This is a genomic window from Paenarthrobacter sp. NEAU-H11, from assembly GCF_050573415.1.
Classification (GTDB): domain Bacteria; phylum Actinomycetota; class Actinomycetes; order Actinomycetales; family Micrococcaceae; genus Arthrobacter.
In genome coordinates, this window is the sequence record NZ_JBNZGA010000010.1 from 1 (window position 1) to 54,645 (window position 54,645).

Annotated in this window: 58 protein-coding genes (1 of these 58 only partly in view); 17 read left to right on the plus strand and 41 right to left on the minus strand. The window is 65.5% G+C overall.

Annotated features, from left to right (window positions below; all coding sequences use genetic code 11):
- Positions 1 to 5 precede the first annotated feature (5 nt).
- The 7 genes from manD to ACQ3DC_RS13430 all read right to left on the minus strand — a co-directional run bounded on the left by manD (position 6) and on the right by ACQ3DC_RS13430 (position 7,407).
- Complete coding sequence (manD, locus tag ACQ3DC_RS13400; protein WP_321215139.1) at positions 6 to 1,235, minus strand: D-mannonate dehydratase ManD; 1,230 nt, start codon at positions 1,233 to 1,235, stop codon at positions 6 to 8.
- A gap of 67 nt (positions 1,236 to 1,302) precedes the next feature.
- Positions 1,303 to 2,292, minus strand: a complete 990-nt coding sequence (locus ACQ3DC_RS13405; RefSeq protein ID WP_430752460.1) for a sugar kinase — start codon at positions 2,290 to 2,292, stop codon at positions 1,303 to 1,305.
- Complete coding sequence (locus ACQ3DC_RS13410; RefSeq protein ID WP_421092912.1) at positions 2,289 to 2,960, minus strand: bifunctional 4-hydroxy-2-oxoglutarate aldolase/2-dehydro-3-deoxy-phosphogluconate aldolase; 672 nt, start codon at positions 2,958 to 2,960, stop codon at positions 2,289 to 2,291. Before ACQ3DC_RS13410 ends, ACQ3DC_RS13405 begins: the two co-directional genes overlap by 4 nt.
- 53 nt (positions 2,961 to 3,013) lie before the next feature.
- Positions 3,014 to 4,162 (minus strand): galactonate dehydratase, encoded by a 1,149-nt coding sequence (dgoD, locus tag ACQ3DC_RS13415; RefSeq protein ID WP_157239595.1) that lies wholly within the window; start codon positions 4,160 to 4,162, stop codon positions 3,014 to 3,016.
- A gap of 7 nt (positions 4,163 to 4,169) precedes the next feature.
- Positions 4,170 to 5,048, minus strand: coding sequence for a carbohydrate ABC transporter permease (locus ACQ3DC_RS13420; protein WP_430752461.1), 879 nt, complete (start codon positions 5,046 to 5,048; stop codon positions 4,170 to 4,172).
- On the minus strand, positions 5,045 to 5,998 hold the full coding sequence (locus tag ACQ3DC_RS13425; RefSeq protein ID WP_228405109.1) for a carbohydrate ABC transporter permease: 954 nt from the start codon (positions 5,996 to 5,998) through the stop codon (positions 5,045 to 5,047). Before ACQ3DC_RS13425 ends, ACQ3DC_RS13420 begins: the two co-directional genes overlap by 4 nt.
- A 113-nt stretch (positions 5,999 to 6,111) precedes the next feature.
- Complete coding sequence (locus ACQ3DC_RS13430; RefSeq protein WP_157239601.1) at positions 6,112 to 7,407, minus strand: ABC transporter substrate-binding protein; 1,296 nt, start codon at positions 7,405 to 7,407, stop codon at positions 6,112 to 6,114.
- 141 nt (positions 7,408 to 7,548) lie between these two features.
- Between ACQ3DC_RS13430 and ACQ3DC_RS13435 the strand changes: the two genes are divergently transcribed.
- The gene (locus tag ACQ3DC_RS13435; protein ID WP_430752462.1) at positions 7,549 to 8,322 is read left to right on the plus strand and encodes a FadR/GntR family transcriptional regulator; all 774 of its coding nucleotides are present in this window, start codon (positions 7,549 to 7,551) and stop codon (positions 8,320 to 8,322) included.
- Positions 8,323 to 8,894: 572 nt separating this feature from the next.
- On the opposite strand, the gene ACQ3DC_RS13440 is transcribed toward ACQ3DC_RS13435, so the two are convergent.
- Complete coding sequence (locus ACQ3DC_RS13440; RefSeq protein WP_321215133.1) at positions 8,895 to 9,668, minus strand: N-carbamoylsarcosine amidohydrolase; 774 nt, start codon at positions 9,666 to 9,668, stop codon at positions 8,895 to 8,897.
- A gap of 454 nt (positions 9,669 to 10,122) precedes the next feature.
- Here ACQ3DC_RS13440 and ACQ3DC_RS13445 point away from each other — a divergent pair, with 454 nt between their 5' ends.
- Positions 10,123 to 10,869, plus strand: coding sequence for an IclR family transcriptional regulator (locus tag ACQ3DC_RS13445; RefSeq protein ID WP_321215132.1), 747 nt, complete (start codon positions 10,123 to 10,125; stop codon positions 10,867 to 10,869).
- 200 nt (positions 10,870 to 11,069) lie between these two features.
- Here ACQ3DC_RS13445 and ACQ3DC_RS13450 read toward each other — a convergent pair whose 3' ends face one another.
- A complete protein-coding gene (locus ACQ3DC_RS13450; protein ID WP_321215131.1) occupies positions 11,070 to 11,882 on the minus strand; it encodes an IclR family transcriptional regulator in 813 nt (270 codons plus the stop codon).
- Positions 11,883 to 12,255: 373 nt separating this feature from the next.
- Between ACQ3DC_RS13450 and ACQ3DC_RS13455 the strand changes: the two genes are divergently transcribed.
- Both ACQ3DC_RS13455 and ACQ3DC_RS13460 read left to right on the plus strand, forming a co-directional pair.
- Positions 12,256 to 13,635, plus strand: coding sequence for an MFS transporter (locus ACQ3DC_RS13455; protein WP_321215130.1), 1,380 nt, complete (start codon positions 12,256 to 12,258; stop codon positions 13,633 to 13,635).
- A 410-nt stretch (positions 13,636 to 14,045) separates the two neighbouring features.
- On the plus strand, positions 14,046 to 14,552 hold the full coding sequence (locus tag ACQ3DC_RS13460; RefSeq protein WP_321215129.1) for a glutathione peroxidase: 507 nt from the start codon (positions 14,046 to 14,048) through the stop codon (positions 14,550 to 14,552).
- A 516-nt stretch (positions 14,553 to 15,068) separates the two neighbouring features.
- Here ACQ3DC_RS13460 and ACQ3DC_RS13465 read toward each other — a convergent pair.
- Complete coding sequence (locus ACQ3DC_RS13465; RefSeq protein ID WP_430752463.1) at positions 15,069 to 15,533, minus strand: phage tail protein; 465 nt, start codon at positions 15,531 to 15,533, stop codon at positions 15,069 to 15,071.
- A 100-nt stretch (positions 15,534 to 15,633) separates the two neighbouring features.
- Here ACQ3DC_RS13465 and ACQ3DC_RS13470 point away from each other — a divergent pair, with 100 nt between their 5' ends.
- Positions 15,634 to 16,038, plus strand: a complete 405-nt coding sequence (locus ACQ3DC_RS13470) for a hypothetical protein (RefSeq protein WP_421092908.1) — start codon at positions 15,634 to 15,636, stop codon at positions 16,036 to 16,038.
- A 25-nt stretch (positions 16,039 to 16,063) separates the two neighbouring features.
- Here ACQ3DC_RS13470 and ilvD read toward each other — a convergent pair whose 3' ends face one another.
- Positions 16,064 to 17,929 carry a dihydroxy-acid dehydratase gene (ilvD, locus tag ACQ3DC_RS13475; RefSeq protein WP_321215126.1) on the minus strand — a complete coding sequence of 622 codons (1,866 nt, stop codon included), beginning with the start codon at positions 17,927 to 17,929 and terminating at the stop codon, positions 16,064 to 16,066.
- Positions 17,930 to 18,004: 75 nt separating this feature from the next.
- Between ilvD and ACQ3DC_RS13480 the strand changes: the two genes are divergently transcribed.
- Both ACQ3DC_RS13480 and ACQ3DC_RS13485 read left to right on the plus strand, forming a co-directional pair.
- Entirely contained in the window at positions 18,005 to 18,856 is an 852-nt protein-coding gene (locus tag ACQ3DC_RS13480; protein ID WP_421092907.1) for a helix-turn-helix transcriptional regulator, read from the plus strand.
- Between the two features lie 203 nt (positions 18,857 to 19,059).
- Entirely contained in the window at positions 19,060 to 19,350 is a 291-nt protein-coding gene (locus ACQ3DC_RS13485) for a hypothetical protein (protein WP_430752464.1), read from the plus strand.
- On the opposite strand, the gene ACQ3DC_RS13490 is transcribed toward ACQ3DC_RS13485, so the two are convergent.
- From ACQ3DC_RS13490 to ACQ3DC_RS13530, 9 genes are all read right to left on the minus strand, one after another.
- Positions 19,335 to 20,087 carry a GAF and ANTAR domain-containing protein gene (locus ACQ3DC_RS13490; protein WP_430752465.1) on the minus strand — a complete coding sequence of 251 codons (753 nt, stop codon included), beginning with the start codon at positions 20,085 to 20,087 and terminating at the stop codon, positions 19,335 to 19,337. The genes ACQ3DC_RS13485 and ACQ3DC_RS13490 overlap by 16 nt on opposite strands.
- A gap of 178 nt (positions 20,088 to 20,265) precedes the next feature.
- On the minus strand, positions 20,266 to 20,706 hold the full coding sequence (locus ACQ3DC_RS13495) for an SRPBCC family protein (RefSeq protein ID WP_321215123.1): 441 nt from the start codon (positions 20,704 to 20,706) through the stop codon (positions 20,266 to 20,268).
- A 178-nt stretch (positions 20,707 to 20,884) separates the two neighbouring features.
- Positions 20,885 to 21,658, minus strand: coding sequence for an SDR family NAD(P)-dependent oxidoreductase (locus ACQ3DC_RS13500; RefSeq protein WP_321215122.1), 774 nt, complete (start codon positions 21,656 to 21,658; stop codon positions 20,885 to 20,887).
- A 27-nt stretch (positions 21,659 to 21,685) separates the two neighbouring features.
- Complete coding sequence (locus ACQ3DC_RS13505; protein ID WP_430752466.1) at positions 21,686 to 23,056, minus strand: MFS transporter; 1,371 nt, start codon at positions 23,054 to 23,056, stop codon at positions 21,686 to 21,688.
- Between the two features lie 217 nt (positions 23,057 to 23,273).
- Positions 23,274 to 23,987, minus strand: coding sequence for a FadR/GntR family transcriptional regulator (locus ACQ3DC_RS13510; protein WP_321215120.1), 714 nt, complete (start codon positions 23,985 to 23,987; stop codon positions 23,274 to 23,276).
- Positions 23,988 to 24,094: 107 nt separating this feature from the next.
- Positions 24,095 to 24,586, minus strand: coding sequence for an RpiB/LacA/LacB family sugar-phosphate isomerase (locus tag ACQ3DC_RS13515; protein ID WP_321215119.1), 492 nt, complete (start codon positions 24,584 to 24,586; stop codon positions 24,095 to 24,097).
- Positions 24,583 to 26,331 carry a dihydroxyacetone kinase family protein gene (locus ACQ3DC_RS13520; RefSeq protein WP_430752467.1) on the minus strand — a complete coding sequence of 583 codons (1,749 nt, stop codon included), beginning with the start codon at positions 26,329 to 26,331 and terminating at the stop codon, positions 24,583 to 24,585. The genes ACQ3DC_RS13515 and ACQ3DC_RS13520 overlap by 4 nt, the downstream gene beginning before the upstream one ends.
- A gap of 61 nt (positions 26,332 to 26,392) precedes the next feature.
- Positions 26,393 to 27,166, minus strand: coding sequence for an SDR family NAD(P)-dependent oxidoreductase (locus ACQ3DC_RS13525; RefSeq protein WP_157239627.1), 774 nt, complete (start codon positions 27,164 to 27,166; stop codon positions 26,393 to 26,395).
- A 45-nt stretch (positions 27,167 to 27,211) separates the two neighbouring features.
- On the minus strand, positions 27,212 to 28,036 hold the full coding sequence (locus ACQ3DC_RS13530; RefSeq protein ID WP_430752468.1) for a sugar phosphate isomerase/epimerase family protein: 825 nt from the start codon (positions 28,034 to 28,036) through the stop codon (positions 27,212 to 27,214).
- Positions 28,037 to 28,220: 184 nt separating this feature from the next.
- On the opposite strand from ACQ3DC_RS13530, the gene ACQ3DC_RS13535 reads away from it, so the two are divergent.
- The 6 genes from ACQ3DC_RS13535 (at position 28,221) to ACQ3DC_RS13560 (ending at position 35,245) form a co-directional block, all read left to right on the plus strand.
- A complete protein-coding gene (locus ACQ3DC_RS13535) occupies positions 28,221 to 29,558 on the plus strand; it encodes an MFS transporter (protein ID WP_157239630.1) in 1,338 nt (445 codons plus the stop codon).
- 35 nt (positions 29,559 to 29,593) lie between these two features.
- Positions 29,594 to 30,460 carry a transketolase gene (locus tag ACQ3DC_RS13540; protein ID WP_430752534.1) on the plus strand — a complete coding sequence of 289 codons (867 nt, stop codon included), beginning with the start codon at positions 29,594 to 29,596 and terminating at the stop codon, positions 30,458 to 30,460.
- On the plus strand, positions 30,457 to 31,482 hold the full coding sequence (locus ACQ3DC_RS13545) for a transketolase family protein (protein ID WP_430752469.1): 1,026 nt from the start codon (positions 30,457 to 30,459) through the stop codon (positions 31,480 to 31,482). The genes ACQ3DC_RS13540 and ACQ3DC_RS13545 overlap by 4 nt, the downstream gene beginning before the upstream one ends.
- Before the next feature lie 119 nt (positions 31,483 to 31,601).
- Entirely contained in the window at positions 31,602 to 32,261 is a 660-nt protein-coding gene (locus ACQ3DC_RS13550) for a GntR family transcriptional regulator (RefSeq protein ID WP_157239636.1), read from the plus strand.
- Between the two features lie 124 nt (positions 32,262 to 32,385).
- The gene (gene treS, locus ACQ3DC_RS13555) at positions 32,386 to 34,695 is read left to right on the plus strand and encodes a maltose alpha-D-glucosyltransferase (protein ID WP_157239638.1); all 2,310 of its coding nucleotides are present in this window, start codon (positions 32,386 to 32,388) and stop codon (positions 34,693 to 34,695) included.
- Between the two features lie 91 nt (positions 34,696 to 34,786).
- Positions 34,787 to 35,245 carry a DapH/DapD/GlmU-related protein gene (locus tag ACQ3DC_RS13560; protein WP_430752470.1) on the plus strand — a complete coding sequence of 153 codons (459 nt, stop codon included), beginning with the start codon at positions 34,787 to 34,789 and terminating at the stop codon, positions 35,243 to 35,245.
- A 37-nt stretch (positions 35,246 to 35,282) separates the two neighbouring features.
- On the opposite strand, the gene ACQ3DC_RS13565 is transcribed toward ACQ3DC_RS13560, so the two are convergent.
- From ACQ3DC_RS13565 to ACQ3DC_RS13620, 12 genes are all read right to left on the minus strand, one after another.
- On the minus strand, positions 35,283 to 36,368 hold the full coding sequence (locus tag ACQ3DC_RS13565; protein ID WP_430752471.1) for a HoxN/HupN/NixA family nickel/cobalt transporter: 1,086 nt from the start codon (positions 36,366 to 36,368) through the stop codon (positions 35,283 to 35,285).
- Positions 36,368 to 37,225 carry an urease accessory protein UreD gene (locus ACQ3DC_RS13570; RefSeq protein WP_430752472.1) on the minus strand — a complete coding sequence of 286 codons (858 nt, stop codon included), beginning with the start codon at positions 37,223 to 37,225 and terminating at the stop codon, positions 36,368 to 36,370. The genes ACQ3DC_RS13565 and ACQ3DC_RS13570 overlap by 1 nt, the downstream gene beginning before the upstream one ends.
- Positions 37,222 to 37,839 (minus strand): urease accessory protein UreG, encoded by a 618-nt coding sequence (gene ureG, locus ACQ3DC_RS13575; RefSeq protein ID WP_157239646.1) that lies wholly within the window; start codon positions 37,837 to 37,839, stop codon positions 37,222 to 37,224. The genes ACQ3DC_RS13570 and ureG overlap by 4 nt, the downstream gene beginning before the upstream one ends.
- A 41-nt stretch (positions 37,840 to 37,880) precedes the next feature.
- Positions 37,881 to 38,546 (minus strand): urease accessory protein UreF, encoded by a 666-nt coding sequence (locus tag ACQ3DC_RS13580; protein WP_430752473.1) that lies wholly within the window; start codon positions 38,544 to 38,546, stop codon positions 37,881 to 37,883.
- A 210-nt stretch (positions 38,547 to 38,756) separates the two neighbouring features.
- The gene (gene ureE / locus ACQ3DC_RS13585) at positions 38,757 to 39,236 is read right to left on the minus strand and encodes an urease accessory protein UreE (protein ID WP_430752474.1); all 480 of its coding nucleotides are present in this window, start codon (positions 39,234 to 39,236) and stop codon (positions 38,757 to 38,759) included.
- Positions 39,237 to 39,261: 25 nt separating this feature from the next.
- A complete protein-coding gene (gene ureC / locus ACQ3DC_RS13590) occupies positions 39,262 to 41,004 on the minus strand; it encodes an urease subunit alpha (protein WP_430752475.1) in 1,743 nt (580 codons plus the stop codon).
- Entirely contained in the window at positions 41,001 to 41,339 is a 339-nt protein-coding gene (locus tag ACQ3DC_RS13595) for an urease subunit beta (RefSeq protein ID WP_157239650.1), read from the minus strand. Before ACQ3DC_RS13595 ends, ureC begins: the two co-directional genes overlap by 4 nt.
- An 11-nt stretch (positions 41,340 to 41,350) precedes the next feature.
- A complete protein-coding gene (locus ACQ3DC_RS13600; RefSeq protein ID WP_157239652.1) occupies positions 41,351 to 41,653 on the minus strand; it encodes an urease subunit gamma in 303 nt (100 codons plus the stop codon).
- Between the two features lie 123 nt (positions 41,654 to 41,776).
- On the minus strand, positions 41,777 to 42,328 hold the full coding sequence (locus ACQ3DC_RS13605) for a cysteine hydrolase family protein (RefSeq protein ID WP_430752476.1): 552 nt from the start codon (positions 42,326 to 42,328) through the stop codon (positions 41,777 to 41,779).
- Positions 42,329 to 42,381: 53 nt separating this feature from the next.
- A complete protein-coding gene (locus tag ACQ3DC_RS13610) occupies positions 42,382 to 43,386 on the minus strand; it encodes a LacI family DNA-binding transcriptional regulator (protein WP_430752535.1) in 1,005 nt (334 codons plus the stop codon).
- Positions 43,387 to 43,509: 123 nt separating this feature from the next.
- Positions 43,510 to 44,094 carry an HhH-GPD-type base excision DNA repair protein gene (locus tag ACQ3DC_RS13615; protein ID WP_430752477.1) on the minus strand — a complete coding sequence of 195 codons (585 nt, stop codon included), beginning with the start codon at positions 44,092 to 44,094 and terminating at the stop codon, positions 43,510 to 43,512.
- 76 nt (positions 44,095 to 44,170) lie between these two features.
- Positions 44,171 to 45,697 (minus strand): alpha-N-arabinofuranosidase, encoded by a 1,527-nt coding sequence (locus tag ACQ3DC_RS13620; RefSeq protein WP_430752478.1) that lies wholly within the window; start codon positions 45,695 to 45,697, stop codon positions 44,171 to 44,173.
- Between the two features lie 233 nt (positions 45,698 to 45,930).
- On the opposite strand from ACQ3DC_RS13620, the gene ACQ3DC_RS13625 reads away from it, so the two are divergent.
- On the plus strand, positions 45,931 to 46,878 hold the full coding sequence (locus tag ACQ3DC_RS13625) for an ANTAR domain-containing protein (protein WP_430752479.1): 948 nt from the start codon (positions 45,931 to 45,933) through the stop codon (positions 46,876 to 46,878).
- Positions 46,879 to 46,897: 19 nt separating this feature from the next.
- On the opposite strand, the gene ACQ3DC_RS13630 is transcribed toward ACQ3DC_RS13625, so the two are convergent.
- From ACQ3DC_RS13630 to ACQ3DC_RS13650, 5 genes are all read right to left on the minus strand, one after another.
- Complete coding sequence (locus ACQ3DC_RS13630) at positions 46,898 to 47,641, minus strand: anti-sigma factor (RefSeq protein ID WP_321215103.1); 744 nt, start codon at positions 47,639 to 47,641, stop codon at positions 46,898 to 46,900.
- Positions 47,628 to 48,206: an RNA polymerase sigma factor gene (locus ACQ3DC_RS13635; RefSeq protein WP_321215102.1), complete on the minus strand. Its 579-nt coding sequence runs from the start codon at positions 48,204 to 48,206 to the stop codon at positions 47,628 to 47,630. Before ACQ3DC_RS13635 ends, ACQ3DC_RS13630 begins: the two co-directional genes overlap by 14 nt.
- Positions 48,207 to 48,256: 50 nt before the next feature.
- The gene (locus ACQ3DC_RS13640; RefSeq protein WP_430752480.1) at positions 48,257 to 49,012 is read right to left on the minus strand and encodes a class F sortase; all 756 of its coding nucleotides are present in this window, start codon (positions 49,010 to 49,012) and stop codon (positions 48,257 to 48,259) included.
- Between the two features lie 99 nt (positions 49,013 to 49,111).
- Positions 49,112 to 49,945: a DUF4397 domain-containing protein gene (locus ACQ3DC_RS13645; protein WP_430752481.1), complete on the minus strand. Its 834-nt coding sequence runs from the start codon at positions 49,943 to 49,945 to the stop codon at positions 49,112 to 49,114.
- Positions 49,946 to 50,042: 97 nt separating this feature from the next.
- Complete coding sequence (locus ACQ3DC_RS13650; RefSeq protein WP_421092887.1) at positions 50,043 to 51,071, minus strand: LacI family DNA-binding transcriptional regulator; 1,029 nt, start codon at positions 51,069 to 51,071, stop codon at positions 50,043 to 50,045.
- A 153-nt stretch (positions 51,072 to 51,224) separates the two neighbouring features.
- On the opposite strand from ACQ3DC_RS13650, the gene ACQ3DC_RS13655 reads away from it, so the two are divergent.
- A complete protein-coding gene (locus ACQ3DC_RS13655) occupies positions 51,225 to 51,632 on the plus strand; it encodes a DUF302 domain-containing protein (protein WP_321215098.1) in 408 nt (135 codons plus the stop codon).
- Between the two features lie 290 nt (positions 51,633 to 51,922).
- On the opposite strand, the gene ACQ3DC_RS13660 is transcribed toward ACQ3DC_RS13655, so the two are convergent.
- Together ACQ3DC_RS13660 and ACQ3DC_RS13665 are read right to left on the minus strand one after the other, a co-directional pair.
- Complete coding sequence (locus ACQ3DC_RS13660) at positions 51,923 to 52,147, minus strand: hypothetical protein (RefSeq protein ID WP_430752482.1); 225 nt, start codon at positions 52,145 to 52,147, stop codon at positions 51,923 to 51,925.
- 81 nt (positions 52,148 to 52,228) lie between these two features.
- Positions 52,229 to 52,444, minus strand: coding sequence for a helix-turn-helix domain-containing protein (locus tag ACQ3DC_RS13665; protein ID WP_430752483.1), 216 nt, complete (start codon positions 52,442 to 52,444; stop codon positions 52,229 to 52,231).
- A 380-nt stretch (positions 52,445 to 52,824) separates the two neighbouring features.
- On the opposite strand from ACQ3DC_RS13665, the gene ACQ3DC_RS13670 reads away from it, so the two are divergent.
- The gene (locus ACQ3DC_RS13670; RefSeq protein WP_430752484.1) at positions 52,825 to 53,103 is read left to right on the plus strand and encodes a hypothetical protein; all 279 of its coding nucleotides are present in this window, start codon (positions 52,825 to 52,827) and stop codon (positions 53,101 to 53,103) included.
- 209 nt (positions 53,104 to 53,312) lie between these two features.
- Here the strand turns inward: ACQ3DC_RS13670 and ACQ3DC_RS13675 are convergent, their stop codons facing one another.
- Positions 53,313 to 53,915: a hypothetical protein gene (locus ACQ3DC_RS13675; RefSeq protein ID WP_430752485.1), complete on the minus strand. Its 603-nt coding sequence runs from the start codon at positions 53,913 to 53,915 to the stop codon at positions 53,313 to 53,315.
- A gap of 24 nt (positions 53,916 to 53,939) precedes the next feature.
- Between ACQ3DC_RS13675 and ACQ3DC_RS13680 the strand changes: the two genes are divergently transcribed.
- Positions 53,940 to 54,233, plus strand: coding sequence for a tyrosine-type recombinase/integrase (locus ACQ3DC_RS13680; protein WP_430752486.1), 294 nt, complete (start codon positions 53,940 to 53,942; stop codon positions 54,231 to 54,233).
- 10 nt (positions 54,234 to 54,243) lie between these two features.
- On the opposite strand, the gene ACQ3DC_RS13685 is transcribed toward ACQ3DC_RS13680, so the two are convergent.
- Positions 54,244 to 54,645, minus strand: partial view of a hypothetical protein gene (locus tag ACQ3DC_RS13685; protein WP_430752487.1) — the 3' portion only. Its footprint extends 201 nt past the window's final position; the window shows 402 of its 603 coding nt (coding positions 202-603); its start codon lies off the right edge, out of view; its stop codon occupies positions 54,244 to 54,246.

Sequence of the window (54,645 nt, forward strand, 5' to 3'; positions counted from 1 at the left end):
CGTGGTCACCAGTCGTGGACCGTTCCGTCGATGAGGCGGTTGTAGGGCAGGTAGGCCTGCTGGTAGGGGTAGGCGGCTGCGGCTTCTTCGTTGAACTCGACGCCGATGCCGGGCTTGTCCCCGGGGTGGAGATAGCCGTCCACGAACGTCATGGACTGCTCGAACACCTCGTTGGTCTTGTCCGAATGCTGCATGTACTCCTGGATCCCGTAATTATGGATCGCCAGGCCCACGTGCAGCTGCGCCGCGAAGCCCACCGGAGAAATGTCCGTGGGCCCGTGGAAACCGGACTTGATCTGGTACTGCGCCGCGAAATCCATCACCTTCTTCAACGGGGAGATCCCCCCGAAGTGCGTGGACGCAGCCCGGACGTAATCAATCAGCTGTTCCTTGATCAGGGTCTGGAAGTCATACACGGTATTGAAGATCTCCCCGATCGCCAACGGCGTGGTGGTGTGCTGCCGGACCAGGCGCAGGCCCTCCTGGTTCTCCGCCGGGGTGCAGTCCTCCAACCAGAACAGGTCATACGGCTCCAGCGCCTTGCCCAGCTTCGCCGCCTGGATCGGCGTCATCCGGTGATGCCCGTCATGCAGCAACGGGATCTCCGGACCGAACTCATTCCGCACCGCCTCAAACACCGTGGGCAGGTGCCGCAGGTACGCACGGGTGTCCCAGTCCTCCTCCACCGGAAACGCACCCCGCCCGGCCGGCTCGTAGTCATACCGCTCCCCCGAAGCCTGCGCCTGCGCCGCCACCCCGTACACGGCCTTAATCCCGGGAACCGCCGTCTGGATCCGGATCGACTTGTACCCCAGCTCCAGATGCTCCCGCACCGAATCAAACAACGACGGCAAATCCGCGCCCGACGCGTGCCCGTACGCCCGCAACCCGTTCCGCGACGCCCCGCCCAACAGCTGGTACACCGGCATCCCGGCCACCTTGCCCTTAATGTCCCACAACGCCATATCCACCGCCGCGATCGCCGCCATCGTCACCGGACCCCGGCGCCAGTACGCGGACCGGTACAGGAACTGCCACGTATCCTCGATCCGGTGCGGATCCTTCCCGATCAGCAACTGCGCCACATGCTCCTTCAAATACGCGGCGACCGCAAGCTCCCGCCCGTTCAACGTGGCATCCCCAATACCCGTCACACCATCCTCCGTGGTGACCCGCAGCGTCACGAAGTTACGGGAGGGACTGGTCACAAACACATCGGCAGCAATGATTTTCACAACAGATCCAGGCTTTCTTAATCGATGGGGCGGCGGGTTGTGCGGGCAGGGGTGGACCGCGAACGGGTCAACGCTGCGTGGTTCCACTGGGAGTGGTTCCCAGCAGGGCAAGTTCCGCACGGTTGGGAAGGCCTTCCCAGTCCCCCGCGGTGCTGACGGCGAAGGCTCCGGTGAGCACGCCGCGCTGCAGGCGGCCGGCCACGTCGGCGCCGTCGAGCAGGGCGGACAGGTATCCGGCGGTGAAGGCGTCGCCGGCTCCCACCGTGTCGATGCTGGTGACCGGGACGGCCGGGGCGTCCCACCGGCCCTCCGAGGTGTGGACTGTGGCGCCGGCCGCGCCGCGCTTGACCACAACTTCGCGCACTCCGAGCCCAAGGATTTCGGCAACCATCGCCGATTCATTGGTGTCCGCCCCCGGTGCGCCGTCCGGCGCGGCGGCAACCAGGCCAAGTTCGTCGTCGGAAGCGATCAGGATGCCGGCATGCCGCACCAGCGGTGCCAGCACTTCCCGCGCCTCGTCCCGGGACCAGAGCTTGCTGCGGTAGTTGACGTCGATCGACACCATGATGCCGTCAGCGGCAGCGCGTTCGGCAGCGTACTCCACGGCCTTCCGGGACTCGGGGCTTAGGGCGGCCGTGATGCCGGTCAGGTGGAGGATGCGGGCGCCCGCCCGGAGGGCGTGTTCCACGTCCTCCGGGCACAGCGTTGACCCTGCCGAGCCGGAGCGGTAGTAGAAGGCGCGGGTCACGTCGGCCGTGCGTTGTTCGAGGAACATCACCCCGGTCCGTCGGGCAGCGTCCTCGCGGTGCTCCAGCCGCACTCCCTCGGCACGGAGCTGGCGGAGGATGAACTCGCCGTGCGGATCGGCACCCACAACGCCGGCCCAGCTGACGCTGTGCCCGAGCCGTGCGACGCCCACGGCCACGTTCGACTCGGCGCCGGCAACGTGCATGGTGAGGGCGCCGCCGGCGGAAAGCGGCCCGGCGGAGCGCAGCGACACCATGGACTCGCCGAAGGTCAGGAGGTCCGGAGAAGGGCGTCCGACGGCGGCAGTCACCGCAGGTCCTCCGCGGCCCTGCCGTTGTACTCTGCGGCAAGGGCAACAAAGCGGCGCGCGCGTCCGCGCATCGGAGCAAGGTCGCCCCCGGATCCGGCATCTCCAAACAGCGGGCCTCCCAGCCCAACCGCGATGGCCCCGGCTCCCCAGTATCCGGCGGCTTCATCGAGCCCGACGCCGCCCACCGCGATGAACGGGATGTCCGGGAACGGGTCGCGCAGCGCCTTGAGGTAACCGGGCCCGCCGATGGAGGCGGGAAAAAGCTTGACTGCCGTGGCGCCGCGGTTCATCGCCTCGAATGCTTCGCTCGGGGTGAGGGCCCCGGCCAGGACGGCGATCCCCCGCCCGGCCGCTGCCTCAATGGAGGGGGCGAGTGACGGGGTGACCACGAACTGGCCGCCGGCCGCCTCGACGTTTTCCGCGTCCTGCTTTGTCAGCACAGTCCCGGCGCCCACGAAGCACCCGGCAGGTGCAGCGGCGCGAACCTGGCTGATCGCGGTGAGCGCTCCCGGCGTCGTCAGGGCGATTTCAACGTACTTGAAGCCCTCCTCCATCGCGGCGAGGGCCGCCCTCCCCGCGGCCTGGCCGTCTGTGCCGCGAACGATCGCCACCAGCCTGGCCCGGCGCACCCCGGCCAGCAGAGCCTCGGGGGTCAGGGTGTTTTCCATTCTGGGCTTCTCCTTTTGAGGGGTTTCTGTGTCCGTGCCCGCAGTCCGGGCCGTCACCATTCTGCGAACGCGCCGTCCGGCTGCCGCCAGACCGGGCCCCGCCAGGCGTGTCCGCGCTTGTCCGCGGCCCGGACCACGGCTTCGTCGATCTCGATGCCCAGGCCGGGTCCGGTGAGCCGCTCGATGTGGCCGTCCACGAACTTCAGCGGCGTTTTGTCCACCACGTAGTCCAGGACCTCGGCGCCTTTGTTGTAGTGGATGCCGATGCTCTGTTCCTGGATCAGGAAGTTAGGTGTCGCGAAGCCCACCTGGAGGCATGCGGCGAGTGCCAGCGGACCCAACGGGCAGTGCGGTGCCAGCTGGACTTCATAGACCTCGGCCAGCGAGGCGATCTTGCGGACCTCCGTGATGCCGCCCGCATGGGAGAGGTCCGGCTGGGCCACGGCGATGCCGGCCTGCAGCGCCGGCAGGAATTCCTGCCGGCTGTAGAGCCGCTCGCCGGTGGAGACCGGCGTGGTGGTGGACGACGTGAACTCGCGCAGCAGGTGCGTGTTCTCGGGGACCACGGGCTCTTCGAGGAAGAAAGGCCGGTAAGGTTCCAGCAGCGGCGCCACGCGGCGGGCGTTGGCGAGGCTGAAGCGGCCGTGGAAGTCCACTGCAACATCCCGGTGCTCACCCAGGACTTCGCGGGCGGCGGCCACCCGGCGGACAACGCCGTCGAGCTCGGCCACCGAGGCGATCGGACTCATCCGCCCGCTGGCATTCATCTTCACCGCGGTGAGGCCCACCTCCAGCTGGGCGCTGATCTGGTCGGCCACCTCGTTGGGTTCGTCGCCGCCCACCCAGCCGTACATCCGGATGCGGTCCCGGACGTGGCCGCCCAGCAACTGGTGCACGGGGGTGTTGAAGTGCTTGCCGGCGATATCCCAGAGCGCTTGGTCCAGGCCCGAGACGGCGCTGGCCAGGATGGGGCCGCCGCGGTAGAAAGACCCTTTGGTCATCACCTGCCAGTGGTCCTCGATCCGCAGTGCGTCGTTGCCGATCAGGAGTTCGGCGAGCTGCTCGACGGCGGTGCGCACCGTCTCGCTGCGGCCTTCGCACGTAGCTTCTCCCCAGCCGACAATTCCGCTGTCCGTCTCGATCCGGACGAAGAGCCAGCGCGGCGCAACGAGGAAGGTTTCAATCCTGCTGATGAGCGTCATCTGTGGCCTAGCCCTTGGTCGCGCCGGCGGTGAGGCCGGAAACGATGTACTTCTGCGTGAAAAGCGCAATGATCATGATCGGGATGGTGACCACGGTGGCAGCAGCCATCAGCCCGCCCCAGTCGATGCTGGCGTAGGACACAAAGTCGAAGATGGCCACGGGCAGCGTCTTGGTGCTGGAGCCGGAGAGCACCAGGGCAAACATGAAGTTGTTCCAGGAAAAGATGAACGAGAGGATCCCGGCCGTGGCGATCCCCGCAACGGAAAGGGGCAGCGTGATGAGGCGGAACGCGCCGATCGGGGTAAGCCCGTCCACCTGGGCGGACTCCTCCAGCTCGAGCGGCAGGGAATCGAAGTAGCTCATCATGATGTAGACGATCAGCGGCAGGGCAACGAACATGTGGCTGAGGATCAGCACCTCGAACCGGCCCACCATCCGCAGGTTGGAGAACACGTAGTACCACGGCACCAGCAGGGACACGCCGGGGATCACGCGGGCCATCAGGACCACGAGGGCGGAGCGGTGCATGGTGAACCGGCTCATCGTGTAGGCGGCGGGAACCCCAAGCACAATGGACAGTGCGGTGGAAACGAAGGCCACCCAGAAGCTGTTGAAGATGAAGACGAAGTAGTTGTTCCGCTGCAGGACGTTGGCGTAGTTCTCGCCGGTGGGCGTGAAGAACAGGGCCTTGCCTGTGTCATAGATGTCCACGTTGGTCTTGAGGGAGGCAAGGAACATCCAGAACAGCGGGGCGAGGAGGAACAGCACCACGGCAATGAGGGCTGCAACCCGGAAGACCTTGTAGAGCCTGACGGACAGGGGCTTCCGGCGGCGGTGAAGCACCTGGGGCTTCCCGGATGTTTGGGTTGGGGTCAGGACGGTCATTTGCTTACCGCTTTCTTGCGCATGGTCAGCAGCCACATCGAGCCGATGATGATCATGAAGAACAGGATCAGGACGGCGGAGGACAGCCCGTACTGGTTGTAGTCGAAGCTCAGGCCGTAGGCGTAGACGTTCAGGGTTTCCACTTCGTTGAAGGAACCACCGCCTTTGCCCTTGGTGGCGTACAGGATGTCGAAGGTCTTCAGGGCGTCGATGCCGCGGAGCAGGATGGCAACGATCACGGTGGGCATCATGAGGGGCAGCGTGATGTAGAAGAAGCGCTGGAAGGCGTTGGCGCCGTCCACCCGGGCAGCCTCGTCAGGTTCATCGGAGAGGGACGTCAGCCCGGCAAGGAGGATCAGCACCACCATCGGGGTCCACTGCCAGACGTCCATGAAAATGGTGGTGCCAAGGGCCGTGTCCTGGCCGGAAAGCCAGGGCTGCGGCGGAATGCCGATCATTCCGAGCAGCTGGTTGGCGAAGCCGATGTTGGGATCGAAGATCAGGCGCCACATCATTCCGACGGCAACCGGGGTGGCCACCAGGGGAAGCAGGATGGCCACGCGGACCCACTTTTCACCGCGGAAGGGACGCCACAGGAGCAGTGCGATGCCCATGCCGAGCACAACCTCGCAGACCAGTGCGACACCCGTGAAGGTCAACGTGCGGCCCACCGCCGGCCAGAAGCGCTCGGTGTCAGTGAGGACTGTCAGGTAGTTCTGCAGACCGATGAACTCCGTGGCGGCGCGTACGGAGCCCTGCGAATCGGTGAGGCTCAGGTACAGGGTCCACACCAGAGGGAAGACAATCAGGACGCCGACGAAGATCATCGCTGGGGCCGCAAAAAGCCATTTGCGGTGCCGGTTGGACCAGGCGGAGATGTTCCCCCCAACGCTGGGAGGGCGGCCGGCGCTGCGGGCGGGAGCGCTGCGGGGAGCGTTCGTAACGGACATGGTTCACCTAAGGAGTTGGGGGGAGCGGTCCGCGGCGGGACGGCGACCGGGGTCTGCCGTCCCGCCGGGCTGTGGTGCTGGCTGCGCTGGACGCAGCGCGGGCGCCTGTGGCGTTACTTCTTTTCGCCGTCCAGGAACTTCTGGAAGGCTTCGTTGGCCGAGTCGGCCGCAGCGGAAGGGTCGGCGCCGGTGATGCTGGCTACGATGGGCTCGCCCACGATTTCCCTGGCCTTGCCCACGGTCACAACCTGCGGACGGTCATGGCCCACACCGTTCTTCGCACTGACGGCGATGGCTTCGGCGAGGTCCTTGGGGTAGGTGGACGTACCCTCTGGGTTCGACCACACGGAAGTCCGGGGTCCGGGGACACCGGCCTTCTGCGCGGCCAGGGTGCGTTCCTTGCCCGTGGCCCACTGGATGAACTTCCACGCGTTGTCCTGGTTGCTGGACGCCTCGTTGACCGCCAGGCCCCATGAGGGGATGTTGTACGGCTTGGAACCTGCGGGACCTGCCGGCAGGGGTGCGAAACCTACAGAGTCCGCCACCTTGGACTTGGCCGGATCAGTGGCGTTCTTGTAGAGCGAGTCCGCCTCGGTGTAGAAGGCGGCCTTGCCCTGGGTGAAGATTGCCATGGCCTCGGGCCAGCTCATGTCGGTGCTGACGTTGGCGGGGCCGTAGTTCCTAATGAGGCCGCCGTAGTATCCGTAGGCCTTCTTTGCCGCGTCCGAGTTGACGGCAGACTTTCCGCTGGAGTCGGTGAAGTCGCCACCGAAGCTGTACAGGAAACTGGAGAACTGGGTGACGGCCGCGGACTTGCCGGTGCGGGCCACGAAGCCGGCGATGTCGGGGTTGGACGCCTTGATGGCCTTGGCCGCCGCTTCAAGCTCCTCCATGGTCTTGGGAACCTGGAGGCCGGCGGCCTGCAGCAGGTCCTTGCGGTAGTAGAGGACCTCGCGCTCGGTGATGATAGGGACGCCTACGACCTTGCCGTCGGCGGTGGTGGCCTTGACCGGGCCTTCCTGGTAGTCCTTCCAGTCCCAGCCGGAATCGGAGGACACCTTTTCGGTCAGGTCAGCAAGGTAGCCGTTCTTGGCGAATGCCTTGCCTTCCTGGAGCGGGCGGTACATCATCACGTCGATCTCATCGCTGCCCGCGTTGAGCTTGACGTTGTACTGGTCCGAGAGCTGGTCCTCGCCGAGCTGGGTCAGTTCCACCTTGAGCCCGCTGGACTTCTCGAAGTCGGGAATGGCTGCCTTGATGCCTTCAGTCCAGACATGGTTGGCCAGCGTCACCCGCACCGTGCCTGATTCCTTGGCGTCCGTGCTGCCGCCGCCACCGCTGCAGGCAGTCAGCCCCAGCGAAAGTGCTGCGGCGACTGCCGCGTACTGCACGATTGAACGTCGCTTCATTACGACTCCCTTTGCTTTCTGAGGGCTGACGTCACTGTCCAGCCGCCCTACAAATGCATCTTTACATCTGTCTTGGAAGCGATCATATGGAAATAAGGCAGACTTAGACAACCCCTTGCCAGTGAGCCGTATGATTTATTTATGAAAATCCCAAAGGCGGAGTCCCCTACCGACCTGCATGCGGCGCTGGTCGAAAGCCTGGGGCTCGGCATCGCCGATGGGCGCTGGGCCCCGCATTCCGTCCTGCGGCTGGATGAGCTGGAGGGGCAGCACAATGTATCCCGGTCCGTGGTCCGTGAGGCCGCCCGGGTGCTGTCATCAAAAGGCATGCTGGAATCCCGGCGGCGGTTTGGGACAGTTGTGCAGCCTGAAGAGTGCTGGAATCTCTACGATCCCCAAGTGATCCGCTGGCGCCTGGCTTCCGCCCGCCGGCTGGAGCAGCTGCAGTCCCTCAATGAACTTCGCGGAGCCATCGAGCCGCAGGCCGCGCGCCTCGCCGCCGAACGGGCCTCCTGGGACGCCGGCAGCGAGCTCGTTTCCCTTGCGGCCAAGCTGTGGGCCGCAGGCCAACGCGGAGACCAGGAGGAATTCCTCCGGCTGGACGTGGAGTTCCATGCCGCAATACTCAAAGCTTCCGGTAATGCAATGTTCTCCCAACTGCAGAACCTTGTGGCGGAGGTCCTCACCGGCCGGACGGAACATGGCCTGATGCCCCATCTGCCGCACCACGAAGCCCTGCAGTTGCATGTAGATGTTGCCAGCGCCATCCAGCGCGGCGAGGCGGGCGCAGCGCACGCAGCGATGAGCAGGATTGTGGAGCAGTCCACCGAAGAAATGGGCCAGATCTGGTCAAGCAGCCAGGGCGGGGCGGGCAACGCTCCGCTGGCCTCTCCGGCGGACATCGCCCGCACCTAGGATCCACTTAGGCCACCGTGCTTCAGGCGCCTTTCGCCGAGGCCAGCACCTTCGCGAGGAATTCCAGGGCGGGCAATGCTTCGGGCGTGCCCGGGGCGAGGTTCAGGTACCCGTGGATCAGCCGATGTCACCTCGGGGCCCCGCGACGGCGAGATGTTGGTGATGACATCGTTCCCCCACTGGTCGGCGCGGACATCCCGCAGCTACTTGCGGGAGAATCCGACGACGTCGACTAGGTACGCGGCGGTGGGGACAAACAGCTGCCAGGCCCCCCGTCCAGCCGGCCTTTCCCGCTGCGGGCAAACGGTGGGGCCTCGTAGGCGTCCCGGAAGCTCCACTGCGCGATCTCGTGGAGCCTGTCCAGCCGCTCATCGCTGCAGCTAAAGGTCCCGAGCTCGGGATCGCTGAGGCCGGCTGAGCGCAGTTCGTCGGCGGTACAGCGAGTGTTCCACGCGCACTCATCACCGCAGCCGAACCCAACCCGACGACAGCCGGCACCCGCTGAGGGGTGCCGGCTGTCGTCGGGCCGGCCTGGATGCCGGGGGCCGCGGGATTCGAGAGTGCGGTGTGGATCAGGCCGGATCCGCGGGGGCGGCCACCTCGGGCTGGGGGTCCGCAAGGGTCTTCGGGACCGTGTCCTCGAACTGCGGGAGGCGGTTCAGGTAATCCACCACGGAATCTGTGGACTCGACGTCACCGAACTTGTTATCGATGTCGTAGAGGTTCCACTGCACGACGCCCGGGACGCGGTCGCCGATGGTCTCCCGGGCGATGATCGGGCGGAAGCCCTTCGCGATCGCGTCCTCGACGGTGTGGCGCACGCACCCTGCTGCGGTTGCGCCGGTCACGATCAGGGTGTCGATGCGGTTCGAGGTCAGGAAGAGCTCGAGGTTCGTTCCCGGGAACGCTGAGGCGCGATTCTTCTCGATCACGACTTCGCCTTCCGCAGGTGCGATGCGGTCGTCGATCTGTGCCCAGTAGGAGTCCGCCGGAAGGGTCTCGACGGGGATCTTTGAGTACCACAGACCCATGTCGTTCGTCCCGGAGGTGGCGTCGCGGTTGCGGTATACGTTCGTGGTGTAGAAGATCGGGACGCCCTTGGCGCGCGCGGCCTCGTTGATCCGCTGGACGTTCGGGATGATCTCCTCCATGCCCGGGCAGCTGAACGGGTGGCCCGGGCGGGTCCAGGCGTTTGCGAGGTCAATGTGGATCACTGCGGGGCGATTGCCGTAGCCGACCCGACGCTTGAAGCCCCGTTCGTTGTAGATGTCCGTGCCTGCTTCGAACGCCTCCTCGAGCACTGCGGCAAGACGGGCTTCGATGTCGTTGAACGTCTCTGTTGTCATGGTTCTCTCCACTCTTACGACTTCATTGTTTCTGTCCTAGCAACTCTGTTGCTGTATTGGCTACAGTAGCGCAGGCTCATTCACGGCGCCAGAGGTTCGCCGGAAAAACTTTTGGATAGGACGGGCATCGTTGGTGCGTTACTCCGACAGGCCGGTGAGGGTCCGGTTTGTGCCGGATGCCGAGCACATCGGGACAAGCCAGGGACAGGGAAGGCCGCCAAAACTCGGATGTGGTCTGTGCGGAACACTTTTGAAGGCCCGGGCAAAGGCGGGCCTTCTGTTCGTTGATGTCACGGCGGCGATATGGAGCGGACGGACTCAGTGAGGTGGGGGCACATTGCGGCATATGATGGCCCGAAAGAGTGGCGGGATAGTCAAGTAGCGCGAAGGGATAAAGGTGGTAGGCAGGCCAAGGCAGGACAATGGGCAGGTCCAGGGAGCTGCGGCGTCACTGTTGAACGGTCTTGCAGTACTGGAAGCCTTTTCCGTTCAAAATCCGGTTCTTGGTGTGACTGAGGTTGCTCAGCGCGTCGGACTCCATAAGAGCACGGTCTCCCGGATTCTTGGAGGGTTAACGGAAGCTGGATATGTGCAGCGGGATGAGGAGACGGGACGGTATAGGCTCGGGCTGGGCCTTCTTGCGTTGTCCGCCCCTTTGCTGGCGGACCTGGATGTGCGCCGTGCTGCGGTTCCGTATTTGGAAAAGTTAACTGAAGCCACCCAAGAGACCAGCGCTATCTCGGTCTGGAATGGTCACGAGGCCATCGTCGTGGAGCAGGTTGCCAGCCCGAATCAGGTCAAACACACTGCCACCATTGGAACCCGGTACAACAAATTTGAGAGTTCCTCAGTGCGGGTCTTCCTGGCGGAGCTGGCGCCGGCTCTCGCGACCGAACTGATCGGATCCGGACAGATACTACGCTCGGCAGGAGATGGTTTGCCGTTGGACCACACCGCCCACCTGCAGGAAGTCGCCCGTCAGGCATATGCCGTTAACGACGGCTTGACTGCGGAGGAGGAGTTCGGGGTCTCCGCTCCGGTTCGGGATTACCGGGGCAAGGTGGTTGGGTGCATCACTGCATCCGCTCCGCGTTCCCGGGTCCACAAGCACGCCACCAGGGACGCTCTGATTCAAGCCGTACAGGGGGCCGCCTCGGAAGTTTCCACGCGCTTGGGCTGGACGGCTTCCCTTCCTGGCTGATTCGCCGCGCAGCTAGGGAAGGTCGGCAACACTGTGTTCCGGCCGCATTCAGGCCGGGGTGTCGCCATTGGAGAAGTGTCCTGTAAGGGAGCGGCTAGGACCTGGGCGGGGTGGCTGCTTGAAGTTCCGTCGGTCTCCGCCCTGGCAAAACCATGATGAAAACGGTTCGCCGACGCACCGGGTCCTGCCCGGATGGGCCGTCAGCGGACTGGATCTGCTTCCTCCGGCAGGCTGCCCAGTCGCGTCGATACGCGCTCAGCGGCCCGCAGCACGGCTTCGCGCAGGATCGACTGGCTCTGCGTGTGCTGCACTCGGGATCGCGGGGCGCTGGCTGTGATGCAGCCGACGATTGCACCCCGGTAGTCCCGCACGGGGGCGGACACACCGTATTCCTCGTAAGTGGTCTCGCCGTCGTTAACGGCGAAGCCTTGGTCCCGTACGCCGGCAAGCTGTTCGTGGGCCGGGTCCTCGAGACCGCGGTAGCCCTCCCGCAGGACCGTCTGGCCAGCCAGCAGACGATCGGTATCCTCGGACGGCAGTTCGGCGAGAAACACCCGAACTGAGGAACTGGCGAACTTGTTGTAACGCGTTCCAATCGCCGCGGTGTGCTTGACCTGGTGCAGGCTGGCGACCTGTTCCACAACAATAGCGTTGGTGCCGTTCCAGACGGAGATCGCAGCCGTCTCGCCGGTGGCCTGCGCGAGTTCTTCGAGGTGGGGCAGGGCGACACGGCGAACGCCGAGCTCGGCCAGCAGTGGTCCGGCCAGTCCGATCATCCCGAGCCCGAGCCGGTATCGTCCCGTCTCTTCGTCGCGCTGTACGTAGCCTGCCTCGTCCAGACCGGTGAGCATCCGGGAGACCGTGCTCTTGTGCAGGCCAACGAGTTCGGAGATCTCCGTGACTCCCAGGAGGGAACGCTTGGCGACGGAGAACGCTTCGAGAACCGTAAGCCCGTTGAGCAACGAGGCTGCTGCCCCTTGCGGCTTATCAGTGGTGGTTTGTGGATCCATCATGAGTTCTCCCTCTCCAGGCGCCAATTAAAGTCACCGTAGCCATCGTACGGTGCGCCCATCCAACCTCTCCTCGTAGAAACGGTCACACCTCTCCCGGCACGCCGCAGGCCCAGACCAGGAAATCCCGGCCGGCTGTCACGGCCCATGATGACGACGGTTCCGGATCAGGTCGGAAAGTGCCAAGCGATGACCCTAAGCCTCCTCATGTGACAGGAATAGTCACGAAAAAATCCTTGACGAGTTGCTGACAGAGGAAATAGGTTGTTGTGTGATCAACGGTGATCTAGATCATATGTGCTAAGCATTGCCCTGGTGGGCTAGCTTGAAATGAAGCACTCCGCGGTCTCGGCGCCATCCCCTGAACGGAGACAACATGGAACACGATCTTGCAGATAATTCGCTGGAAAAGGTGAGCCCGGAGCGCCTGCGCAAGGTAGTAAGGGCCTCTTTTGCCGGGACAGTGGTGGAGTGGTTTGACTTCGCCATCTACGGCTACATGGCAACCCATATTGCTGCGACCTTCTTCTCGTCCAAGGACCCGGTCACGGGTCTGCTGGAGACATTCGCCGTGTTCGCTGTCGCGTTCGCGCTGCGGCCCTTGGGTGGCATTTTCTTCGGACGCCTGGGCGACCGCCTCGGGCGCAAAAAGATCCTGGTCCTGACCGTCCTGCTCATGTCCGGATCCACGGCCGCAATCGGGCTCATCCCAAGCCACGAGACGATCGGCATCTGGGCTGCCGTCCTACTGGTGCTTGCCCGGTGCTTGCAGGGCTTTTCCGCAGGCGGCGAATATGCAGGTGCCACCATCTACGTCGTCGAGCACAGCCCCGACAGGCACAGGGCCCGTTACTCGTCGGCCATGTCGGCGGCGACGTTCTCCTCATTCGCCCTCGCCGCTGGACTCGGCGCGCTGCTCAGCTTTATCCTGCCCCCCGGGGCCATGGGTGATTGGGGCTGGCGCATCCTCTTTCTGCTGTCGGTGCCGATGGGACTGATCGCCTTCTACATTCGAGCCAAGCTCCACGAGTCCCCCGAGTTCCAAGCGATGCTCGATGATTCCGCTGCCCGGCCCGCCCCGTCCTTGGGGGCCGTCTTCCGCACCCAGTGGCGCGCGATGCTGCGACTGGGCGGGTTTGTGATGCTCACGGCACTCTCCTTCTACATTTACTCCACGTACATGTCGACCTTCCTGATCAAGGTGGTCGGCCTCCCCGCGCACCTTGCCCTGTTCTCCAGCTTGATCTCGCTGACCATGGCGACGGCGCTGGCCCCCGTCATGGGCCGTGTTTCGGATCGCATCGGTCGCCGCCGCACCATGCAGACCGCCGCCGGTCTCCTGGCCATTCTCACCATTCCGGCGTACATGATCGCCGAGCAGGGAACGTTCGCAACCGCCGTCGTCAGCCAACTGCTCATAGGGCTTGGCGCGGTGACCGCTAATGTGGTGACATCGGTCCTGATGTCGGAAATGTTCTCCACCGACGTGCGCTTCGCGGCATCGGGCACCTGTTACAACATCACCTATGCCGTGTTTGGCGGTACCGCGCCCTTCGTGGCAACGTGGCTGGTCGCCGGAACCGGATATTCGCTCTCGCCCGCGATCTACGTCGCAGCCGTCGCCGTCGCATCATTCCTCGTCGTCACCTTCCTGATACCCGAGACGGCAGGACGGCCTCTGCGCCGTTACCACGACGACCCCTTGCCGGCCGAGCCCGCGCGCGCCGTGGCCTCTGAAGCGGTGCCCAGGGGCTGACATCCCAAGGCTGGAAAAATCGCCGGCCAGCTGTCCGGACCAGGGAGGGTCCGGACAGCTGGCCGGCATCTCGATATAAGGCGACTGCGCCCAGCCGATCGGTACCCCCCGAGCTGACTGACAACGTTCCGCAGGTCCCGCGCTGGTCCGGCGAGATGCAAACGTGCGGCTCAACAGGCTTCCTCTCCAGTCACAGACCGCTGCAGAGACGCCGAACTTCTGAGGATCCATGTGCCGTCGCTCAACTCCAGGCACGCATGCGGACCTCCCGGGGTGCGCTCCGACGCCAGCTCCGATAACGGAGGCGGCTATCCGAGCTGGGCGGAATGGCTGATCGCGCTGGGTAATCTTCGGTCAGCGAAAACATAAACACCGCCGAGGTCGGGCGGGCAACAACGAAAGGATTGCGCGTGGCAGATGACGGCGCGACAGCCCAGCAACTGCACGGTATTGAACTGACCATGATCGACGGCAGATCGGTGAACTTCGGGGAATACAAAGGCAAGACCGTTCTGGTGGTTAACGTCGCATCCAGATGCGGCCTGACCCCGCAATACGAGGACCTGGAGGCGCTTCAGCGCAAGTATCAGGACCAGGGGTTCACGGTCCTGGGTGTGCCCTGCAACGGGTTCAAGGGCCAGGAACCGGGGAGTTCGGAGCAGATCCAGGAATTTTGCACCGTCAGCTACGGCGTGACGTTCCCGTTGACCGCGAAGGTCAAAGTCAACGGCGCCAGACGCCATCCGCTGTATGCGGCACTGACCGAATTTCACACGGAGGAACTGCAGGAAGAGATCACGTGGAACTTCGAAAAGTTCCTCGTCAGCGGCAAAGGCGAAGTCATCGCCCGATTTTCCCCGAAGACGTCTCCAATCGCCCCCGAGGTCATCGCCGCCATCGAATTAGCGCTCAGCTAGTCTCCTCCCCGCGGACACGATCTTGACGCAGCGGCCCTCGCCCGGGCGCGGCTGGTAACCGAGGTGTCGGTCTGGGGAGCAGGCTGCCGTATGCAGAACCCGAGTTGGGTAGGAGCCGCCACTGGGCCGGGGGAAAGCTCCTGACTACGGATCCCGCTCCATGTCCCCTGTGGAGCGGGATCGGCCGGGACCGGGCTGTCGGAAGACTGTGGGATGTTGGATGCCAAAGGTGGGTCGCACGTACGCCTTTTCGGCCGCTACCGACGAAGGTGCGGTAGCCGGCCGTCAAATCCGTAGTCATACACCAGGGTGATGTCACGGAGTGACACCAATGCGCGTCAGAATAGGGTCCCCGGTGCCCTTTCTTACACCCCGAAGAAACCGTCCAGACCCTAACCTGACGCAGCGCCCCAAAAGCGTCCTCCGGTCCAGCGAGCAGCTGAAAGCCCTACCCCTTGCCATGCGAACCAGGGAGCCCCTCGAGGCAAGGGCCTCCGTGGCCAAGCCGTCCCCGCTTCAGTACTGGCCCTTGACCACGAAGTAGGAGCCCCGGATGGTGCCGGCAAGCTTCGACTTCTGGCGCGCGAACTTGAAGGTGGACGCCAGCTCCTCGGGAACTTCCATGCCGTCGGAGAGCTTGAAACCAACCGCCCGTTTCCCGCCGTCCTCGATGCTGTACATAACGTTGATGGACAGGCCGGATTCGTAGAACACGTACGCCATCCGCAGCCCGTCCACCTCGAAGGAAGAAACCTCAAGCGCGCGCGATGAGATGACGAGGTTGCGCTCGGCGGCGAGGATGTTGTTCACGTATTCCAGCGTCTCCGGCGCCTCCTCCGCGGGCGTGACCGTGAAGTCGTGGCCGTACTTGTTCTTGTAGTAGCGGGCCTCGTTGGCACGCAGCCCGGCCAGCGCCTCCGCGACGGGTGAGGACTCCAGCCCCACGGTGGACACGTTCTTGAAATCAACGGTGTACGGCAATGATCCTCCTGGGAATTCTCCTTCGCACATCCTCGCAGACAGGGAGGACAATTGTTGGTGCAGCGCCAACAATCAGCCTTGCCTGCACCGGGAGGACGGGATGGGCAATTTCATCGCATACCTGGACACCTCGGAGGTCCGCCCGGGCAAACTTGGGGAGCTCAAGGAAGCCATGGCGGAACTGGCGGCCTTCGTTGAGCAGAACGAGCCCCGGATCCTCTCCTACAGCGTCTACTTCTCCGACGACGGATCCACCATGAAGGTCCTCCATCTGCACTCGGATTTAGCCTCGCTGGAGTTGCACCTGAAGGTGGCCGGCGCCAGGTTCCCGCCGGTTGCGCCGCTGATCACCATGAAATCCATCGAGATATTCGGCCGCCCCACCGAGGAGCTGCTGGCTCGGCTTCGGGCGAAAGCACAGCTCCTCGGCACCGGTTCCGTCACGGTCCACGACCTCCACGCCGGCTTCGCGCGCTTCCACACCAGCCAACCTTTCCAGCCGTAAAGACGCGCCCCGGACCCGGGAAGAACTAGACGAGGTTCTCCACCAGCGAGACATCCCGCACCGCACCCTTGTCCGCGGACAGAGCCATGGCGGCGTAGGCGCGCAGGGCCGGGGAGACCAGGCGGTCCCGGTTCTTGGCCTTGTAACCGCCGTTGGCTTCCAGTTTCTCGCGACGCTCGGCAAGGACCTCGTCGGAGACCTCCAGCTGCATTGAGCGCTGAGAGATGTTGATGCTGATGATGTCGCCGTTCTCCACCAGGGCGATAGTGCCGCCGGAGGCGGCCTCCGGCGAGATGTGTCCGATCGACAGGCCGGAGGTGCCGCCGGAGAAGCGGCCGTCCGTAATCAGGGCGCACTTCTTGCCCAGGCCGCGGCCCTTGAGGAACGACGTCGGATAGAGCATTTCCTGCATGCCCGGACCGCCGCGGGGGCCTTCGTAGCGGATGACCACCACGTCGCCTTCCTTGACGGTCTTGTTCAGGATCTTTTCCACGGCCTCGTCCTGGGACTCACACACCACGGCCGGGCCGGAGAAGGTCCAGATGGACTCGTCCACGCCGGCGGTCTTCACCACGGCGCCGTCGACGGCCACGTTGCCGCGGAGCACGGCCAGTCCGCCGTCCTTGGAGTAGGCGTGTTCCACGGAGCGGATGCAGCCTTCCGCGGCGTCGGTGTCCAGGGAGGTCCACTGGTTCGACTGGGAGAACGCGGTGGAGGAGCGGACGCCGCCGGGGGCCGCGTGCCAGAGGGCCTCCGCTTCTTCGGTGGCTTTGCCGCCGCGGATATCCCAGTCGTCCAGCCAGCCGTCCAGGTCGGCGGAGTGCACGGAGTGGACGTCCTTGTGCAGCAGGCCGCCGCGGTTCAGCTCGCCCAGCAGCGCGGGGATGCCGCCGGCGCGGTGCACATCCTCCATGTAGTAGGTCTTGTCCTTGGCCACGTTCGGGGCCACCTTCGCCAGGCAGGGCACCTGGCGGGACTTGGCATCCATCTCGGCCAGGCCGTAGTCCACGCCCGCCTCCTGGGCCGCGGCGAGCAGGTGCAGGATGGTGTTGGTGGAGCCGCCCATGGAAATGTCCAGGGCCATGGCGTTGTCGAATGCCTTGGCGGTGGCGATGGAGCGCGGCAGCACAGAGTCGTCGTCGCCGTCGTAATAGCGCTTCACCAGCTCGACGACGGTGCTTCCGGCCTTCTCATACAGCGCCTTGCGCGCGGTGTGGGTGGCCAGCACGGAGCCGTTGCCCGGCAGGGACAGGCCGATGGCCTCGGTAAGGCAGTTCATGGAGTTGGCGGTGAACATGCCGGAGCAGGAACCGCAGGTGGGGCAGGCGTTCTCTTCGATGAGGTTGATGTCTTCATCGGAGATGGACTCGTCCACGGCGTCGGCGATCGCGTTCACCAGGTCCAGGGAGCGCACGGAGCCGTCGGTCAGGGTCACACGGCCGGCCTCCATGGGTCCGCCGGAAACGAAGACCACGGGGATGTTCAGGCGCAGCGCCGCCATGAGCATGCCCGGGGTGATCTTGTCGCAGTTGGAGATGCACACCAGCGCGTCCGCGCAGTGTGCGTTCACCATGTACTCCACGGAGTCGGCGATCAGGTCGCGGGACGGCAGCGAATAGAGCATGCCTGAGTGGCCCATGGCGATGCCGTCGTCCACGGCAATGGTGTTGAACTCGCGCGGCACGGCCCCGGCGGCGAGGATCGCGTCGGAGACGATCCGGCCGACGGGGGCGAGGTGGGTGTGGCCGGGGACGAACTCGGTGAAGGAGTTGGCGACGGCGATGATCGGCTTGCCGATGTCCGTGTTGGCGACGCCGGAGGCGCGCAGCAGTGCGCGGGCTCCGGCCATGTTGCGGCCGTGGGTGACAGTACGTGAACGAAGAGGAGGCATGCTACCGATCCTGCCGTCCCGGGCGCGCGGGCGGAAGACAGTGCTGATACTAGTAGCAGGAGTACCAGAGTACTAGTGTTGGATGTCGTGAAAGAGGCAGGCGAAAAGCGCAAGGAACTCGGTCTTTTCCTGCGGGCACGCCGCGACCAGGCGCTGCGGTCGGAGTACGGCCTGCCGCCCGTGGCCCGCCGGCGGGAACGCGGACTGCGGCGGGAGGAGGTGGCCTTCCTTTCCGGCGTGAGCGTCACCTGGTATACGTGGCTCGAGCAGGGTCGGGAGATCAGGCCCTCGCGGGAAGTCCTGGAAGCCGTGGCCCGGACCCTGCACCTCTCGGAGACCGGCCGCTCCTACGTCCTGTCCCTCGCAGGCTATTCCGCGCCGGTGTCCGCAGGCCCGGCAGCTGCAGACGCTCCAGCCCACATCCAGCGGCTCCTCGATGCCTTGGGCCCCAACCCGGCCTTCGCGCTTGCCCCGGACTGGAGCGTCACGGGCTGGAACCGGGCCTATGCCGCGCTCTACCCCAACATCGCCAACGTGGCCGCCCCGGAACGGAACCTGCTGTGGCTGGTTTTCACCGACCCGTATGTCCGTGAACTGCTCCCCGACTGGGACGTCACCAGCAGGCGGTTCCTGGCAGAGTTCCGGGCGGAAGCCGGGCAGCGGCTGGGCGATCCGGACGTGGCCTACCAGGTGGAGCGGCTCAAGGAGACGAGTCCGGAATTCAAGGAAAGCTGGGACCGGTACGACATCCTGGGCTTCGAATCCCGCGAACGGCTGTTCCACCACCCGTCGGTGGGCGTCCTCCGGCTGGAGCACCACCAGGTCTCGCCGTCGGACCGGCCGGACCTCCATCTTGTGGTCTACACGCCGGCACCGGACAGCGATGCTGCAGAGCAGATCCAGCGGCTCCTGGCCGTGGGCGGCTAGTACGACGTCGGACTCCACTCCCCCAGGTACCGTCGCCTCAAGGTGGAACGCGCCGTCGTCGTGCTTCCATTCCACACGGATGGTTCCGGGACTCCCACCGCATTGCCGGGCTTGGAAAAAAGAGTCACCATCGGCCCATCCCGCGGCGCCTCGGCTCCGAACCTTCACCGGGGAAAGATGTACTTCCAGGAAAGGACGGAGCGGTGGACGCAGCGGACCAGCAGGCCTTGACCGGCGCAGTGATACGGGAGCACGGCCTGGACATGGGTCAGTTGTGGCTGGAACACCTGGCCCTCGGCGGCGACGCCTCCGAGGAGGAAATCCGGGACTACAGCGCGGGGCTGGCAATCCTTCCTCCAAAGGACCGGGACGCTTTGGCCCAGGCCGTCAACGAACATTGTGCTGCAGCAGGGCTGCTGACCCGCGCGCCGTTCAGTGGCTCCCTGCTGGCCCGGGCACGCAGCGACTCACAGGAACCCTACTCGTCGAAGTAGGTGGAGATGCCGGAACTGCCGGGGATTGATGCAACCACGGTTGCGGCAACGTCCTTGAGCTTCATGTTCCGTGTGTTGGATGCCTGCAGCAGCACGCTGAACGCCTGGTGCTGGCTGCAATGGCTTTGGGCCATGATGGCACCTGTGGCCAGGTCGATCACAGTCCGTGATTTCATGGCCGCGCTCATGCTGTCCCTGGTGTCCTGCAACCTGCCGATCCGCAGGGCCAGCCGCAGGCTTTTTGAAACCTGTCCGGAGAAGGCCCGGGCCGTGGCAATGTCTTCGCTGCTGAACGCCTGAAGCCGCCGGCAGTACAGGCTGAGCGCGCCACAGATGTCTTCGCCCAGCACGAGCGGCACACTCACAGCGGAGAACAATCCCTGCCGGGAGAGGGCACTCGCATACGCGGGCCACCGCTTTTCCTGGCTCACATCGGAGACCAGAACGGTGTCCGTGGTGCGCATGGCGGTGATGCCCGGGCCATAGCCGTACTTGTCCTGGAGCTGGTCGAGGGTGCGGATGCAGGGATCGCTGCCGGCTATTGCGGTGGCCTTCTTGTGCCTTTCGACGGCAACGCCGCAGAAAACTTCCCGGTCCGGGCTGCTGAGCCGTGCCGCGGCATAGCCGGCCAGGTCCCGAAGGAACTCGTCAACATCCGCACTGTCCAGCACCAGGTCCTGAAGATGCAGCGCGACGTCTGCGAAAACCTCGTCATTCGCGGCTTCGGCGTGAGCCAATGCTTCCCCCTCCCGAACAGCACAAAGGCCATGTAGTCCATTAAAGAACGCCTTGGCCGCTCACTGCCGAACGGTACATGCCAGCCTACCTGCGGGAAAGTCATAGTGTGTCCACCATGACGACCGCATGCCCGCGCACCCGGGAATGCCCGGGGCAGCACGGCGTAACGGCGTAAGCCTAGGCGGCGGCCAGGGCGTTGAGCGTGTCCCGGATCCCGTTCAGCGCCGGGTCCCGCAGGGACATAAAGGCAGGTTTCAGGAGCGGCTGGACGATTTTTGCCGGCCCCTTGATGCTGAACTCCGCGGTGTATTTCACTACCGACCCCTGGGCGGCGGGACTCACGTCGATGGAGTCGAAGGCCGTGACGGATTTGTTCTCGCCACGGAGCTTGATGTGGTTTTCAGTCAGCTCGATGACCTCGTACTCCAGTGACTGGCGCTTGCCACGGAACTCGGACTCGGCGTGGTACCGGTGCCCCACCGCGACCGGGCCGGGCGTCAGCTTTTCCATCACCGGAGTGTTGGGGTCCCACTCGCTGGTGTTCTCGAACGCGCTCAGGAAGGCAAAGGCCTTGTCTGCGGACAGTTTGGTTTCCACACTTCCGGTGACTGTGATCATCACCCCAGTGTAGGAACCGGCACCCGGGAAGCCCAGCCCCCGGACGCCAGGGCGGGGATGTCCCGGATGCGGATGCGGATCTGCAGGATGCAGATGCCCGGGCACGGGCACGGGCACAGCAGAAGCGCCCCGGACGGAACCCGCCGGGGCGCTGCTGCCATGAATCACGGCTGTGAGGTCAGCTGACCTGCAGGCCGCCGTTGATGTCGTAGGTCGCGGCGGTGATGTAGCCGGCGTCCTTCCCGAGCAGGAAGGAAATCAGGGCGGCCACTTCCTCGCGGGTACCCACCCTTCCCATCATGATGCCCTCCGACATCTGGGCCTTGCGTTCCTCGGTGAGGGTGCCGCCCATGATGTCGGTGTCGATGGGACCGGGTGCGATCGCGTTGACGGTAACGCCGAACTCACCCACTTCACGGGCAAGGGCCCTGGTGAAGCCGATGATTCCAGCCTTGGAGGCGCTGTAGGCCACCTTGGAGTAGGTGCCGCCGCCGCGCTGGGCGGAAATCGAGGAGATGCTCACGATGCGTCCGAGCTTGCGCTCAATCATTCCCTTGAGGACGCGCTGGGACACGATGAAGGTTCCGCGCATGTTGATGGCGAACACCTTGTCCCACTCCTCCACGGTGGTCTCCATGAAGGTTGTGGGCGAGCTGATGCCGGCAAGGTTGGCGAGGGCAACGATGGGCGGCAGCGAGTCTTCGATTTCGCTGATGGCCCGGTCCACGGAGGCGGCGTCGGAAACATCCGCGCCGACTCCGATTGCCTTCACTGCACGGTTGGAACCGATTTCCGCAGCCGCGGCTTTGGCGTCTTCGGCGTTGATGTCGAGGATCGCGATGGACCAGCCCTCGCTGGCCATCAGGTCCGCCGTGGCGCGGCCGATGCCGCGGGCAGAGGCAGCCCCGGTCAGTACGACGGTTCGGTCGGCGGGAAATGGTGTGGTTGTCACAGGTGTATCTTTCGTCAGGGTTCGGGGTCAGGAGACTTTGGCTGCGTTGACTTCTGCCGCAGCGGCAACTGCCGGGTCCAGTGCGGCGTCGCCCTCAGGCCGCTTCCGGGCGTAGAAGTACGTGGCCACTGCCGTGACGCACAGGCAGAAGGACAGGAAGAGCAGTCCGCTCTGGTTGTTGCCGGTGGCGTCCTTGAGCAGGCCCACGGCGTACGGGGCCACAAAGCCGCCGAGGTTGCCGAGGGAGTTCACCAGCGCCAGCCCGGATGCGGCAGCAGCTCCGGTGAGCGCGGCGGACGGCATGGACAGGAACGGTGCAATGGCGCCGTAGATGCCCATCGCCGCAGCGGTCAGGGCGATGAGGGCAAGGATGGGGTTGACCGGAAGCAGGTAGCCCGCGGCCAGCAGGCCCAGGCCGGCCAGCACCATGCTGACGGAGGAGTGCCAGGCGCGCTTGCCCGTGCGGTCCGCCCGCCTGCTCCAGAAGTACACAAAGACTGCGGCAATGGAGTACGGAATGAGGACAATGAAGCCCACCTCGGCGGTGGAGAACTTGCCAAGGGCGGCCACAATGGTGGGCATCCAGAGGCCCAGGCCGTAGATGCCGCAGACCAGGCCGAAGTACAGGGCCGAGTAGGTCAGGGTGCGCTTGTCCTTGAGGCCGGCCAGGAAGTTGTGGCTGCCGCCCTTGGATTTGGCGGCAAGTTCGGCGTCCATGGTGGTGGCGAGCCATTCGCGTTCTTCAGTGTTGAGCCACTTGGCGTCACGGGGACGGTCGGTCATCAGCATCGGGGTCAGCAGGCCGAGCAGGATGGCGGGGATGCCCTCGATGATGTAGAGCCACTGCCAGCCGTGCAGTCCCATGATGCCGTCCATCTGCAGCAGCAGGCCGGAAACCGGGGCGCCGAGGGCGTTGGAAATGGGCTGGGCGAGGATGAAAATGCCCAGGACCGTGACGCGCTGGGCGGCGGGGAACCACAGGGTCAGGTAGAAGAGGATCGCGGGGAAGAAGCCGGCTTCGGCCGCACCCAGCAGGAACCGGATGATGTAATAGGTGCTTTCCCCGTTGACCAGCGCCATGGCGCTGGCAAAGATGCCCCACGTGATAAGGATTCTGGCCAGCCACTTGCGGGCGCCGAAGCGGTACATCCCGGCGTTGCTGGGAACTTCCAGCAGGGCGTAGCCCAGGAAGAAGATGCCGGCACCAAGGCCGTAGGCGGCGGCGGTGAGGCCGATGTCCTCGCTCATGGTGAGTTTGGCGAAGCCCACGTTATTGCGGTCAAGGTAGGCAATGAAGTAAAGCAGGACAATCAGCGGCATGACGCGGCGGCGAACCTTGCGGAGCGTGCGCTCGCCGAGTTCGCCCAGTCCTGCGGACGGCATGGAGAGTGAAGTCATCGTCGACCTTCTATCTGGCGGAAGCGGCGCATTGGGGGCGGCGCTTCCGAGGGAAATGGGGATATTCCGTCTGCTTGCTATTTGGGTCTGATGTCTGACATCTGACGAAGCAACATGAGAAAGATCATAGAAGGGTGATCCGGATTACGTCAAGCCGCCCGGAAATGGGCGCCGTCCACCGGCGATGGTGTGTCGCTGGAACCGGGGCGCCTGGAAACTAGCCGTGCGATTCAGGGTGCTGGACGTAGCGCTCGTAGTCGCGGTACGTCTGCTCCATATGGTCATCCATGACCCGGCGGGAAAGTTCGGCATCACCGCTGAGGATGCTGTCCATGACCTTCTGGTGGTATTCGATCGCATGGAGCTGGATCTCGGGCACGGCCGAGGTCTCGCGCCGGGTCATGTAGAGCAACTGTCCCAACTGCGCGAAGAGGGCCCGCACGAAGGGGTTCCCCGAGGCCCTGAGCACAGCATCGTGGAACGCGATATCAGCGTCGACGAAGCGGTCCAGGTCCCCGGCCTCGTGGAAGCGCTTCATATCCGCGATGCACTGCTCCATTTGCCGGGCATGCTCGGGAGTATGGCGCTTGGCGGCCAGGGACGCCGCGCCCGTTTCCACCATGCGCCGCATTTCGATCAGTCCCACGGACACCTGGTCCGCGCCGTTTCCATGCGAGGCGGCCTTGAAGATCGCGTCCAGGCCGGTCCAGTTGTCCGACGGGTTCACGAAGGTTCCGCGCCCCGCCTTGACGTAGAGGATGTTCTGCGCCCTCAGCGCCTTGAGCGCCTCGCGGACCGTGAGCCGGCTGACGTCGTACGCCTTTGCTATGTCCGCTTCGGGCGGGATGGCATCGTGTGGTTTTAGCTTGCCTGCCAGTATGTCGTCAAGCAGGCCGTCGACGAGATCGTCGACGAGTGTCCTGCGGCCCATCCTGGCTCCTGCCCTTGGCGTTGCCCGCTGGTGCGGGCCCTCTAAACTTTACTGTCGAATGCCGCCCTGATCAGCATCGTGGCCTGCTTCCTGCAGCGGGACCGCGCTCAGCAGGCCTCGAAGTCCGTGAGGACCTTGACCTTTCCCGCGGACGCGGAGGCCGGATCGAAGGTGTAACCGATCCACTCTTTGGCCAGCCGGCGGGCGAGTTCGATGCCCACCACGCGCTGGCCCATGGTGAGGACCTGGCAGTCGTTGGACAGGATGGAGCGTTCCACGGAAAAGGAATCGTGGGCGGCGGTGGCCCTGATTCCTTCCACCTTGTTCGCCGCGATGGCCACGCCGATTCCGGTGCCGCAGAAGAGGATGGCCCGGTCCGCGGCGCCGTCCCTGATCATTTCGCCAGCCGTGATACCCACATATGGGTACGGCCTGGTGAAGTCATCCGGAGCATCGGACCGGTTGACGCCAATGTCGATCACTTCCCTGACCCTGGGATCCTGCCGGAGGTCCTCAAGGACCTTGTCCTTGTAATCGACTCCCGCCTCGTCCGCGCCTACAACAAGTCTCAGTCCCATGGCTCGTCCTTCAGTGTTCATTGCCGTGCTCCCACGGATTCGCTGGATACGGCGGCGGTGAGGTGCGGGCCCATGACGGTGAAGATCATGGCCAGCGAGGTTGCTCCGGGATCCGGTGTGCCCAGGCTCTTTTCCGCCAAAGGGCGGGCGCGGCCCTTGAGCGGCAGCAGGCCGGCTGTCGCCTCGGCGGCTGCCGTCGCGTCGCGGGCCGCGTCCTCCCACGCCCGGCCCGGCTCCACGCCTTCTGCCACGAGCCCGGCAAAGGAAGAGGCGAACGGCAGCAACGCGTCCACCATGGTCTTGTCGCCTGTCTCCGCCTTCCCCAGCTGCACGATCCGGTCCGCGAATGCCCTGACCGCCGCTGCCAGCTGCGCGGGTTCCGGCGCCGAGCTGTTTCCAAGGGATTCACCAAGAGCCCGCAATCCCGCTCCCCACAGGACGCCGGACGTTCCGCCCGCCTTGTCGGCCCAGGCATCACCGGCGGCTGCCAGCACATCGCCCGCTCCGGCGCCCTGGGCGAGGGCAGCGGATGCAGCCGCGGCAGCGGCGTCGATCCCGCGCACCATGCCGCGCCCGTGGTCACCGTCTCCGGCGATGGCGTCCATCCTGCCGAGCCGCTCCTCGGCGTCGTGCAGGAGGGACTGCGTGGCTTCCAGCGCGGCAAAGCCCGCGGCGGCGTACTGCCGGGAGGCATCGGTGGCAACGAACGGGGCAGAGGCCGCGTCGTCGTCGGACGCTCCTCCGGCCGCCACGGTGCCGGCCTCCCGGACCGCGTTGCCGCGGCGGTAGGCGGGTGTTTCCGCCGGGGCAAGCCACAGCGGTTCCAGTTCCTCGTCCAGCCAGGTGACGGTGAGCGACACCCCGGCCATGTCGAGGCTGGTGACGAGTTCCCCGACCTCGGGCATCACCAGGCTGTACCCGGCGGCGCGGAGCAGCGGCGCCACGGTGCCCCAGAGAACGAAGAGCTCCTCGTGCTTGGTGGAGCCGAGCCCGTTGAGGATGACCGCTATCCGTTCGCCGGCGTCGGGCGGAGTTTCAGCGAGCAGGCGTGCCACCAGTTCCCGGCCCAGCTCCTTTGCGGGCGGCAGCGCGGTGTCGAACAGTCCGGGCTCCCCGTGAATGCCCAGGCCCAGTCCCATCTGTCCGTCGGGCAGGGAGAACAGCGGCGATTCCGCGCCGGGGAAGGTGCAGCCGGAGAACGCGCTGCCGATGGTGCGGGTCCGGTCATTGGCCTTCCGGCCCAGGCGGACCACTTCGGCGAGGTCCGCGCCGGCCTCGGCTGCGGCCCCCATCACCTTGAAGACGGTGAAGTCACCGGCGATGCCGCGGCGCTTGGCGGATTCCGACGGCGGTGCGCTGGCGATGTCGTCAGTCACCAGGACGTTCTCCACGGCAATGCCCTCTGCAGCCAGGCGCTCGCTGGCCATGCCGAAGTTCATGACGTCGCCGGCGTAGTTCCCGTAGGTAAAGACGACGCCGGCGCCGGACTCTGCGGCCTTGGCCACCAAGTAGGCCTGCTGCGCGGAGGGCGAGGTGAAGATGTTTCCCACCACCGCGCCGTCGGCGAAGCCGGCGCCGATCAGCCCGGCAAAGGCCGGGTAGTGCCCGGAGCCGCCGCCCGCCAGGACGGCAACCTTGGGCCGCGGGGGGCGGAGGCGCCGCACGGCGCCGCCTGGAACCTGGCGCACCAGGTCCGCGTGGACGTCGCAGAACCCCGCCAGGGCCTCCTCGGCAAATTCCGAGGGATCGTTGAAGATTTTTGTCATGATGTGCTCTCTGCCGTGGGTTCCGGGGCGGGCTTAGGGACTGTTGAGGGGAGGCGGCTGCCTAGTGGATGTGGCTGCCGCCGTTGATGTCGATGGTGGTTCCGGTGAGGTAGGCCGAGTCCTCGGAGGAAAGGAACGTGATCACCGCGGCTACTTCCTCGGTGGTGGCGTTCCGGCCCAGCGGGATGCCGGCGTTGATGGCGGCCTCCTGCTCCTCGGTGCTGCCCACGCGGATGTTGGTGTCCACGGCGCCGGGGGTGATGGCGTTGACGGTCACGCCGGTGGCGCCCAGTTCGCGGGCCAGGGCCTTGGTGAAGCCCAGGATGGCGGCCTTGGCGGCGGAGTAGGGAACCTTGCCGAACACGCCGCCGCCGCGCTGGGCGGAGACCGAGGACATGTTCACGATGCGTCCCCAGCCGTTGTCGATCATGTCCGGCAGGAATGCCTTGGTGACCAGGTACGTGCCGGTGGCGTTGACATCCATGACCTTGTGCCAGAGCTCAAGGGTGGTTTCCAGGAACGGGACCGGCGAGGTGATGCCGGCGATGTTGGCCAGTGCGCCTACCGGCGGCAGGTTGCCGGAGGCGACCTCGGCGGCGACGGCGGCCTGGGCTGCGGTGACGGACGCTTCGTTGGCGACGTCGATCTCGTGGCCGAAGGCGGGGACGTTGAATTCATTGCCGATTTCGGCGGCGACCTTGGCGGACTTCTCGCCGTCGAGGTCCAGGATCACCACCGCCCAGCCCTGGCGTGCGTAGCGGCGGGCGGTGGTGATGCCGATGCCCCGGTCCGAGGTTGCCCCGGTGAGGACGGCGGTGCGCTGGATGGTGGTCATGATGCTCCCTTGAATCGTTTGGATTGTTGAAGTGGGTGTCGATGGTCAGATGAGGTCGGTGATGAAGCTCGCGGCTTTGGCTGCCGCTGCGGGGCGTTCGTCGTTGGTGACGTCCCTGGTTTCGAGCTCCAGCGAGAAGTGCCCCTGGTAGCCGTCCGCCGCAAGCCGGCGCAGCCCTGCGGCAAAATTGGCGTTGCCGTTGCCGATGCTGAGGTTGATGTTTCCCGGCACGGCATCCCGGAGATGGACGTGGGAAATACTGCCCTTCCGGGATTCGAGGTACTCCAGCGGGTCTTCGCCGGCGGCGACGATATGGCTGAAGTCCATGACAATTCCGACGCCGGTGCCCGCCAGCCGCTGGGCCAGCAGTTCCGCGCGTTCGAGGTTCCAGCAGAACCGCAGGAAGTGCAGGGATTCTGTCCAGAGTTCGACGCCGAACTCCGCCGCGCGCTGCCCCGCGTGGGTGAGCTGGGCGGCAATAAGGTCCAGGTCCTCGCAAAGGCTCCGAACAGGTTCGTGGCTGAGGGCACCGCACGGGAGGACCAGCGCTTTCGCGCCGGTATTCCGCGTGAGGGTCAGCAGCGCCTCAAGGTGCCGTTCGCGGGCTGCCTGCTGTCCGGCGTCGAGTACGGCATTGAGGTCGCCGATATCGCCGTTGACGGAACGGACGCGCAGCCCGGACGCAGCAACCTCGGCCGTTACCGCATCAACGGCCGCCGCATCCAGGTTGTACGGAACGTGATCGCACACGCCGGGGAGGGCGCCGAGATCGATCTCTTCGAAGCCCAGGCCGCTGATGGTCCGCAGGGCGGCCGGCAGGTCCTGGTGCCTGAAGCTGATGGACGAGCAGCCGAGTCGGGAGTTGAACATCGTCGTTGATCCTCTGGGTGAGCGGGTGGTGATGTGAATCACTGTAGGCCCATCCATTGTCAACAGTCAACTTCCAACATTGACTGTTGACAGTCAGCATGAGGCACGTCACACTGGGGATATCATTTGTTAACAGTCGACAGCGGCCGAATCCCCTTGGACCGCTTTTCGAAAGGGAAACACCATGAGCAACGAAGCTCTAAAAATGCGTGGACACGTTCACGGCACCAAGGATGCAAAGCGCGTCGCCATCGGCTCCGGAGTGGGCGCCGTCATTGAAACCTACGACTTCATCGGCTTCGGCACCGCTGCGGCCCTCTACTTCGGAACAGCCTTCTTCCCCACGGGCGATCCCGTAACAGGGACGCTCGCAGCATTCGCCACCCTCGGCGTCGGCTTCGCCGCCCGCCCGATCGGCGGCATCATCGGCGGCCACCTCGGTGACAAGGTGGGCCGCAAGCCCGTCCTGGTTGCCTCCCTGATCCTGATGGGTGTGGCCACGTTCCTGATCGGCCTGCTGCCCACCTACGAACAGGTTGGCCTGCTGGCTCCCGCGCTGCTGGTGTTTGTCCGCATCGTGCAGGGCCTCGCCTTCGGTGCGGAATGGGGCGGCGCCATCCTCATGAGCTACGAGCATGCGCCCTGGAAGTCCAAGGGCAAGTACACGGGCATTGTGCAGGCCGGCTTCCCCGTGGGCCTCCTCCTGGCCAACCTCGTCTTCCTGGTCAGCGTTAACCTCGGCGGTGAACTGGCGTGGCGTGTTCCGTTCCTCGCAAGCATCGTGCTGGTCGCCGTCGGCCTGATCATCCGCTCCAAGGTGCCGGAGTCCCCCGTCTTCGACGAGGTCAAGGAGAGCGGCTCCATTGTTAAGTCGCCCATCACCGAGGTCATCCGGACCGACTGGCGGAGCATTGTCCGCGGCATCGGCCTGCGCATTGCCGAGACTGCAGGCTACGCGGTGTCCGTCACGTACATGATCTCCTACCTGCACACCCAGCAGCTCGCCAACAAGACCGAAACCCTGGTGGCCCTCTGCATCGCCTCGTTCATCGGCATTTTCGCCACCATGGCCTGGGCCCGCCTCACGGACCGCGTCGGCCGCCGGCCCCTTTACATCTGGTCCACAGCGTTCGCTGCCCTGTTCGGCATCCCCATGTTCCTGATGGTGAACACCGGGCTGTTCATCTTCGTCATTGCCACGATCGTCATCTCCTACGCCGTCTGCCAGAACTCGCTTGCCGGCGCCCAGGGTCCGTGGTTCCCGGAACTGTTCCAGGCCAAGACCCGCTCCTCCGGAGCGTCCCTGGCGTACCAGATCTCAGCCATGGTCTCCGGCTTTACGCCCTTCGTCACCACCCTGCTGTTCGTAGCCCTCGGCTGGATGGGCCCGGCGCTCCTCTTCAGCTTCTACGCAGCGATCGGCCTCTGGGCCGCCCTCGTCACCCGGGAGACCTGGGGCAAGCGCGAACGCCAGCTGGCTGATGAGGCCACCAAAAGCACCCCGCATTCGGTAACTGTCTGATGACCATCACCCACGAATCGAACACGGAGACAGCAATGGCCACAGGAATCGTCCAGGACCGGTTGGCGCAGGTCAGCGCCGCGGCCTACCGCATCCGGCACCACGCCCTGAACATGGGCGAGGTCCAGGGCCAGGGCTATGTCGGCCAGGCCCTGGGGGCCGCGGACATGCTGGCCGCGGTCTATGGAGACCAGCTCCGCTTCCGGGCGGAGGATCCGCACTGGGAGGCCAGGGACAGGTTCCTGCTTTCCACCGGGCACTACGCAATCGGCCACTACGCCGCCCTCGCCGAGGCCGGCATCGTCCCGGTCGAAGAGCTGGAAACCTACGGTTCGGACGATTCCCGGCTGCCGATGTCCGGGATGTCCACCTACACGCCCGGCATGGAAATCTCGGGCGGCTCCCTGGGCCACGGCCTCACCATTGCCGTGGGCATGGCCCTGGGCCTGCGCTACCAGGGCTCCAGCGCCCGCGTCTTCAACTTCCTCTCCGACGGCGAACTGGACGAAGGCTCCACCTGGGAGGCTGCCATGGGTGCGCACCACCACCAGCTGGGCAACCTCACCGCGATGGTAGACATCAACGCCCTGCAGGCGGACGGCAAGACGGACACAGTGCTCCGCACCGAGCCGGTGACCGAGAAATGGGAGTCCTTCGGCTGGTACACCCAGCGGGTGGACGGGAACGACGTCGGCGCGCTGCTGGCGGCGTTCGACAATGCAGCCGCCCAGGCCGCCGCCGTCGGACGCCCCTCGGTGATCCTGTGCGACACGAAGGTGGGCCGCGGGGTGCCGCTGCTGGAGGAGCGCGAGAAGGCCCACTTCATGCGCATCGACGAACACGAATGGCAGATCTGCCGCGAGCAGCTCACCGCCGGCTACGAAGGGAAGGCTTCAGCATGAGCACCACCACCGAGGCCCCCGACACCGCAACAGCGGCGAAGCCGAAGCCGAAACTGAAGACCTCGGCGATGATCGCCTCCTTCGCCGACCCCGGCCAGAAGACCGCGTCCGCACCGTTCGGGCACGCCCTGGTCAAGGCCGCGCAGGAGAACGACAAGATCGTCGGCCTCACCGCGGACCTGGGCAAGTACACGGACATGCACATCTTCGCCAAGGCCTTCCCCGAACGGTTCTTCCAGATGGGCATGGCCGAGCAGCTGCTCTTCGGCGCCGCCGCCGGCCTGGCCGAAACCGGGCTCGTCCCGTTCGCGTCCACGTACTCGGTGTTCGCTGCCCGCCGCGCCTACGACTTCCTCTGCCTGGACGCGGCCGAGCCGAACCTGAACGTCAACATCGTGGGCGGCCTGCCCGGCCTGACCACCGGGTACGGCCCCAGCCACCAGGCCACCGAGGACATGGCGATCTTCCGCGGCATGCCCAACCTGACCATCGTGGACCCGTGCGACTCGATCGACATCGAACAGGCCGTCCCGCAGCTCGCCGCTTCCGACGGCCCCACGTACCTGCGCCTGCTGCGCGGCAACGTCCCCACCGTGCTGGATGAATACGGCTACACGTTCGAACTCGGCAAGGCCAAGGTCCTGCGCGGCGGCAACGACGTCGTGTTCATCTCCTCCGGGCTGATGACCATGCGGGCCCTGCAGGCAGCCAAGGCCCTGGCGGCACACAACGTGGACGTCGCCGTCGTGCACACCCCCACCATCAAGCCGTTCGACGCCGAAACCGTCCTCAAGGAGATCAACACCGACCGGCTCGCCGTCACCCTGGAGAACCACTCGGTGGTGGGCGGCCTGTTCGAAACCGTCGCCTCCGCAGTGGTCACAGCAGGGCTCGGCAAGCGGGTGGTGCCCGTGGCACTTCCGGACCGGTTCCTGGACGCCGGTGCACTGCCCACCCTGCACGACCGCTACGGCCTGGCCGTGGACCGCATCGTGGCAAAGGTCCTCGCCGAACTCGGCTAGCATCCGTGCCGCAACGCAGAAAGCACGGCACCGTCCCGGCCGGTGCCGTGCTTTCTGCCGTACTATCGAAACTACTACCGACTGTAAACAGTCGACTTACAACATTGAGGACAGAGGCCATGGCCGGACTGACCGCCCCGCTGCTGGGACTGCAAAAGAAAAGCCTGCGCGAACAGGCGCTGTCGGCTCTGCGCACCGCGATCACCAGCGGTGAACTTGAACCGGGCCGCCACCTGGTGGAAACCGAACTCTCCGAGATGCTGCAGATCAGCCGGGGAACCCTCCGCGAAGCCCTGCGCCAGCTTGAACAGGAAGGCCTGGTCTCCGCCGGGCCGCGCGGCAGGCTCTCCGTCCGGCACCTGGACGAAAAAGAGATCCGCGACATCTACACAGTTCGCGCCGCCCTCGAGTCACTGGCCGCCCGAGAGCTCTGTGAACTGCCGGACCGCCAAAACGTCATCTCATCCCTCCGCTCAGCCATCGATGCGATGAAGGCAGCCGAGAAGGAAGGCCTGCAGCAGCGCGTCGAATCCGACCTGGAATTCCACCGCACGCTGTGCCGGCTCACGGGCAACGAGACACTCCTGCACACCTGGGAAGCGCTGGAAGGGTCCATCAGGATGTCCATCATGTTCGCCGGGCTCGAAAAGGGCGTCAAGAACATGAGCGTGGACCGGCACCACGATATTGTGGCGGCCATCGAAACCGGCGACGCCTCGCTGGCCCGGAAAACCATCCGGGAACATATGGACACTGCCGCGGCCAACCTTGTGGCCTAGCCATTTCTTGGTAGTTTCGTAGTTCGCCCCGAATAGTCTCGGCACCCCCGGGTACTGGGACTATGGGAAGGGTGTCAGGCAGCGCGCCTTGGGACCGCGGAATCAACGTTAGAAAGAGGACTGTATGCGGGAACCGATGGCCAGCGACGGTGTTTATGAAGCGGAGACCGTTGCGGGTGATGACCAGGAAGCTACTCCGGTAACTGTTGAACCCTCGGTGGAACCGGACGTCAATTTCGACGAGCAGTTCTATCCTGCCCGGCCCAAGGCGCTGCGCCCCACTGCCCGCCGCCGCCAGTACTTCGCCACCAGGCCGTCCTTCGAATTCGATGGACGCAATGCGGCCTACGTCGAATGGCTGCGGAACCAGGCAATGCTGGGCGACGCCAATACGCTGGCCCGGCAGCTCTCGGGACAGGCCAGCATGTGGCAGAACTCCTACGCCCATCCGAATCCCCGGGCCGCCGTTGAACGTGCGCCGGTATGGTTCACCGCATATCCACTGTCCTTCATCACCAGGTCCAGCCAGTCCTTCCTCTCGGCCCTCGGTGATCCGGCCATGTGGGAAGCCTTCAGCCAGATAGGCATCCGCGCCATCCACACGGGCCCGGTCAAACTGGCGGGCGGCATCAGCGGCTGGTCCCAGACACCCAGCGTGGACGGCCACTTCGACAGGATCAGCATGGCGATTGACCCTGTGTTCGGCACTGAGGATGAATTCCGCCGGATGTGCGAGGTCGCTGCCGACCACGGCGGCACCATCATTGACGACATCGTCCCGGGGCACACCGGCAAGGGAGCGGACTTCCGCCTCGCCGAAATGAATTTCCGGGACTACCCGGGGATCTACCACATGGTGGACATCCCGGAGGAGGACTGGCACCTGCTGCCGGAGGTCCCCGAAGGGCAGGACTCGGTAAACCTGAGCCCGGACGCCGAACAGGCCTTGCAGAAGGCCGGGTACATCATTGGCCGGCTGCAGCGGGTCATCTTCTATGAGCCCGGCGTCAAGGAAACGAACTGGAGCGCAACCCGGCCGATCGTTGACACCACCGGTAAAACGCGCCGCTGGGTCTACCTGCACTACTTCAAGGCAGGACAGCCGTCCATCAACTGGCTGGACCCCACGTTCGCGGGGATGCGCCTGGTGGTGGGCGATGCGCTGCATTCCCTGGTCGACCTGGGCACCGGTGCCCTCAGGCTGGACGCCAACGGATTCCTCGGCGTGGAAAAGAGTGCCGAGGAGCAGCCGGGCTGGTCCGAGGGGCATCCGCTGTCCGAGGCGGCCAACCAGCTCATTGGCTCCATGATCCGGAAGGTGGGCGGGTTCTCCTTCCAGGAGCTTAACCTGACCATCGACGACATCAAGGCGACCTCCGAAGCAGGCCCTGACCTTTCCTACGACTTCATCACCAGGCCGGCCTACCACTACGCGCTTGTCACTGCGGACACCGAACTCCTGCGGCTGACCCTGCGCCTCTCAATGGAGATCGGCGTGGACCAGGCTTCACTCGTGCATGCGCTGCAAAACCATGATGAGCTGACCTACGAGCTGATGCACTTCGCTGCCGGGCACCGGGACGAGATGTTCGAGCTCAACGGCCAGGAGCTCACCGGGGCGCAGCTCGCGGAGCAGGTGCAGCAGACCATGCGCGAGCGGCTGACCGGCGAGAACGCCCCCTACAACGCGGTGTTCACCACCAACGGCATCGCCTGCACAACAGTTAGCTTCATCATGGCCGCGCTGGGAATCCGGGACCCTGATGCCATCACTTCCGAAGAGGAAGCGCGGGTCCTGGACGTGCACATCCTCCTCTCGATGTTCAACGCCCTCCAGCCGGGCGTCTTCGCCCTTTCCGGCTGGGACCTGGCCGGCATCACCGCGCTGGACCGGAAGAGCGTCGAGGAACTCACCGCCCAGGGCGACACCCGCTGGATCAACCGCGGGGCCCACGACATCATGGGCACCAGCCCGGACGCGGAAGTGTCCTCCTCGGGCATGCCCCGGGCGCGCAGCCTTTACGGCCCCCTTCCCGAGCAGCTGAAGAACCCGGACTCCTACGCCAGCAGGCTCCAGCGGATCCTCGCTGTGCGCGAAGAAAACGGCATAGCCACAGGGGCCCTGCTCGATGTTCCGGACGTTTCCAACCGCGGCCTGCTGGTGATGGTCATCCGGCTGGAAAGCGGCGCCCTGGGGGTCACCGTGCTGAACTTCTCGGACCAGGATATTGCCGGCAGCATCCAGTCCAGCCACCTGGTGCCGGGGGCCGCTGTCCACGACCTCTTCAGCGGCGACGCTGTTGGCCAGGTGGATGACCTGTGCAGTTTCTTCCTCGAACTGCCCGCCTTCCAGGGAACCGTCCTGCAGCTGACAGAGCAGGAGGCAGCCCCTGAGCAGGCTGAAGGTGCACAGCCCGGAAAGGACCTGCCGTAGCAGACTGATCGTCGCCGTTCGGGAATCGTCTTGAGTTCCGCGCCGTTAACTGAATGTGCGGAAAGTTCCGCTCATTCGAACGAGGGATTGAATGACCGCGAAGTTTGTATCAGTGGAAGACGACGCCGGGAAGGTCACCCGGTACGTCCGGCATGCCAACGGCGGCGGGCTTGTTGGGCCCGGCGCCGTTGTGGCCGAGAGCGCCCGGATTGGCGCCATGACGTACGTGGAGGGCGGCGCCCGGATCGGGCCGGGGTGCCGGATCGGACACGGCAGCTGGATTGACCGCGACGCGACAGTGGGCGAGCGGACGGTGATCGGCGACGGTGTGCGCATTGGCCGCGGCGCCGTCGTGGGTAACCGGGTGCACATCGGGAGCCATTCCCGGATCGGCTCCGGCGTGACGATTGAGCACGGCGCCCGTCTGGAAGCGGACGCAACGGTGCCCGACGGCGGACAGGTCATGTCCGGGCCCCATGGAAAACGACACCGCCCAGTTCCCGGGAAGAGCCGGACGCACGCCAAGGGCAGGGGCCGGGTGGCCGCCTGAGCCGCCCTGCCGCACGGGCCGTCGCGCCGGCACCCGCCTAGGGCCCGGGGGCGGGCCGGCCCTGCGTCCGCTTTCCCTGCGTCGCTGCTTTCAGGGCCGCTGCTGCCCAGACGGCCAGCAGCAGCGCCACCAGCAGCAGGCCGGCGTCGCCCAGGTCAACGGATCCCAGCCACACCGTTATGGGGTCCTCCAGCGCGAAGGCTGTGTTGGCGAAGCCGCCCAGGGTGATGACCGCGACAAACAGGGCGGAGACCGCCGAGATTCCGGTGACGAGGGCGTTGAAGCCGAGTTTCCGCTGCGGATCGTCGAGGGCCGAACGGTACATCCGCATCATGGCCATCCCGTTGAGGGAGTCGCACAGGGTCATGGCGGCGGTGAACGCGAGGGGCAGCGCCAGCAAGGCGAACGCGGGCACCCCGGCCAGCGACGCCGCCGTCGTGATCATCAGCAGTCCGACGGTGGTGGCGGTGTCAAAGCCCAACCCGAACAGGAAGCCGATGACATAGATGTTCCGCGGCCGCCGCACCCTGGCCAGCGGCCGCGCCAGGAGGCGGGCAACCAGTCCCTGTGGCGCGAGGTCCTGCGGATTGATCGCGGCCCCGGTCCGTGCCCGGCGGTAGGCGCGGGCCGAGCGGGCAAACGCCGAACCGTTGAACAGGCCCATGGCCAGCAGGAACAGTCCGGACACGCCGCTGCCCACCAGCCCGAGCACCAGGTTCCCGGCGGACCCTTCCTGCATGAACTCCCCCACCACCGCGGCGCCTGCGAGCACCAGCACGCCGGCCAGCGTCACCACGGAGCTGTGGCCGAGGCTGAACGCGAACCCGACACTCACCGGGTCCTGCCGCTGCGCCACGAATTTGCGGGTGGAGTTGTCGATGGCCGCGAGGTGGTCCCAGTCGTAGCTGTGCTTCACGCCGGAGAGGTAGGCGGTCAGGACCAGCCCCCACGTGAGTGCCTGCGCCCCGGTTCCGCCCGCATTGCCTGCGTTCCCGGCGAGCAGGAGCACGACGGCGGCCGCATGCAGCGCGGCCACGGCACCGAACATCCACAGCAGGCGGGTCCGCAGCGGCAGCGCTTCCCGCTCCCGGTACAGCGTGGTGATGTTGCCGAGGGCCGTCATCAGTGTTTCCTCAGGTCCAGTGGTCCCTGCCCGTGCCACCGCTCCCGGAGGAACGCGATGCAGGCCCCGAGGTGGCGGTTCAGTTCCCCGGTACTGTTCGACAACGAGCGCAGGACCAGGCCCGTGGTGCCGGCGATTGTGCGGGTGAGGGAGATGCCGGTCAGGGCATCAGTGTTGGATGTGGTGCCGTGCAGCTCATCCGCGAGCGCCTGGTCCACGCGGGGGTCCACCACGATGAGCGACCCGAGGTGGCTGAAGCCTTCCATGAAGCCAAGCCCTGTGACATCCCCCGACGGTGGCCGGATGAGCAGGTTGTCCAGCGCCAGCAACTGGGTGGCGCCTTCAGTTTCAACGTGGATTTCGTTCCGCAGCCGCACTTCCTCGTACCGGAAGGCTGCACCGTCCGGAGACCAGCCCGGCGTCACCACCTCGGCCATGACAAGGCACGACGACGGCCGAACAGTAATGTGCGTCCGTTGCCGGTAGCTGGCCTCCCGGTAGGCAATGAGCTGGTCCGGCACCAGTTCCAGCCGGGCCCCCTCCCCCAGCCGGACAGCCATCCGCTGCTCGGCAAAGGACCCTGGAGTCCGGTAGACCTTGGTGGCGGACTGCGTGGTCAGCAACAGGTCAGCGCCCTCACAGACCTCGACATCAAGCACGAAGAGATCCGCCCCAAGATACGCCCCGCCAGGGTTGACGACGACATAGCAAACCTGCCCGGAGTCATCGAGGTAGTGCGGCCGGAGTACCCGTAAGGCGCCCTCGTGGAACTGGCGCGCGGCAACCGACCGGCCGCCCCGCAGACTGACGCCCAACTCGAGCCGGCCCATCGGTGACCCGACCGCCGTCGTGCTCATTGCGCCAGGTCAAGCATCAGGACGTCGTGCCGAATCCAATCGATGACCTTGTCGAGCCCTTCGTCGGTCTTGAGGTTGGTGAAGCAGAACGGCTTGGCCCCGCGGAACTCTTTGGAATCCCGCTCCATGACGGCGAGGTCCGCCCCAACGTGGGGCGCGAGGTCGGTTTTGTTGATGATGAAGAGATCCGATTTGATCATCCCCTGGCCTGCCTTGCGGGGGATCTTCTCGCCCTGGGCCACGTCGATGATGTAAATGGAGAAGTCGACGAGTTCCGGGCTGAAGGTGGCCGAGAGGTTGTCGCCGCCGGATTCGACGAAAATGACCTGCAGGTCCGGATGCCGGGCTTTGAGTTCCTCGATGGCGGCGGTGTTCATGGAGGTGTCTTCGCGGATGGCGGTGTGCGGGCAGCCGCCGGTTTCGACGCCGATGATGCGGTCCACGGGGAGGATTCCGTTGGCGGCGAGGATCTTGGCGTCCTCGATGGTGTAGATGTCGTTGGTGATGGCGGCCATGGAGACTTCCCCGCTCATGTGCCGGGTGAGGCGCTCCACGAGCTGGGTCTTGCCCGCCCCGACGGGTCCGCCGATGCCGATCTTGATGGGTTCAGCCATGGTTCCTCCTGAATTTGAAAGCGCAGTACCTAAAGGCACGGTTAGCTCATGAACATCCGGGCACGTTGGCGTTCGTGCCGCATTTGCGAAATTTCCAGTCCGGGACTCACTACCCCGAAGTCGTCGGGCGTGAGGTGCGGGATGCGTTCGACGGCGGCAGCAACGTCGTCGGCCGCCTTCCGAAGCAGCCGCTGGCCTGCGTTCTGGCCCAGCGGGATGGCGCGGACGGCGTTTTGCGTCAGGGACGTGACCGTGGCGAAAAGGTGGGCGGCGAGCGCCTCCTGCAGCGGCACTCCCAGCGAACGTGCGACGACGGCGAACGCCAGCGGCTGGTGCCCGGCGGCTTTGCCGGTGGTCACCAGGTCCCGGTACAGTTCCAGCTCCGCCGAGGGAAAGACCTCCGCCCCGATCTCCAGCAACCGGGTCCCCATCTTGACGGAAGCCTCCCGAACCTGCCGCGGCAAAAGACAGGCGGAAAGCAGGGCATCAAGCTCAAGAACATCAACCCCCTCATAGAGGAACCGGACAGCTAACCCATCCGAGTACGTCAACTGCTGCCCGATAAAGGCACCGAGCCACACCGCAAAGGACCCCTCATCAAGCACGAGCTCCCGCTCGATGTACCCCTCGAAACCAAGAGAGTGAGCAAACGCCCCGGTAGGAAGCGCCGAGTCAGTAAACTGCGCGAGCGCCAGCTGGTAGCTCATGACAGTCCCCCGCCGGAAAGGTGACGTTTCGGGTCAGCGGAGGCGGGAGATAGGGGCCGCGGCGTGGTGGGCCGCGCGGGGGGCCCACTGGCGCGAGGGACCCGGCCCGAGCTTGCGAGGGTTGGGAGCGCCAGGGGACGGGCACGGCCCCTATCTCCCAACGAAGCCCCCAAGGCGCACCCCGCCGCCGTACCCAAGGTGACGCTGGAACTAGTGCGAGTGTTCAGCATGGCGGAAAGGCACAGGCATGACGCGTTCCTGGCGGGAGTAGGGCACGGCATTGTGGCGGAGGTAGTCCTCGACGGTGTGGTCGTAGGCGCACACCATGACGTCGGCCCCGTACTCCGAGGCAGCATCAAAGAACTGTGCCTGCAGGTGCCTGTTGCCCAGGGAGTGGGCCACGACGCCCATTTCATGGATGGTCCGCGGGGCGATGACCAGGACGTCGGTGGGCAGGACGGACACCACGATCATGTTGGACCCTTCGACGTGCAGGATGTCGCCGTCGCGCAGGTCCCCGGAGCCGGACGGCAGCCGGATGCCGATCTCCTTGCCGTGGTCCGTCGTCGCTCGCTGGATGCGTTTGACCAGCTGGGCGCTTGGGAGGACCACTTTTTCCTGGTGCACGCCCGCGTAGGCGTGCGGGTCCGGCAGTTCGTGCAGGTTGCCGAGGACTTTGTCGATGATCACTGGGTCTCCGTGGGCTTGGATGAAATCAGAAGAGGAAGTAGCGCTGGGCCATGGGCAGCACGTCGGACGGCTCGCAGGTGACGTCTTCGCCGTCGACCGTCACCTGGTAGGTTTCCGGGTCAACCTGGATGTCCGGGGTGGCGTCGTTGTATTTCAGGTCGGCTTTGGTGAGCGACCGGATGCCGGAGACAGGCCGGATGACCTTCTCCAGCCCGAGTTCCCCGGGGACACCGGCGTCGATGGCTGCCTTGGACAGGAAGGTGATGGAGCACTGCTGCACCGTCTTCCCGAACGCCCCGAACATGGGCCGCATGGTGCGCGGCTGCGGCGTGGGGATGGAGGCGTTGGCGTCCCCCATCAGCGCGTAGGCGATCTGGCCGCCCTTGAGGACAAGCTCGGGCTTGACGCCGAAGAAGGCCGGGTCCCACAGCACCAGGTCGGCGAACTTGCCCACCTCCACCGAGCCCACGGAGTCAGCAATCCCTTGGGCGATGGCGGGATTGACCGTGTACTTGGCAACGTAGCGCTTGAGCCGGAAGTTGTCGCTGCCCGCGCTGCCGTGGGTGCCGGCGGCGCCGTCCCCGCGGGGGTCTTCCAGGACACCGCGCTGCCTCTTCATCTTGTCCGCCACCTGCCACGTGCGGGTGATCACCTCGCCAACGCGCCCCATCGCCTGGGAGTCGGAGGAGGTGATGGAGAAGATGCCCAGGTCCTGGAGGACGTCCTCGGCGGCAATGGTTTCGGCACGGATCCGGGAATCGGCGAAGGCCACATCCTCGGGGATGTCCGGGTTGAGGTGGTGGCAGACCATCAGCATGTCCAGGTGCTCTTCGATGGTGTTGCGCGTGTAGGGAAGCGTGGGATTCGTGGAGGCCGGCAGGACGTTGGGCATCCCGGCGATCTTGATGATGTCCGGGGCGTGGCCGCCGCCGGCTCCCTCGGTATGGAAGGTGTGGATAACGCGGCCGTCGATGGCGCGGATGGTGTCCTCCACGAATCCGCACTCATTCAACGTGTCGGTGTGGATGGCCACCTGGACGTCGTACTCGTCCGCCACTGTCAGGGAGGTGTCGATGGAGGAGGTGGTGGACCCCCAGTCCTCATGGACCTTGAGTCCGATGGCACCGGCGCGGATCTGCTCGGCCAGGGGTTCGACGGCGGACGCGTGGCCCTTGCCGAACAGGCCGATGTTCATGGGGAACCCCTCGGCCGCCTGCAGCATCCGCTGGATGTGCCACTTCCCGGGCGTCACGGTGGTGGCCTTGGTGCCTTCGGCCGGACCGGTGCCCCCTCCGATCATGGTGGTCACGCCGCTGGCCAGCGCCGTAGGGACCTGGTCCGGGGAGATGAAGTGGATGTGGGTGTCAACGCCGCCGGCGGTGAGGATCTTGCGTTCGCCGGCGATGATTTCGGTGCTGGCGCCGATGGTGATGGTGACGCCGTCGGTAATCTGCGGGTTGCCGGCCTTGCCGATCTTGAAGATGTGGCCGTCCTTGAGGGCGACATCAGCCTTGTAGATGCCGGTGTAGTCCAGGATCACGGCGTTGGTGATCACGGTGTCCGGGATGTCCTCATCGCGGACCGCCTGGCCGTTCTGGCCCATGCCGTCGCGGATCACCTTGCCGCCGCCGAACACCACCTCTTCGCCGTAGACGGTAAGGTCTTGTTCGATCTCGAGGAACAGCTCGGTGTCCGCCAGGCGGATCTTGTCCCCGGCGGTAGGCCCGTACAGGTCCGCGTACTGCCGGCGTGGGATCTCGAAGCTCACTGGACGTCCCCTTCCGGGCGGGTGCCGCCGTCGAGCTTTCCGTTGACAGCGTTGCTGAGCCCGAACACCTCGCGGCGCCCGGCCAGTTCGATCAGCCGCACGCTCCGGGAGTCCCCCGGTTCAAAGCGCGCTGCGGTGCCTGCGGGAATGTCCAGGCGCCGGCCGTAGGCGGCCTCCCGGTCGAAGGACAAGGCAGCATTGGCTTCGGCAAAGTGGAAGTGCGAGCCCACCTGGACGGGCCTGTCGCCGGTGTTGGTCACGGCGACCTCGATCGCCGTCCGCCCGGCGTTTGCCGTCACGGGCTCCGGGCGGAGGACGTATTCTCCTGGGATCATGGCCTGCCCCTTCAGCGGATGGGATCGTGGACGGTGACGAGCTTGGTGCCGTCGGGGAAGGTGGCCTCGACCTGCACGTCGTGGATCATTTCGGGCACGCCCTCCATGACGTCCTCGCGGCGGAGGAGGGTGGTCCCGTAGCTCATGAGGTCCGCGACGGTACGGCCGTCCCGGGCGCCCTCGATCAGTTCGTAGCTGATGATGGCCACGGCTTCCGGGTAATTGAGTTTGAGTCCGCGGGCCTGGCGGCGGCGCGCAAGGTCGGCGGCCACCACGATCAGAAGCTTTTCCTGCTCACGTGGCATCAAATGCATGAGGGTCCCTTCGGCAGCCAGCGGACGGCGTGGGACCAACAGTAGGCGGCGGACGTTTCGGCTACGTTTCGGCTTTGTTATGGGCGGCTCTCCAGTCCAGGCAAGACACCGGCGGCGGGAGGCTCACGTGGTGAGCCGGGCCAGGATCTCCTCGGTGGACTGGACGGGCTGGCGGTAGCTGGCGGAGAGGATCCGCAGCATGTCCGCGGCGTCCCGGCTGTCCTCGGAGGCCATCGCGTCCTTGGCATAGGTAACCCGGATGTTGTGGGCGAAGGCGTCGGCGCCGGTCTGGGCTATGCAGTTGTGGGTGGAGACTCCGGCGAGGACCACCTCGTCCGCGCCCCAGTTGCGCAGCCGGGACAGGAGGTTGGTGCCCACGAAGGCGCTGTCCCGGGTTTTGTTCAGCTGGGGCAGTCCGTCGAGGGCGAGCCCCGGCACTGCCTGGGCCTGCCCGGTACCGCGGAAAACGAAGCCCTGGTCGTCGTCGAGCATGTTCAGCGTCCAGGTTGACTTGTCCAGCTCGTGCTCCGTCCCCACCATCAGGGCCTTGTGGCCGCTCGCCTTGAAGGCCTCCAGCAGCCGGTTGCAGGAGGCCACCAACTGTTCCTGCTGCGCGGCAAGTTCGGGCGCCTCGAAGTAGGCGTTCTGCATGTCGATGACAAGAAGTGCGATCATGTCCTGAAACGTACCCCGTGGCTTGCCGGCGAAACCTCGGCAAGGTACAACCCCTACGGTGCCGAGTCGCGGACTTTCAACTGGAAGCCGGCCTCGATGTGCACACCCTGTTCCTCCGTGGCCAGCCCCTCGATCCTGTCGATGAGCAGGCCGATGGAGCGTTCCGCAATTTCCTCCATGCCGGGCGAGACGGTGGTCAGCGAGGGTGCGGCGAACCGGGCCTCGTCGATGTCGTCGAAGCCCGCCACGGCCACCTCCTGCGGAACCCGCACGCCACGGATCAGCAGCTCGTGCATGGCTCCCAAGGCGAGGACATCGTTCAGGCCGAAGACAGCGTCGAACTTCACGCCGCTGTCCAGGAGCCCGGCCACGGCCGCCGCTCCGCCGTCCCGCCGCCACTCGCAGGGCGCGATCAGTGCCGGATCAAACGGGATCCCTGCATCGTCCAGCGCCTTGCGGTAGCCGTTGAGCCGCAGCCCGGCGCTGCCCGCGGACTCCCCGGGGCGGGCACCAACCACGGCAATCCGACGGCGGCCGCCGGCCAGCAGGTGGGCGGTCAGGGCTGCAGCCGCTTCCCCGTTCTTCATGGTGACCAGGTCGAACCGGGGATCCAGGATGTGTTCACCCAGCAGGACCAGGGGCTTCTTGCCGAGGCGGGCGGCGATGCTGTCCGCGTCAACCATCAAGGGAGTGAACAGCAGCCCGTCGGTGAGCTGGCGGAACGGGCCCTGCAGGGCATTAAGTTCCGCCTCGCCCGCGGCGTCGGACTGTTCCACCAGGACCCGGTACCCGCGCCGGGACGCCGCTTTCATCAACCTTGACGCCAGTTCGGCATAGTAGGGCGCGGAAAGGTCGGAGAGGACCAGCCCCAGCATCCTGGTCTTCCCGGACCGGAGGCTGCGGGCGGTCAGGTTGGCCTCATAGCCCAGCTCCCCGATGGCGTCCAGGACCCGCTGCCTGGTGGCAGGCCGGATGAACTCGTAGTCATTGAGCACGTTGGAAACGGTCTTGAGCGACACTCCGGCCGCCCTCGCAACGTCGTTCATGGTGACCGCCATCATGGCTCCTTCGTGTGGTTCCGCCAACTCCTGCCATACATCGTTGCAGAAGATGGCGTGGGTGCCGCAACCAGCGCTGCAGCGGGCCAACGCTGCCGCCGAAAGCCGCGAGGGAGCGGCCGGTCAGCCCTTTGCTGCCTTGGCAGCCGCCTTCGCGGCCTGCTTGCTGGCCCGCACCTTGGTGAGGGACTCCGAATCCACGATGTCGGCCACGGAGAGGTACGAGCCCTCCTCGCCGTAGTGCCCGGCAGCTTCCCGCCAGCCCTGCGCCTGCAGCCCGCACTGCTTGCCGAGCAGTGCCAGGAAGATTTTGGCTTTCTGCTCCCCGAAGCCGGGCAGCGCCTTCAGCCGGCGAAGCACCTCCGCGCCGTCCGGATTGCCCCTGGTCCAAATGGCGGTGGCGTCCCCGTCCCACTCGTCCTGCACCGTTTCGGCGAGCGCCTGCACGCGAGCGGCCATTGAGCCGGGGAAGCGGTGCACGGCGGGCCGTTCCTTGAACATCTCCACGAATGCCTGCGGCTCCTGCGCGGCGATGGCTTCGGGTTTCATTGACCCGATCCTGGTCCTGATCTTCTCCGGCCCCGCGAACGCGGACTCCATGGTCACCTGCTGGTCCAGCAGCATGCCGGTCAGCAGGGCGAAGGCGTCCTCGCTCAGCAACTTGTCCGCGGCGGGATCCCCTGTGATGTGCAATTCCATGCGGTCCATCCTCCCACCCGCGGGCCGCCGCCGTCATGCCGGCCCGCCCCGGCCCGTCCCGGCCCGGCCGGAGTCTGGCGGGAGGCTAGCGCCCCACCGCCAGCCGGATCATGGACCAGGACACGGCCGGGAGCTCGGCGGTGAGGCGGCCGCCGTCGGCCTTCACCGTGACGTTTTCGGCCGGCAGGACCGACGTCGAGTCGTCGGCGGTTGCCTGCCAGTACGGATCCTTGTTCGCGTAGGTAAGCGCCTCCACCACCTGCACGCTGCCGAGGCCGGAGACCGCGGCATCCAAAGCAATCACGTCAGTGGCCGAGCGGTTGACGGCAAAGACAACCGCTTCGCCTTTTTCGGCGTCATAGGTTGCGACGGCGGACACCGCGGCAAAGCCGGCCGTCTTTCCCCCGCTGATCCGCGGGGATTCGACGGCGAGCTGCAGCACGGTTCCGGAAGCGTGGCGGGAGGTGAGTGCGAACGGGTGGAAGGTGGTCTGCTTCCAGGCGCGGCCGCCCGGTTCGGTCATGATCGGGGCGATCACGTTGACCAGCTGGGCCAGGCTGGCCGAGTGGACGCGGTCCGTGTTCCTGAGCAGGGTGACCAGTAGATCGCCAACGACGACGGCGTCCGCCACCGTGTAGGTGTCCTCGAGCAGGACGGGGGCAACAGGCCAGTCCTTGCCCGTGGGGACGCGGGACTCGTCGCGGCTCATGTGCCAGACGTTCCACTCATCGAAGGAGATGTTGACCTGCCTGGCGGACTTCTTCACGGACTTCACGTGGTCGATGTGGCTGACGATGTCATGGATAAACGCCTCCATCCGGTGCCCGGCGGAGAGGTGTTCCTGCAGGTCCCCGAAGTCTTCAAAGTATTGGTGGGCCGAGATGAGGTCCACCAGCTCGTAGGTTTCGGACAGGACCACGCGTTCCCACTCCCCGAAGGTGGGCATGGTGGGTCCGGAGCTGCCGCATGCCACAAGTTCCAGGTCCGGTTCGATCATGCGCATGCCGCGGGCGGTGTCCGCTGCCAGCCGCCCGTACTCCAGCGCGTTCTTGTGCCCGATCTGCCAGGGGCCGTCCATTTCATTGCCGAGGCACCACATCCTGATGCCGTAGCCGTCCTCCGCGCCGTTGGCCCTTCGCTGGTCCGAGAAGGTGGTGCCGCCGTCGATGTTGCAGTACTCGAGCAGGTCAAGCGCCTCCTGAGTGCCGCGGGTGCCCAGGTTCACGGCCATCATGGGCTCGACGCCGGCCTTGGCGGACCACTTGGCGAACTCGTCCACCCCTACGAGGTTGGGGTCGGTGGAGTGCCAGGCCAGGTCCAGCCGGACAGGCCGCTGGTCCGCCGGACCCACGCCGTCCTCCCAGCGGTACCCGGAGACGAAGTTGCCGCCGGGATAGCGGACCGTGGACACCCCCAGTTCCCGGGTCAGCTCCAGCACGTCCCGGCGGAACCCGTCGCCGTCGGCGTTGGGGTGGTCCGGCTCGAAAATGCCGGTGTACACACAACGGCCGAGGTGCTCAACAAAGGCACCGAAAGTACGCCGGCGGACCGGACCCACCACGAAGGAGGGATCCATGGTGATTTTGGCTGCGGCTGATTCTGTGGCGGTCACTAAAACGTCCTCGTCTTCGTCCTTTTACAACGTTATAGAAAGCATTGTTCGTGCTGCGGCGGCTGGAGTCAAGCACAGGCTGGTGGTGGAGGCGGAAATCCAAGTAGTACCTAATCTCAAAGTCGGGTACCTCTTACGCGTTCGCCGGGACCTGCGGCGGAACTACTTTCTTCTCAGAGACAAGACGTGTTCCGGCCTGTAGTACTTGGCTCACTAGGGGGTGTGAGACGGCAATGCACGCACAGCAGGCAAGCGCAGGCTTCCCGGTCCATCGGACGCGGGTATTAAGCGGGGCCGGCGACGAGGAGGCCTTTGAGACCAAGGCCTCTCCCCCAGCCGTCGCCGGCCCTCTTCGTTCCCGGCAGGGCCTGGACCGGCGGCAGGCGCCGGCGCGGCCCGTCCCTGGAAGGCCGGCGGAGTCCGGCACCCCGGATGGGCTGGTGCTTGACCTGGTGACCGGCACCCACAGCCTGATTGAATCCCTCGACCTGCTGGCGGCCGCGGCCGTCCGGTCAGTGGTGCGGGCCACGGGGATCCGGATCGAGTGCGGGGTGGTGGTGCGCCAGCCCAAGAGGAATCCAGCCGCCACCGGCACGTCGGACGACGTGGTACGTGTTTTGGAGTGGGAGCAGGAAGCCAAGGAAGGCCCGGTCAACGACATCCTGTCAGGCGGCCATCCCGTGGCGGTGCTCCAGCGGAACGGGGACTTCCGGTGGCCGCGGTATTCCACCCAGCTGCAGCTGGCCGGGTTCGGCAGCGCGATGGGGGTACGGCTCCGGATGGCACCCGGCTATGCGGACAGTGGGGCTGCGGACGGAACCGCTGATGGGGACATAGGTGCGGCCCTGGCATTCTTCACCCAGGACGCCAAGGCTTTCCCGCTGCAGGTCATCGCCGAAGCCCGCACCTTCGCCGGACTTGCCGCGCCCAGCCTGGGAGTGGCCATCAGCCTCCACTCCGCCAGGTCCATGGCCACCGACCTGCGCTCGGCGCTGGACAGCCGGACATCAATCAATGTCGCCTGTGGAGTGATCATGGCGCAGAACCGGTGCTCCTACCACGAGGCGTTTGCCATCCTCGCCAAGGCGTCCAGCCACCGGAACATCAAGCTGCGCCAGGTGGCGGAGGACATCCTCGAGCGGCTTCCCGAGGGTCCGCCCCGCGCCCACTTCGGCCACTAGCCGGAGCGGCAGGGGCGGCTCAGGTTTTGAGCGTGCCCCTGGCGATGCTGACGCTTGAATGGGCCGGATTGCCGTCCACGGGCTCGTCAGAGACGTCAACAATGGGGTACTCCGAGAGCTCCAGGCCGGCGGGCAGTTGGAAGGTCCCCGATTCGGAATTCATCACGCCCAGGCTCACCAGCCGTGAAAGGTCGGGGGCGATCAGCCAGACTTCCTGGTAGCCCTTCGCCTCGTCCTTGCTGAGCTGTACCTCCAAGGCACGGGAGCCGTCCGCCGCCTCCACCACCTTTGCCGAACCGGCGGCGGAGAACTGGGCAAGTGGTGCCAGGTCCGCCTCCGCAAGCGGCCGGGGCGCCTGGTTGAGCGACCACACAGCACCTGCGGTGACAAGCACGGCCGCCGCGGCAGCAGCCATCCAGGTTCCCGGGCGCTGCCACCAGGCTGCGCGCCGGGCCGGGCGGGTTCCGGCCCTGTCCTGCAGGGAAACAGGCTCCGCCGCGGCCTTGTGCCCGGCGCTGGCCAACGGATCTTCCTGCACAGACCCGGACAGGCCCAGTTCCCGATGGATCCCGGCCCACACGTGGGGGCCGGGGCGCTCGAGGCTGCCGGCATCCGGCGTGGTCTTTACCGCCTCCACCGCCCGGCGAAGCGCAGCAAAGTCTGCCGCGCACTCCGGGCAGACCCGCAGGTGCTCCCTGCCGCCGTCGTCCCAGTCGTCGTACAGGGCAAGGAGGCTCAACTCTTCCGGATCAAGATGCGGCATGGTTTACCTCCAATCTGTTTCTCAGGTGCGACAGGCTGCGGCGGATGTGGCTTTTGACGGTACCAAGGGGCAGGCCGAGTTTCCGCGAGATCTGCTCATGGGTCAGGTCATCGTAGAAGGCAAGCTTCATGATGGACCCCTGGGGTTCGCCAAGCCTGTCCAGTTCCCCGTCCAGGAGGATCCTGTCCGCCAGGAGTTCCGCGTCTTCAAGGCCGTTCCCGGCTTCGTCGGCCAGGCCGGCTCCCGCCACTGCGAGGGCTTTCCGCGTTTCCCGGGCCGATGCGGACAGGGTGTCCGAGATGACATTCCGGGTGATGCCCACAATCCACGCCGGAAGCCTCGCAACCTGCGGATTGAAGGTGCTCCGGGAGCGCCACACGCGGATGAAGACCTCCTGGGTAACATCGTCCGCCGCCGAGCGGTCCGGCAGCGAACGCAATGCAAGGGTGTGCACCAGCGGCGCGAATTCACGGTAGGCGGCCGCCAGGGCGCGTTCGTCTCCGGCCAGGAAGGAGGGTGTGAGCTCATCTTCCCAACCCCGCGAAGCCTGGTCGGGAGGTACCAAACGTGGCTCCTTCGCGGCATCGGTGGCGAGGTTCAAGGCAGCATCACCGCTCACTCAAGGACCGCGGTGACAATCACATTGTCGCTGTAGTCCATTCGTTCGTCCAGCCATTCGCCGCCGCAGGTGACAACCTTGAGTTCATGCGGGCCCGAGCGCCGGAACACGGAGCTTCCGTCGAACCTGTCCTTGGCCATCAGTTCCACCCCGACCACCCGGTAGTTCAGGACAGGGGCACCCTGCCGCCCCACCTGCACCAGGGTTCCTGCCGCCACCGTTTTCAGCTGCGAGAACGGTGCGGTGTCCGATTTCGTATCGATGTGCCCGGCAATGACGGCAGTACCGGCCGCTGCTCCCGGGGCCGGGCCGAACCGGTACCAGCCCGCCCGGTCGAAGGCGTCCGGGATTTCCATGGCCCCGCCCTCCGCAACTCCCACCGGAACTACGGGCATGTCGATGGAAGTCCCGGCCACCGTGAGCGAAACCGGGGAAGGCTCCGCGGCCGTTGATTCCGGAGTGGCGGGCCGCACCGGAATCTCCGGAACCGGCGCAGTCCCGGCGGCGGAGCTTTCCCGCTGGGCTGGACTCGTCGCGCCAGCCTGGCTGGCTGCCGGCGGGGAGGCTGGAGCCTGCTGGGCCGGTTGCGCCGCGCAGCCGGGAAGCAGCAGTGCGGCCGCGAACAGGAGTCCGGCGACAGAAAAAGCGGAAGGACGACGGCGGCACTCCCCTGCCGTCGTCGTGATTGCCTTAACCTGTCCGGCATTGGCCGGGCCGGCGCCTGCCTTGCCGGCTTGTTGTATCGGGTCCATCTGTCCGGCCTTTCTTGCGTCCGCGCCTGGGCGGGAACCTGCATCTGATGGGACAAGGGGACGGCCGCCCGGCTTTCACCGGGCGGCCGTCAGCGGGGTCTACTCCGCCCGGCGGGCGGCCACGGTGCGGGCTACGCCCAGGCCGCCGAGGAGCAGGGCCAGCGCTGCCGCGCCGAAACCGACCGCGAGTGCTGCCGGGCCAGTCGAGGCAACATCGCCGGAACCGTCACGGGCTCCAGGCACCGAGGCGGGAGCTGAGTGCAGGCCCTCGATGGTCTGGACGGCCAACTGGAGGTTCTTGTCCGCCAGGCTGCCCCAGGCGTACACGATGGTGTGCGTACCTTCAGCGATCGTGACGTCGGCCGGGCCGATGACAGGGGCGGTGGTTCCGGTGGCGGCGACTGCGGCCGAAACGGTGCCGGGGTCAAGCGTGAGGGTCTGTTCGTTCGGGTTGGCGAGGTTGGTAACTACGGCGGCACCGCCGGCGAGGACGTCCACGGCGGGAGCTGCGGCGGTGTGCCGGACGGTCAGTTTGCCTTTGCCGGCCTCGATCCGGGAAACGTTGTTGGTGAAGAGGTTGGCGGTGGGGTTGCCTGCTGCGTCGAGGTTGGCGACGGCGGTGTAGTTGCCGTTGGCGGCCAGGGTGACACTGACCGGGCCGATGACGGCCGCGGACGCGTCCGCGGCATCGGAGGCGGTGATGGCGAGTTCGTAGGCCCCTGGCGGCAGTGCCAGCGGGCCGGCAAGGCTGCCGGGAGTGAAGTCGTCCAGGGTCCGGTCTCCGTTGACCCAGACATCCACGGTCAAGCCCGGTACGCCGTGGAGGACGGACAGCTGCGCGTCCCCCTCCGCAGCGTGGGCCGGGCCGGCGAGAGCGATGGCCGCCGCGATTGCCGCCACACCGGCGCCTGCTGTAAAAATCCTGTTGCGCATGTCCTTCTCCTTGATCGGCCCGCTGCACGGGCGTTTTTGCTTACACCCCTACTACCGGCGCAGCATCAAGGTTGGATGCACTTGCATGGAAATTTGTTCAGGATTTTTCCGGTTGCGCGGGCGGTGCCGTGCTCGCCCGGAGGACCAGTTCCGGCGTGACCACAGTGGAGCTGACGTCGGCGCCGGCCTCGATCTCCTTGAGCATGATGTCCATGCAGCGCCGGCCCAGCTCCTCGAAGTCCTGCCGCACCGTGGTGAGCGGCGGGGTGAAGTACCCCGATTCCGGCTGGTCGTCGAACCCCACCACGGAGACGTCGTCGGGCACCCGGACCCCCGCTTCCGCGAAGGCGCGCAGCACGCCCAGGGCCATCTGGTCGTTGCCCACGAAGAGAGCCGTCGCGGTCCGGTCGGCCGCGAGCTTCCGGCCTGCCTCATACCCGCTGCCGGCACTCCAATCGCCCTGCACCAGGAGGTCGTCGGCCAGATCGGCAGCCCTGAGTGCCTCGCGCCAGCCTTCGGCGCGTTCTGAACCGTCCGTCCAGTCCTGCGGTCCGGCGATATGGCCGATCCGGCGGTGGCCCTGGCTGATCAGGTGCTCTACGGCGAGCTCGGCGCCGCGGCGCTGGTCCACCATGGCCCCGCTGACACTGCTGCTGCCAAGGGACCCCACCGCCACCACAGGCACGGGCAGGCGCATTTCTTCCAGGGCCAGCAGGGTGTCGGCGTGCGGCACCAGCACCGCAATTCCGTCAACGGCCTGGTCCATGAAGTGGTTGACGGCGTCGGAAATGGCATCCCTGCCTACCTCGCGGAGGGCTGCGATGCTGACAAAATAGCCGGCGTTCCGGGCGGCCTGTTCAACCCCCAGGAGTGTGTTGGCCGGACCGTATTGGGACAGCTCGCTGGCCAGGACGCCGATGGTCTGCGAGCGCCGGGTGACCAGGCTGCGGGCGGCGGTATTCCGGCGGTACCCCAGCTCGGCGATGGCGGCCTCCACCTTCGCGCGCGTCGATTCGCTGACATTGGGGTGGTTGTTGATCACCCGGGAGACTGTCTGGTGGGAAACCCCGGCCCTGTCCGCCACATCTTCAAGGCGCGGCATCCGCCCCTTGCTACTTTTTGCCATGTGCCTATTCTGCCTGCGTGCAGAGGATTGCGGCTTCCGCTCGGAGAAAAACACCCCAGGGGGTATAAGCTGGACGGAGGACCCGATCTATGGAGAAGTCCTTCTTTTCCCTCGCCCGATCACATTCACTGTCAAGCCCACCCAAGAAGAATCATGACGTACACGCTCAGCACCACCATCGCTCTTCCATGGGCCGAAGCCCTGGACCGCACCCGGGATGCCCTGTCAGCGCAGGGCTTCGGAGTACTCACGGAAATCGACGTCCGGTCCACCTTCGAAGCCAAGCTTGGCACCGAAGCCGCTGAGGCCGTCGGCGACTACGTCATCCTTGGCGCCTGCAACCCTGCGTTGGCCAGCCGGGCGCTTGCTGCAGAGCCGGAAATGGGCGCGCTCCTGCCCTGTAATGTCGTCGTACGCCGGAGCAAAGACGCGGGAGCCACCACTGTCGAGGCCATCGACCCCCAGACCATGGCCCGGCTTAGCGCTGCGCCGGCCGTCAAAGAGGTTGCCGACGACGCCGGTGCCCGGCTGCGCAAAGTCCTTGACGCCTTGAGCGACTGATCCGCCAGCCCCGGGCGCTGATGCTCTTATCCGGCATGAACTCAACGAAAAACCCCCGGTTCCCTGCAGGTGCAAGGAACCGGGGGTTTCCACTCTTCGCTAAAAGAGTGGGCCCTGTGGGGCTCGAACCCACGACCCACGGATTAGGCGGCGGCCTGTCGCGTTGTGGATCGTGCTGCCTTGTCGGGTGCGGAATCTAGGGGACTTTTCGGGGTCATCACTCTTTTGGTGATTCGTTAGAGATCATCGCGTCTTGTCGTTTTCGTTGGGTAAACGTTGGGTTGGGAAACCTAGCGCCGAGCCTCACTGTGCATGTCGATAGCCATGCTGCGGACCTCGGCAGCGGACAGACCGGTGACGCCACGGCGGCGAGCCTCCAACCGGATTTTGTCCTCCACCATGGCAACCGTGTCAGAGCGATCAATGCTGACGGTCAGCCCGTCAAGCTTGCTGACATTGTCCACAAAGTCGCTGAGGCCTTTGCTGAACTCATCGAACCCTGATATTCCGGCCATTGCTTTGATCCTCCCCCTAGAGCCAGCCTGATGCTGGTGATGTTGGCCAACCTACAGCACGCGGGGAAGGATGGCGCTCCGTTACTGATCCGCTCTCGGCTGCAGCGCACGGTATCTGTCTACGTCCGACCACGGGATCCGAAGTGGCGAGTTTCGGCGGGCCCGGCCGGCCTTGTAGGCATTCGGGAAGTCCCCCGATCTGGTCATGATTCGAACCGTCTCCGGGTGGAGGCTCAAATACTCCGCTACCTGCTTTACGGTGCCGTCACCCGTTCTGGCCACGTTGTTGCTCGTCATAATCCCAGAACTTACGGCAGAGGACAGGTTCAATCAGGCATTCCCTAGCTTTGGCCCGCGTCTCCAGACAACGCCCTAGGAGGATTGTCCAATAATCGCCAGGACGGCTCCTAAGAGCTGCAGCGAGGCGCCTAGGACAACCAGGGCAGCCACCCACCGCTGATCCTTGAGCAGCCGAGGCAAGACCTGGGAGCGCTGCGCACCGGGGTACAGCATCCCGTCATCCACATAACGCGGGCTGTCCGGGCTGAAGCCGATCAGCAGCCATCCAGACAGCCCGGATCGCGCCGCTAGCCTACACTCCGGTGTCATCCCGTGATGCTACGTTCAAGCAGACCAGCGGCACTCGTCCGCTCGCAGCACAACGATTGGGGAAAGCAATGAGCCACGACTATTCGACCGCCTGGGACGCACTGGCGCAGGCCATAGGCGCAGCCAAGGGCCAAAGCTCTGGAAGCATTACCGACGTCGACCACCTGACTGTGGACCAGAGACTAAAGGTTGCTGAGGTGGCAGCCTTGCTTTCCATCTCTCAGGAGCTCTCCGCCTTGAACCCGCAGAACACGAGTTCCCGCGACGACGACGGGAACACTGTCAACGGTTGGGGCATCGTCACGAAGAAGGCGCAGTCAACCCCGGGAAGACTCCACTCCTCCTAGACAGGGAAGAGGCCCCGTGGCCTTGGGGTCGCCGCGGAGCCTCTCTGTGACGCCCTCCCAATCGGGGGGATGGGAAACCGCCTCGACCAAATTACTGGCTAGTACCAGCAACGGCAACCTTCATTTTCGCAGGCTCAGCATGCATCCGTGCAGATTTTGTGCAGCGAAGACACTTCTTGTTGGGGAACTTAACCGGTCGAAACTAGCCCCTATGCGGGGGTTTTGAAGACGGCGGCGCGGCCGATGTCCACGGTGCCTCCGGTGGCCGTGACGGATTGGAGGTAGGTGGCTGCGGCTTGGATGGTCGCGCCTTCCACCATCAGCGTGTAGGTGCCGTCCTTGACCGGGCCGGAGCCCTGCTGCCAGGTGCCTTGCAATGCCAGGTGCTGGCTGTTGGGGTGGTAGGCGCCGCCGTTGAACTGCGAGACGCCCACAAGGCCCGTAGTGCGGACCTCGATGGCGGCAGTGATCACGTCACCGGGTTTCCGGCCGGCTGCTCCGGTCAGATCCCACAGGACCCCGCCAGAGGCAATGATGTTGGCCGTGTTGGTCGCGCCAATGGTGAGGCGCGTCCATTCGCCGGGCAGGCCATCCGTGCGTGCCACCTTGGACACTGCGGCGTTTACCGTGCCAGTACCGGCAGAGAAGCCCCACTGACGGCCGGGCGTGCCGGTGATGCCGTTGGCCACGGTGCCATCCGTGTAGACGTTGCGGGCGTTCCGCATGTAGTTGAGCGGGTCCAGGTTGTTGGACGAGAACACATCCACAGCGGGGAAGAGCGGGCGCAGTGCGTCCGCGATGACCTTGCCCATGTTCTGAGCACCAATTGCGTTGGGGTGGGTGCCATCATCTATGACGCGGTGTTCCCGGGATCGACGGGCATGCTGCGGGATCCGTCCGCCGTGAGTAAGCAGTGGCGGCGCGTGCGTACCAAGCTCAAGCTGGACTGGGTCACCTCTCACACCTTCCGGAAGACCTTGGCCACGCTCATCGATGATCAGGGGCTCTCTGCCCGCATCGGCGCGGACCAGTTGGGGCATGCCCAGATTTCCATGACGCAGGACAAGTACATGGGCCGGAAGGTGGTCCATCCCGAGGTTGCCGATGTGCTCGACGGCACAATTCAGTAGGGCATTACCATTACCACTTGCGGAGAGGCTGGCCTCGATCAATTGCCGGCCCGTCAGGAGGCTCGACGGTATAGCCGAGGTCTCTCAGAACCCAAGCGGCGTCTTCGGGAGCGTCACGTACGGCGGACTTCAGTTGCATTCGCCGCCACGACTCCCTTCCGGCTTCTATAACTTCCTGCCAACCAGGCAGGGCATCTACACCGCAGTCATGCACGAGGAACTGAATAACGTCCTCCATGCATGGCCGGAAGCGCTCACCGCCCAATGGAAAGTGCAAGGAACTGAAATCGTGGGGCTTGGCCACCCTTGACGAGTCCCGCAGATGGGCGCGCCCCAGAAGGAAGCTCATGGCTCCTCGCTCCGCGTGAACCTGCCAGTGCGCTATGGGTGCCGACCGCATGGCCGCGTCGTA

Excerpts from the sequence above, each read along its gene's own strand:
- ACQ3DC_RS13410 (WP_421092912.1), bottom strand. The coding sequence starts at position 2,960 with ATGGAAAACACCCTGACCCCCGAGGCTCTGCTGGCCGGGGTGCGCCGG.
- dgoD (WP_157239595.1), bottom strand. The coding sequence starts at position 4,162 with ATGACGCTCATCAGCAGGATTGAAACCTTCCTCGTTGCGCCGCGCTGG.
- ACQ3DC_RS13420 (WP_430752461.1), bottom strand. The coding sequence starts at position 5,048 with ATGACCGTCCTGACCCCAACCCAAACATCCGGGAAGCCCCAGGTGCTT.
- ACQ3DC_RS13425 (WP_228405109.1), bottom strand. The coding sequence starts at position 5,998 with ATGTCCGTTACGAACGCTCCCCGCAGCGCTCCCGCCCGCAGCGCCGGC.
- ACQ3DC_RS13430 (WP_157239601.1), bottom strand. The coding sequence starts at position 7,407 with ATGAAGCGACGTTCAATCGTGCAGTACGCGGCAGTCGCCGCAGCACTT.
- ACQ3DC_RS13435 (WP_430752462.1), top strand. The coding sequence starts at position 7,549 with ATGAAAATCCCAAAGGCGGAGTCCCCTACCGACCTGCATGCGGCGCTG.
- ACQ3DC_RS13440 (WP_321215133.1), bottom strand. The coding sequence starts at position 9,668 with ATGACAACAGAGACGTTCAACGACATCGAAGCCCGTCTTGCCGCAGTG.
- ACQ3DC_RS13450 (WP_321215131.1), bottom strand. The coding sequence starts at position 11,882 with ATGATGGATCCACAAACCACCACTGATAAGCCGCAAGGGGCAGCAGCC.
- ACQ3DC_RS13455 (WP_321215130.1), top strand. The coding sequence starts at position 12,256 with ATGGAACACGATCTTGCAGATAATTCGCTGGAAAAGGTGAGCCCGGAG.
- ACQ3DC_RS13470 (WP_421092908.1), top strand. The coding sequence starts at position 15,634 with ATGGGCAATTTCATCGCATACCTGGACACCTCGGAGGTCCGCCCGGGC.
- ilvD (WP_321215126.1), bottom strand. The coding sequence starts at position 17,929 with ATGCCTCCTCTTCGTTCACGTACTGTCACCCACGGCCGCAACATGGCC.
- ACQ3DC_RS13495 (WP_321215123.1), bottom strand. The coding sequence starts at position 20,706 with ATGATCACAGTCACCGGAAGTGTGGAAACCAAACTGTCCGCAGACAAG.
- ACQ3DC_RS13505 (WP_430752466.1), bottom strand. The coding sequence starts at position 23,056 with ATGACTTCACTCTCCATGCCGTCCGCAGGACTGGGCGAACTCGGCGAG.
- ACQ3DC_RS13510 (WP_321215120.1), bottom strand. The coding sequence starts at position 23,987 with ATGGGCCGCAGGACACTCGTCGACGATCTCGTCGACGGCCTGCTTGAC.
- ACQ3DC_RS13515 (WP_321215119.1), bottom strand. The coding sequence starts at position 24,586 with ATGAACACTGAAGGACGAGCCATGGGACTGAGACTTGTTGTAGGCGCG.
- ACQ3DC_RS13520 (WP_430752467.1), bottom strand. The coding sequence starts at position 26,331 with ATGACAAAAATCTTCAACGATCCCTCGGAATTTGCCGAGGAGGCCCTG.
- ACQ3DC_RS13525 (WP_157239627.1), bottom strand. The coding sequence starts at position 27,166 with ATGACCACCATCCAGCGCACCGCCGTCCTCACCGGGGCAACCTCGGAC.
- ACQ3DC_RS13530 (WP_430752468.1), bottom strand. The coding sequence starts at position 28,036 with ATGTTCAACTCCCGACTCGGCTGCTCGTCCATCAGCTTCAGGCACCAG.
- ACQ3DC_RS13535 (WP_157239630.1), top strand. The coding sequence starts at position 28,221 with ATGAGCAACGAAGCTCTAAAAATGCGTGGACACGTTCACGGCACCAAG.
- ACQ3DC_RS13540 (WP_430752534.1), top strand. The coding sequence starts at position 29,594 with ATGGCCACAGGAATCGTCCAGGACCGGTTGGCGCAGGTCAGCGCCGCG.
- ACQ3DC_RS13545 (WP_430752469.1), top strand. The coding sequence starts at position 30,457 with ATGAGCACCACCACCGAGGCCCCCGACACCGCAACAGCGGCGAAGCCG.
- ACQ3DC_RS13550 (WP_157239636.1), top strand. The coding sequence starts at position 31,602 with ATGGCCGGACTGACCGCCCCGCTGCTGGGACTGCAAAAGAAAAGCCTG.
- treS (WP_157239638.1), top strand. The coding sequence starts at position 32,386 with ATGCGGGAACCGATGGCCAGCGACGGTGTTTATGAAGCGGAGACCGTT.
- ACQ3DC_RS13560 (WP_430752470.1), top strand. The coding sequence starts at position 34,787 with ATGACCGCGAAGTTTGTATCAGTGGAAGACGACGCCGGGAAGGTCACC.
- ACQ3DC_RS13565 (WP_430752471.1), bottom strand. The coding sequence starts at position 36,368 with ATGACGGCCCTCGGCAACATCACCACGCTGTACCGGGAGCGGGAAGCG.
- ACQ3DC_RS13570 (WP_430752472.1), bottom strand. The coding sequence starts at position 37,225 with ATGAGCACGACGGCGGTCGGGTCACCGATGGGCCGGCTCGAGTTGGGC.
- ureG (WP_157239646.1), bottom strand. The coding sequence starts at position 37,839 with ATGGCTGAACCCATCAAGATCGGCATCGGCGGACCCGTCGGGGCGGGC.
- ACQ3DC_RS13580 (WP_430752473.1), bottom strand. The coding sequence starts at position 38,546 with ATGAGCTACCAGCTGGCGCTCGCGCAGTTTACTGACTCGGCGCTTCCT.
- ACQ3DC_RS13595 (WP_157239650.1), bottom strand. The coding sequence starts at position 41,339 with ATGATCCCAGGAGAATACGTCCTCCGCCCGGAGCCCGTGACGGCAAAC.
- ACQ3DC_RS13600 (WP_157239652.1), bottom strand. The coding sequence starts at position 41,653 with ATGCATTTGATGCCACGTGAGCAGGAAAAGCTTCTGATCGTGGTGGCC.
- ACQ3DC_RS13605 (WP_430752476.1), bottom strand. The coding sequence starts at position 42,328 with ATGATCGCACTTCTTGTCATCGACATGCAGAACGCCTACTTCGAGGCG.
- ACQ3DC_RS13610 (WP_430752535.1), bottom strand. The coding sequence starts at position 43,386 with ATGGCGGTCACCATGAACGACGTTGCGAGGGCGGCCGGAGTGTCGCTC.
- ACQ3DC_RS13615 (WP_430752477.1), bottom strand. The coding sequence starts at position 44,094 with ATGGACCGCATGGAATTGCACATCACAGGGGATCCCGCCGCGGACAAG.
- ACQ3DC_RS13625 (WP_430752479.1), top strand. The coding sequence starts at position 45,931 with ATGCACGCACAGCAGGCAAGCGCAGGCTTCCCGGTCCATCGGACGCGG.
- ACQ3DC_RS13630 (WP_321215103.1), bottom strand. The coding sequence starts at position 47,641 with ATGCCGCATCTTGATCCGGAAGAGTTGAGCCTCCTTGCCCTGTACGAC.
- ACQ3DC_RS13640 (WP_430752480.1), bottom strand. The coding sequence starts at position 49,012 with ATGGACCCGATACAACAAGCCGGCAAGGCAGGCGCCGGCCCGGCCAAT.
- ACQ3DC_RS13645 (WP_430752481.1), bottom strand. The coding sequence starts at position 49,945 with ATGCGCAACAGGATTTTTACAGCAGGCGCCGGTGTGGCGGCAATCGCG.
- ACQ3DC_RS13650 (WP_421092887.1), bottom strand. The coding sequence starts at position 51,071 with ATGGCAAAAAGTAGCAAGGGGCGGATGCCGCGCCTTGAAGATGTGGCG.
- ACQ3DC_RS13655 (WP_321215098.1), top strand. The coding sequence starts at position 51,225 with ATGACGTACACGCTCAGCACCACCATCGCTCTTCCATGGGCCGAAGCC.
- ACQ3DC_RS13660 (WP_430752482.1), bottom strand. The coding sequence starts at position 52,147 with ATGGCCGGAATATCAGGGTTCGATGAGTTCAGCAAAGGCCTCAGCGAC.
- ACQ3DC_RS13665 (WP_430752483.1), bottom strand. The coding sequence starts at position 52,444 with ATGACGAGCAACAACGTGGCCAGAACGGGTGACGGCACCGTAAAGCAG.
- ACQ3DC_RS13670 (WP_430752484.1), top strand. The coding sequence starts at position 52,825 with ATGAGCCACGACTATTCGACCGCCTGGGACGCACTGGCGCAGGCCATA.
- ACQ3DC_RS13675 (WP_430752485.1), bottom strand. The coding sequence starts at position 53,915 with ATGGGCAAGGTCATCGCGGACGCACTGCGCCCGCTCTTCCCCGCTGTG.